The 56216-nt window shown below is 58.0% G+C and carries 60 protein-coding genes and 2 pseudogenes (2 of these 62 only partly in view); 11 read left to right on the top strand and 51 right to left on the bottom strand.

Annotated elements, in window-relative coordinates; all coding sequences use genetic code 11:
* Window positions 1-137 carry the 3' portion of an Abi family protein gene (locus HA50_RS26875; RefSeq protein ID WP_139811047.1) on the top strand. The gene continues 820 nt to the left of window position 1, outside the view, so the window shows 137 of its 957 coding nt (coding positions 821-957); the start codon falls outside the window, past its left edge; the stop codon is at window positions 135-137.
* Window positions 138-202: 65 nt separating this feature from the next.
* Here the strand turns inward: HA50_RS26875 and HA50_RS26870 are convergent, their stop codons facing one another.
* The 3 genes from HA50_RS26870 to HA50_RS26860 all read right to left on the bottom strand — a co-directional run bounded on the left by HA50_RS26870 (window position 203) and on the right by HA50_RS26860 (window position 4520).
* Window positions 203-1240, bottom strand: a complete 1038-nt coding sequence (locus HA50_RS26870) for a DUF3800 domain-containing protein (protein ID WP_084879829.1) — start codon at window positions 1238-1240, stop codon at window positions 203-205.
* Window positions 1241-1338: 98 nt separating this feature from the next.
* The gene (gene ppl / locus HA50_RS26865) at window positions 1339-4020 is read right to left on the bottom strand and encodes an anti-phage protein Ppl (RefSeq protein ID WP_084879828.1); all 2682 of its coding nucleotides are present in this window, start codon (window positions 4018-4020) and stop codon (window positions 1339-1341) included.
* Between the two features lie 254 nt (window positions 4021-4274).
* On the bottom strand, window positions 4275-4520 hold the full coding sequence (locus tag HA50_RS26860) for a DNA polymerase III subunit theta (RefSeq protein WP_084879827.1): 246 nt from the start codon (window positions 4518-4520) through the stop codon (window positions 4275-4277).
* A gap of 54 nt (window positions 4521-4574) precedes the next feature.
* Between HA50_RS26860 and HA50_RS31860 the strand changes: the two are divergent.
* A pseudogene (locus tag HA50_RS31860) lies at window positions 4575-4979 on the top strand (SOS response-associated peptidase family protein); the annotation flags it as partial.
* A 454-nt stretch (window positions 4980-5433) separates the two neighbouring features.
* Here HA50_RS31860 and HA50_RS26850 read toward each other — a convergent pair.
* On the bottom strand, window positions 5434-5958 hold the full coding sequence (locus HA50_RS26850; RefSeq protein WP_084880273.1) for a phospholipase D-like domain-containing protein: 525 nt from the start codon (window positions 5956-5958) through the stop codon (window positions 5434-5436).
* 162 nt (window positions 5959-6120) lie between these two features.
* Here HA50_RS26850 and HA50_RS26845 point away from each other — a divergent pair, with 162 nt between their 5' ends.
* Together HA50_RS26845 and HA50_RS26840 are read left to right on the top strand one after the other, a co-directional pair.
* Window positions 6121-7242 (top strand): hypothetical protein, encoded by a 1122-nt coding sequence (locus HA50_RS26845; protein ID WP_084879825.1) that lies wholly within the window; start codon window positions 6121-6123, stop codon window positions 7240-7242.
* Window positions 7243-7939: 697 nt separating this feature from the next.
* Window positions 7940-8878 (top strand): RepB family plasmid replication initiator protein, encoded by a 939-nt coding sequence (locus HA50_RS26840; protein WP_084879824.1) that lies wholly within the window; start codon window positions 7940-7942, stop codon window positions 8876-8878.
* A 212-nt stretch (window positions 8879-9090) separates the two neighbouring features.
* Here the strand turns inward: HA50_RS26840 and HA50_RS26835 are convergent, their stop codons facing one another.
* From HA50_RS26835 to HA50_RS26630, 41 genes and pseudogenes are all read right to left on the bottom strand, one after another.
* Window positions 9091-9318 (bottom strand): hypothetical protein, encoded by a 228-nt coding sequence (locus tag HA50_RS26835; protein ID WP_084880270.1) that lies wholly within the window; start codon window positions 9316-9318, stop codon window positions 9091-9093.
* 863 nt (window positions 9319-10181) lie between these two features.
* A complete protein-coding gene (gene repA / locus HA50_RS26830; RefSeq protein WP_084879823.1) occupies window positions 10182-11123 on the bottom strand; it encodes a plasmid replication initiator RepA in 942 nt (313 codons plus the stop codon).
* 754 nt (window positions 11124-11877) lie between these two features.
* Complete coding sequence (locus HA50_RS26825) at window positions 11878-12675, bottom strand: DsbA family protein (RefSeq protein ID WP_084879822.1); 798 nt, start codon at window positions 12673-12675, stop codon at window positions 11878-11880.
* A 130-nt stretch (window positions 12676-12805) separates the two neighbouring features.
* Window positions 12806-18445, bottom strand: a complete 5640-nt coding sequence (gene traI / locus HA50_RS26820) for a conjugative transfer relaxase/helicase TraI (RefSeq protein ID WP_084879821.1) — start codon at window positions 18443-18445, stop codon at window positions 12806-12808.
* A complete protein-coding gene (traD, locus tag HA50_RS26815) occupies window positions 18442-20949 on the bottom strand; it encodes a type IV conjugative transfer system coupling protein TraD (protein WP_084879820.1) in 2508 nt (835 codons plus the stop codon). The genes traI and traD overlap by 4 nt, the downstream gene beginning before the upstream one ends.
* A 121-nt stretch (window positions 20950-21070) precedes the next feature.
* Window positions 21071-21379, bottom strand: coding sequence for a hypothetical protein (locus HA50_RS26810; RefSeq protein WP_084879819.1), 309 nt, complete (start codon window positions 21377-21379; stop codon window positions 21071-21073).
* Window positions 21380-21740: 361 nt separating this feature from the next.
* Window positions 21741-22040: a hypothetical protein gene (locus tag HA50_RS26805; RefSeq protein ID WP_084879818.1), complete on the bottom strand. Its 300-nt coding sequence runs from the start codon at window positions 22038-22040 to the stop codon at window positions 21741-21743.
* Between the two features lie 81 nt (window positions 22041-22121).
* The gene (gene traT / locus HA50_RS26800) at window positions 22122-22853 is read right to left on the bottom strand and encodes a conjugal transfer complement resistance protein TraT (protein WP_084879817.1); all 732 of its coding nucleotides are present in this window, start codon (window positions 22851-22853) and stop codon (window positions 22122-22124) included.
* A gap of 129 nt (window positions 22854-22982) precedes the next feature.
* Complete coding sequence (locus HA50_RS26795; RefSeq protein ID WP_244193685.1) at window positions 22983-23537, bottom strand: hypothetical protein; 555 nt, start codon at window positions 23535-23537, stop codon at window positions 22983-22985.
* A gap of 39 nt (window positions 23538-23576) precedes the next feature.
* Entirely contained in the window at window positions 23577-26606 is a 3030-nt protein-coding gene (gene traG, locus HA50_RS26790) for a conjugal transfer mating-pair stabilization protein TraG (RefSeq protein ID WP_084879815.1), read from the bottom strand.
* Window positions 26599-27966, bottom strand: a complete 1368-nt coding sequence (traH, locus tag HA50_RS26785; RefSeq protein WP_084879814.1) for a conjugal transfer pilus assembly protein TraH — start codon at window positions 27964-27966, stop codon at window positions 26599-26601. Before traH ends, traG begins: the two co-directional genes overlap by 8 nt.
* A 68-nt stretch (window positions 27967-28034) precedes the next feature.
* Window positions 28035-28502, bottom strand: a complete 468-nt coding sequence (locus tag HA50_RS26780; protein WP_244193684.1) for an ATP-binding protein — start codon at window positions 28500-28502, stop codon at window positions 28035-28037.
* A gap of 59 nt (window positions 28503-28561) precedes the next feature.
* Complete coding sequence (locus tag HA50_RS26775; protein ID WP_084879812.1) at window positions 28562-28867, bottom strand: hypothetical protein; 306 nt, start codon at window positions 28865-28867, stop codon at window positions 28562-28564.
* A 15-nt stretch (window positions 28868-28882) separates the two neighbouring features.
* The gene (gene trbB / locus HA50_RS26770; protein WP_084879811.1) at window positions 28883-29509 is read right to left on the bottom strand and encodes an F-type conjugal transfer protein TrbB; all 627 of its coding nucleotides are present in this window, start codon (window positions 29507-29509) and stop codon (window positions 28883-28885) included.
* Window positions 29499-29711, bottom strand: a complete 213-nt coding sequence (locus HA50_RS26765) for a hypothetical protein (RefSeq protein WP_084879810.1) — start codon at window positions 29709-29711, stop codon at window positions 29499-29501. The genes trbB and HA50_RS26765 overlap by 11 nt, the downstream gene beginning before the upstream one ends.
* Window positions 29708-30178: a hypothetical protein gene (locus HA50_RS26760; protein WP_084879809.1), complete on the bottom strand. Its 471-nt coding sequence runs from the start codon at window positions 30176-30178 to the stop codon at window positions 29708-29710. Before HA50_RS26760 ends, HA50_RS26765 begins: the two co-directional genes overlap by 4 nt.
* Window positions 30179-30188: 10 nt before the next feature.
* Window positions 30189-30987, bottom strand: a pseudogene (gene traF / locus HA50_RS26755) (type-F conjugative transfer system pilin assembly protein TraF).
* On the bottom strand, window positions 30987-32831 hold the full coding sequence (gene traN, locus HA50_RS26750; RefSeq protein ID WP_084879808.1) for a type-F conjugative transfer system mating-pair stabilization protein TraN: 1845 nt from the start codon (window positions 32829-32831) through the stop codon (window positions 30987-30989). The pseudogene traF and the gene traN overlap by 1 nt, the downstream one beginning before the upstream one ends.
* Window positions 32828-33451 (bottom strand): type-F conjugative transfer system pilin assembly protein TrbC, encoded by a 624-nt coding sequence (trbC, locus tag HA50_RS26745; RefSeq protein ID WP_084879807.1) that lies wholly within the window; start codon window positions 33449-33451, stop codon window positions 32828-32830. The genes traN and trbC overlap by 4 nt, the downstream gene beginning before the upstream one ends.
* Before the next feature lie 9 nt (window positions 33452-33460).
* Entirely contained in the window at window positions 33461-34453 is a 993-nt protein-coding gene (gene traU / locus HA50_RS26740) for a conjugal transfer pilus assembly protein TraU (RefSeq protein ID WP_084879806.1), read from the bottom strand.
* Window positions 34450-34791, bottom strand: a complete 342-nt coding sequence (locus HA50_RS26735; protein ID WP_084879805.1) for a hypothetical protein — start codon at window positions 34789-34791, stop codon at window positions 34450-34452. The genes traU and HA50_RS26735 overlap by 4 nt, the downstream gene beginning before the upstream one ends.
* Before the next feature lie 150 nt (window positions 34792-34941).
* The gene (locus HA50_RS26730) at window positions 34942-35229 is read right to left on the bottom strand and encodes a hypothetical protein (protein ID WP_084879804.1); all 288 of its coding nucleotides are present in this window, start codon (window positions 35227-35229) and stop codon (window positions 34942-34944) included.
* 41 nt (window positions 35230-35270) lie between these two features.
* Complete coding sequence (locus tag HA50_RS26725) at window positions 35271-36029, bottom strand: hypothetical protein (protein ID WP_084879803.1); 759 nt, start codon at window positions 36027-36029, stop codon at window positions 35271-35273.
* 18 nt (window positions 36030-36047) lie between these two features.
* On the bottom strand, window positions 36048-36245 hold the full coding sequence (locus HA50_RS26720) for a hypothetical protein (RefSeq protein ID WP_084879802.1): 198 nt from the start codon (window positions 36243-36245) through the stop codon (window positions 36048-36050).
* Between the two features lie 176 nt (window positions 36246-36421).
* Entirely contained in the window at window positions 36422-36742 is a 321-nt protein-coding gene (locus tag HA50_RS26715) for a hypothetical protein (RefSeq protein ID WP_084879801.1), read from the bottom strand.
* Window positions 36743-36752: 10 nt separating this feature from the next.
* Window positions 36753-37451, bottom strand: coding sequence for a hypothetical protein (locus HA50_RS26710; protein WP_084879800.1), 699 nt, complete (start codon window positions 37449-37451; stop codon window positions 36753-36755).
* Window positions 37441-37731, bottom strand: a complete 291-nt coding sequence (locus HA50_RS26705; RefSeq protein WP_084879799.1) for a hypothetical protein — start codon at window positions 37729-37731, stop codon at window positions 37441-37443. The genes HA50_RS26710 and HA50_RS26705 overlap by 11 nt, the downstream gene beginning before the upstream one ends.
* Window positions 37728-38369, bottom strand: coding sequence for a type-F conjugative transfer system protein TraW (gene traW / locus HA50_RS26700; protein WP_084879798.1), 642 nt, complete (start codon window positions 38367-38369; stop codon window positions 37728-37730). The genes HA50_RS26705 and traW overlap by 4 nt, the downstream gene beginning before the upstream one ends.
* Complete coding sequence (trbI, locus tag HA50_RS26695) at window positions 38366-38812, bottom strand: type-F conjugative transfer system protein TrbI (RefSeq protein ID WP_084879797.1); 447 nt, start codon at window positions 38810-38812, stop codon at window positions 38366-38368. Before trbI ends, traW begins: the two co-directional genes overlap by 4 nt.
* A gap of 15 nt (window positions 38813-38827) precedes the next feature.
* Window positions 38828-41473 carry a type IV secretion system protein TraC gene (gene traC, locus HA50_RS26690; protein ID WP_084879796.1) on the bottom strand — a complete coding sequence of 882 codons (2646 nt, stop codon included), beginning with the start codon at window positions 41471-41473 and terminating at the stop codon, window positions 38828-38830.
* Window positions 41463-41750 carry a hypothetical protein gene (locus HA50_RS26685; protein WP_084879795.1) on the bottom strand — a complete coding sequence of 96 codons (288 nt, stop codon included), beginning with the start codon at window positions 41748-41750 and terminating at the stop codon, window positions 41463-41465. Before HA50_RS26685 ends, traC begins: the two co-directional genes overlap by 11 nt.
* Window positions 41750-42298, bottom strand: a complete 549-nt coding sequence (gene traV, locus HA50_RS26680) for a type IV conjugative transfer system lipoprotein TraV (protein WP_084879794.1) — start codon at window positions 42296-42298, stop codon at window positions 41750-41752. Before traV ends, HA50_RS26685 begins: the two co-directional genes overlap by 1 nt.
* A gap of 498 nt (window positions 42299-42796) precedes the next feature.
* A complete protein-coding gene (locus tag HA50_RS26670) occupies window positions 42797-42979 on the bottom strand; it encodes a hypothetical protein (protein ID WP_084879792.1) in 183 nt (60 codons plus the stop codon).
* Complete coding sequence (locus HA50_RS26665) at window positions 42972-43451, bottom strand: hypothetical protein (protein WP_084879791.1); 480 nt, start codon at window positions 43449-43451, stop codon at window positions 42972-42974. Before HA50_RS26665 ends, HA50_RS26670 begins: the two co-directional genes overlap by 8 nt.
* A 14-nt stretch (window positions 43452-43465) precedes the next feature.
* Entirely contained in the window at window positions 43466-43861 is a 396-nt protein-coding gene (locus HA50_RS26660) for a hypothetical protein (protein ID WP_084879790.1), read from the bottom strand.
* Window positions 43858-44370: a transcription/translation regulatory transformer protein RfaH gene (rfaH, locus tag HA50_RS26655; protein ID WP_084879789.1), complete on the bottom strand. Its 513-nt coding sequence runs from the start codon at window positions 44368-44370 to the stop codon at window positions 43858-43860. The genes HA50_RS26660 and rfaH overlap by 4 nt, the downstream gene beginning before the upstream one ends.
* An 18-nt stretch (window positions 44371-44388) precedes the next feature.
* A complete protein-coding gene (traB, locus tag HA50_RS26650; RefSeq protein ID WP_084879787.1) occupies window positions 44389-45771 on the bottom strand; it encodes an F-type conjugal transfer pilus assembly protein TraB in 1383 nt (460 codons plus the stop codon).
* A complete protein-coding gene (gene traK, locus HA50_RS26645) occupies window positions 45768-46505 on the bottom strand; it encodes an F-type conjugal transfer protein TraK (RefSeq protein ID WP_084879786.1) in 738 nt (245 codons plus the stop codon). Before traK ends, traB begins: the two co-directional genes overlap by 4 nt.
* Before the next feature lie 3 nt (window positions 46506-46508).
* On the bottom strand, window positions 46509-47108 hold the full coding sequence (locus tag HA50_RS26640; protein ID WP_084879784.1) for a TraE/TraK family type IV conjugative transfer system protein: 600 nt from the start codon (window positions 47106-47108) through the stop codon (window positions 46509-46511).
* A gap of 51 nt (window positions 47109-47159) precedes the next feature.
* Window positions 47160-47462 (bottom strand): type IV conjugative transfer system protein TraL, encoded by a 303-nt coding sequence (traL, locus tag HA50_RS26635; RefSeq protein WP_013512869.1) that lies wholly within the window; start codon window positions 47460-47462, stop codon window positions 47160-47162.
* Between the two features lie 8 nt (window positions 47463-47470).
* Window positions 47471-47863, bottom strand: coding sequence for a type IV conjugative transfer system pilin TraA (locus HA50_RS26630; protein WP_084879782.1), 393 nt, complete (start codon window positions 47861-47863; stop codon window positions 47471-47473).
* A 210-nt stretch (window positions 47864-48073) separates the two neighbouring features.
* Between HA50_RS26630 and HA50_RS26625 the strand changes: the two genes are divergently transcribed.
* Window positions 48074-48694 (top strand): hypothetical protein, encoded by a 621-nt coding sequence (locus HA50_RS26625; protein ID WP_084879781.1) that lies wholly within the window; start codon window positions 48074-48076, stop codon window positions 48692-48694.
* Window positions 48695-49285: 591 nt separating this feature from the next.
* On the opposite strand, the gene HA50_RS26620 is transcribed toward HA50_RS26625, so the two are convergent.
* Entirely contained in the window at window positions 49286-49690 is a 405-nt protein-coding gene (locus HA50_RS26620) for a relaxosome protein TraM (RefSeq protein ID WP_084879780.1), read from the bottom strand.
* A 615-nt stretch (window positions 49691-50305) separates the two neighbouring features.
* Between HA50_RS26620 and HA50_RS26615 the strand changes: the two genes are divergently transcribed.
* A complete protein-coding gene (locus HA50_RS26615; RefSeq protein ID WP_084879779.1) occupies window positions 50306-50839 on the top strand; it encodes a lytic transglycosylase domain-containing protein in 534 nt (177 codons plus the stop codon).
* A 22-nt stretch (window positions 50840-50861) separates the two neighbouring features.
* Here the strand turns inward: HA50_RS26615 and HA50_RS26610 are convergent, their stop codons facing one another.
* A complete protein-coding gene (locus tag HA50_RS26610) occupies window positions 50862-51683 on the bottom strand; it encodes a DUF932 domain-containing protein (RefSeq protein ID WP_084879778.1) in 822 nt (273 codons plus the stop codon).
* A gap of 56 nt (window positions 51684-51739) precedes the next feature.
* The gene (locus HA50_RS26605; RefSeq protein ID WP_084879777.1) at window positions 51740-52051 is read right to left on the bottom strand and encodes a hypothetical protein; all 312 of its coding nucleotides are present in this window, start codon (window positions 52049-52051) and stop codon (window positions 51740-51742) included.
* Between the two features lie 274 nt (window positions 52052-52325).
* On the opposite strand from HA50_RS26605, the gene HA50_RS31260 reads away from it, so the two are divergent.
* Complete coding sequence (locus HA50_RS31260) at window positions 52326-52472, top strand: hypothetical protein (RefSeq protein ID WP_158087448.1); 147 nt, start codon at window positions 52326-52328, stop codon at window positions 52470-52472.
* Window positions 52473-52684: 212 nt separating this feature from the next.
* Here the strand turns inward: HA50_RS31260 and HA50_RS31630 are convergent, their stop codons facing one another.
* The 3 genes from HA50_RS31630 to HA50_RS26590 form a co-directional block, all read right to left on the bottom strand.
* Entirely contained in the window at window positions 52685-52975 is a 291-nt protein-coding gene (locus HA50_RS31630) for a hypothetical protein (protein WP_208617345.1), read from the bottom strand.
* Between the two features lie 90 nt (window positions 52976-53065).
* Window positions 53066-53632, bottom strand: a complete 567-nt coding sequence (locus HA50_RS26595) for a hypothetical protein (RefSeq protein WP_084879776.1) — start codon at window positions 53630-53632, stop codon at window positions 53066-53068.
* A 68-nt stretch (window positions 53633-53700) separates the two neighbouring features.
* Window positions 53701-54258, bottom strand: a complete 558-nt coding sequence (locus HA50_RS26590) for a DUF1281 domain-containing protein (protein ID WP_084879775.1) — start codon at window positions 54256-54258, stop codon at window positions 53701-53703.
* 354 nt (window positions 54259-54612) lie between these two features.
* On the opposite strand from HA50_RS26590, the gene HA50_RS26585 reads away from it, so the two are divergent.
* The 4 genes from HA50_RS26585 to HA50_RS32215 all read left to right on the top strand — a co-directional run.
* Complete coding sequence (locus HA50_RS26585) at window positions 54613-54870, top strand: hypothetical protein (protein ID WP_084879774.1); 258 nt, start codon at window positions 54613-54615, stop codon at window positions 54868-54870.
* A gap of 376 nt (window positions 54871-55246) precedes the next feature.
* Window positions 55247-55672, top strand: coding sequence for a translesion error-prone DNA polymerase V autoproteolytic subunit (umuD, locus tag HA50_RS26580; protein WP_084879773.1), 426 nt, complete (start codon window positions 55247-55249; stop codon window positions 55670-55672).
* Window positions 55673-55674: 2 nt separating this feature from the next.
* Window positions 55675-55866 (top strand): Y-family DNA polymerase, encoded by a 192-nt coding sequence (locus tag HA50_RS32220; protein WP_420872889.1) that lies wholly within the window; start codon window positions 55675-55677, stop codon window positions 55864-55866.
* Window positions 55853-56216: the 5' portion of a Y-family DNA polymerase gene (locus HA50_RS32215; RefSeq protein ID WP_420872888.1), read on the top strand. The gene runs 365 nt beyond the window's last position; the window shows 364 of its 729 coding nt (coding positions 1-364); it begins with the start codon at window positions 55853-55855; the stop codon falls past the right edge of the window. Before HA50_RS32220 ends, HA50_RS32215 begins: the two co-directional genes overlap by 14 nt.

Below are 56216 nucleotides of genomic sequence, written 5' to 3'. Positions count from 1 at the left end.
TAATCCCGGACGACAACCCGGCAGACGTAATCTGTCAGGCTCTTCTGAGTTCCGGGTATACCCGGCTCATACATGAGGATGGCTCCGAGCTTATCGTGGCGGGAGCCGACATTCCCGCCGCGTGGCATCCTGTTTAACGGCTTCCTGAGAGAGCCTGGCTGGGTCCTGAGCAACCGCAGCGCTGGAAGAAACGTGCAGTTACTCAGACGCCGAGCATTCTGCCGACAAAATCAACGTAGGCTGCGTTCTGCCCGCCCTGCCGAAATGCCCTTTCCTGCTCAAGGTTTTCCGACGGCAGGAAGTGAATTAAGTGGCGGTCCTCATACAGCTTTACCGGTGAATAAAAGCCAGGCCTGCCGTCACGGATCAGGTCGCGAAGTGCGCGCAGGCATCCGCCGGCCAGTACGTCACAGAGCTGTACACCCGGGCTGTCAAGAGAATCTACCTGGCTTACATCACTGAGCTTCAGTGGATAGCTGATTGAGGCCAGCTCAGACAACCTGAACTCTGCCGGCTGCTCGTATCGGATGAACCTTAAGAGATAGTCATGGTATTGCAGCAAATTTTTAGAACGGTCGTGTTCAATACAGTAGGCACCGGCGGCCATTAGTTCGGTTCGGGAAATCAGCGCGTTCAGTATGATGAAAGCCGCATCTGTGGAGGTATGAGCATCCATTATCTCGCCAACGCATGCAGAATCTTCTGCCGCGAGCGGTCCCAGAAAATCCTCCATAACAAACCAGTTTACCGAGCGTACAGCGGTAATAAGCTCCTGAACAGCAGCCAGGGTTTTCATCTTCATTGCGTGCTGGAAGTGGCGCAGGATACGCTCAAAATCATTCCCGAGCAGGGCAGGACCGGCAAAGTAAGCCCACGAAGCAAGCAGAAAGTGCCTGCCGCTGCTGAGCAAATCATAGCCACGGGCGTGATGCCAGGGCTCAACGGCATGCGTCACGAATAGCAGGATCAGAATAAACTTTTTGTCCGCTACGCAGCTGACGCAGGGAAAGTTTGTCAGGATATCCCGCTGCAGTTCATAAAGGGGCTTCAGATTCGTATCGCGCTTGATCAGTGAGCTGAACTTAAGCTCAGGTGCCTTAAGCTTAGGGAAATGCTGACGAATAAGGTGACGCGCATCATCCGGGCTTATGCTCAGCGCAGAAGCACACTGAAAAGGCTGAGTCTTATTCAGCAGGTCACCGCCGGTGAATCCACTCTCGTCCATATAAAAAACGCTCAAGCTGCCCCCCTGTGCTTTTGTATTTTTATTCGTATGATACCTGAGAGATATCTGTATCCTGCACTCAGTGAAGGCGATGCCATAGCCAGCACTGACTGTCAGTTAAGAATTCGCTCGAACCGCGAGCGGAATGCCTTTTCTCCACCTTCCATCTGACGGCAGATCATCGCCTTTACTTCCTTCTCCTGGAGGGCACCACAGAGGTCGGGACGCAGTCCGGCCCGATCATGTTTCATGCTGATAACATATTCCGCGTCGCCATTTACCACAATCGGCGCAGAGTGGGACACGATAATCAGCTGTCGACGTTTCTTGTTAGCGGCGATCGCGGGAATAACACTCTGACTCAGCATCAGGCAATCCAGGTCATCCTCAGGTTGGTCGAGTAGCAGAGGATCGGTGCCGTAGGACAGCAGGAACTGCAGCATGCTTGCGCCTTTCTGCCCGGGAGAAGCTGAAGTGATATCCTCCATGCTCCCGCCGGGCGCACGATAGCGTATGTGTATCCCGTCATCGGGATACCAGCACATCAGAGTATCCAAGGTCTCATCCTGCAGACCCTTAAGTCTGTTTCTGAAAGCCCCGTGTAATTCCCGCCCGGCTTCAGGATCGTCACGCTTTAAGGCCTCATGAAGTTCCCTGATTTGATCGAGCTGGGTATATTTGGCTTCCGTTACAGCGAGAGCCGGGTTAAACGGACGGTTGCTGATAAAAGAGTGAAGCAGTCCGCTCCTGGATTCATCGTCATAAATACGATCCGCGAAGTTGGTGATGCCGGTTACGTTCTGGTAATCAGTCAGCACATCTTCAGGCGGTGCGCAGAGCGGCAGGATTTTGATCTCCAAGTCCTGAAGATGAAGCGAAGCCAGAAACTCCCGACGCTTTTCCGTGAGCACCATGCGGTGCGCGCGCATCTCGCTACGCAGAAGCCGGACCCGTTCTTGTGATGCAGCCACCGCATTTTCCAGTCCCTCATATTCCTTCATATCGCTGCGATATCGCTCGCACTTCTCCATCAGATCGTTCAGGGTATCCGGGTTAAGCCCCTGCGCCCGCAAAGCGGTGGCCTCACGTTCGACGTTATCCCGCTCAGTGTCCGCGGCAACTCTGAGCGCAGAGAAAAGCGGCCCCGCTCTTAGCTCATCCAGCGCACAGGTGCTGGCTGCCAGCAGGTTACCCGCATCGCGATCGAAGCTCTGCTGAAGGGTTGAAAGACGCAGTAAAAATTCAGACAGGCAGGCGGAGGATTCCGAAAGTTCCTCCGCCGCCGGAGCTCCTTTTATCAGCGCCTCCAGCGCGGCGACCCTTTCAGACTGAAGCGCCAGCGCCTCGTCTGCAGCAGCCAGCTCTCTTTCCGCCACCGCCAGACGCTGGCGGACGGGATAATAGGCGCTTTCACTTAGCTGACTGACCGCTCGTTCGGCATCCGCGAGCATACCGGAAAGGGAGGAAGCGCTCTGCCGGCGAGCCAGATGTCCTCGCAGTGTGAGCTGCTCATTTTTAAAGGCCCTTTCAAGCCGGTCCCACTGCTCAGCCCAGGCACGCTTGTTCACAATGGTGCTTTCATCACAAACGCGCAGGAAAGCGCCATTATCAGATGCTAGCTCATAAAGCATCTTCTGGCTGAAGACAGACAGAGGGAAGCGGTCAGTAGCCCAATCAGCGTCCTCGACCCATTCGCCGTCCCTGCGTGTATGCAGTGAATGCACATCGCCTGGCCGCCAGCTCAGCCGAAAATCGGCCCCGTCTTTTCGGAATACGCACTCAACAACCGAGTCTGCTTGCATGCCCTGTCCGACCTGTCGGAACAGGGTCAGTTTTTTATCCCTTTCGGCTGACAGCCCCGTGGTTTTGCGCATTGCAAGACGAATGCTTTCAATAAGAGTGGACTTGCCGCTGCCGCGGGATCCGATGACGGCATTATAAAAGGGGCTGAATGATACGCTGGCCGTTTCGTTATCGACGGGAGCGCATAGGCGGGTTCTGAATCTGACGCTGCGCAGCTGAAGCGCAGGTTCTTCAGGCGGGGGAACATCAAACAGAACGCAGTTTTCATGATCTAACAGGGCGTGGCGCAGCCCGTCAAAATCAGGAACAGACATCTTCAGCCAGCAGGTTCGTGCACCGGCGTGATCAGGGTGATGGGCATCAGAACCGCGCAGGCAGGGCAGGTTCCTGATAAGGCGCTGGTGTGTCCCGTTCGTAATGGAATCAGGCTGGTGTCTGATTTCAACCGCGTGGGGGCCGGCACTGAATGCATCTTCCAGCTCGCCCTGATTGGTGAGACCTAGTATGCCTTTGGCTGCATCAATGTGCGCAAGAATGCACAGAGCATCAGGGTGTCGCCGGATGGTGCTGACTATTCCCGCGGGTCCGACCTGCAGGACAAGCTGGTGATTAGGTTCGCCGCGGGGAAAAGGGGAATGATTGTTGCACTGCCCTATAAGCCTTTCCACATCGGCACCGGTGCAGTCAGTATGAAGCACTGCGAGTATGTGTACGTTTCCAGTGGCAGTGAGTTCCACGCCCGGGAACAGGGTCAGCGGGCGATAACCTGGCAAATCACCGGTCTGAGCGTCCAGGGCCATCTGCTGCAGTTCGTTTTTAAGGCAGTCAATCCATGCACCGCTGTTGTGGTCGCTGATTATGACGCCGTCAACCTGCTGGCGCATATACGCCAGCAGCCACTCTCTTTCACTGATCTCAGGCTCTCTGTAATCATCAGATGCGGGAGTGTGATTATGAAAATCAAATTTATACCAGCGTGCTCCAACCGACATAGTCTGTTCTTCCGATTTTTTTGGGATTATTCTTAATATAAAACGAAGCCTGCAAAAAAATGGAATAAATACATCATTGATTGAAAAAAAACAGATGATAGATATGTCTGGCCGCCATTTTTACGGCGGCACTGTTCGTCGACGTCCTGTGGACGATCAGCAGTATGCTGGGTTCGACTACTTCATCACATAAGAAGTAAAAATCCTCTGAAGGTTGTGTCAGTCCAAACCTGCCCCAAAAGGCCCACACCCGTTTATTCGCCCTTCGATTCTTTCTGATAAAGGGGATCGGTTCCGCGCGGGAACTGCAGGGCCAGATTCCGGTAATGCTGCAGGCGTTCCCTGAAGTAATCGCGTAGCCCCTCAGGCTGTTGCCTTTCAACATCAGAGGGGATAATGGGCTGATTAAGGCGCTCTTTGTACGCCACACCTGAAGCGGCCAGATCCACGTTGACCTTCGCGCGTTCCTCCGGGCTTCGTGCAGCTAAATTCTGTGTCATGTTGAATCCTCCTGACATCAGTATACCCCGCTATCCTTACAGCAGGAGGTGCCTGTGTGCGGACGATTTGCGCAGTACAGTAGCTGGTATGAGTATTTTGACTCACTTGGCCTGAATCCGGATGAAATCACGTATGACCCTGAACCCATAGGGCGGTATAACGTCGCGCCCGGCACGAAGGTGCTGCTGCTGAACGATCGCGAGGGGGAGCTGCATCTCGACCCGGTTTTCTGGGGATACGGCCCGGAATGGTGGGATAAACAGCCGCTGATTAACGCGCGCAGCGAGACGGCCGCGCGTGGTCGCATGTTTAAACCTCTGTGGCACCGAGGTCGCGCCGTAGTGCCCGCAAATGGCTGGTTTGAATGGCAAAAACAAGGAAACAGCAAACAGCCGTTTTTCATCCATCACAGAGACAAACAGCCACTCTTTTTTGCCGCGATCGGTAACCGCTGCTTTTTCCTCCCCGGCTTCTTTCTTCTGCAGCCCGGTGGGCAGGCGGATCACGAACGCGCCGTCAGCATCCTTCTTCACGACGTCAGTGGTGTATATTGCCGCCTGCCGTTCGTCGGGCCAGACGGAATAAAAGCGGCAGTCCGGCGTGTGGTCATGCCCCGTAAAAGCGTAAGAGGAAAGCCAGCACAGGTCCGGGCTCTGCGACAGATGAACTTTCAGACGCCGTTTCACCTCTTCACCTTCCGGCGGCAGGCACTGGCAGGTCACAATGGTGGTAAGTTTATTATCCCGCGCGTGCCTCAGCCAGCGCTGCCAGTCGGCCACGCGATCCCGCTGAAAATCCGCGCCGGCTTCCGACACGCCCCGGAGGCCTGAAAATCTTACGGTGTACGCTGTCTTTTTACCCATAACATTTCTCCTGTCACGGAATGCGGTTATCCCTGCCTGACGCAGTCCGTTATTTTCTGTCGCAGGGAAGCGGCACTGACTCATCCCACAGCCGGTTAAATTCAGTCTGATATTCGTCAGTAACCTCGCGGTCACCGTTTATCACCACCACATTTTCCGCATTCCTGTTCGCGGCCGCCGCGGTGAAATTAAAAGAGCCGGTTTCAACCAGGTTATTTCCGGTGACGATAAATTTGTTGTGCATAATGCGGTAGCGGCTGCTGAGCCGCACCGGAATGCCGGCACAGGCGAGCTGATGCGCGGGCAGCCAGGCCTGGCGGTTTGCCCCGGCGTCGGCGACCAGCCGCACGGCCACGCCCCGGTACGCCGCAGCCGCGAGCGCATCGGCCACGGGCCAGCTGGTGAATTCATACGCCGCAATATCAGCGCTCAGTTGTGCGCTGTTGATGGTCTGCAGTACCCGCGCCTGTGCCGTCCCGCCGGGAGAAAACCCGGCTGAGATACTGACCTCTGCATAAACGCCGGGCTGATTCAGCAGCAGTAAAATAAATGCGAATATATATTTTTTCATCATGCGCCACGCAGTAAATATCATGATTTTAATATTACACAATAACCCCCTTCAATACACCGACTGTTATTCAGTCAGAGGTGACTATTCCATAAATCACTTAATAATTTTACTAAAGCTTCCTTTCTGATTTCCGATAATAAAAATAACAGCGGAGGAAAAAATATGAATTCATTTCACGAACTGAATACGATGACATCCCGCGGGGATATTAAAGGCGCATTTGCATTAATCCGTGACTGGCCGGAAAATATCGCGCGTAAGATAATGAAAAAGGCCGGTTACAGCGTGCCATCACACACCGGACGCGCGTTCTGGCTGTGGGTGCAGCAGACGCTCACGCAGTCGGCCCGTGAACGACGTGGTGGTTATGAGGAAAACCTCCGGCATGACAGAACCGTTCCGGATTATCGCCGGCAGTCACAGGATGATTACCTCATGTATACGCAGATCATGTCCGGGTCAGTCCGGGATGACAGCACCACTCCTGAACGAAATAACAGCGTGGAGGCCCCCGAACCGGAAAATATTATGCCGCCAGTATCTGCCCCGGCCCGAATGGAAGACAATGATGCTAATGAGGATAATGATATGTGTGAAGCGCTGAACAACCTGCCTGATCCTGAAGTTCCAGATATATCAGACTGTTTGTGTTCAGAAAAAACGGAGAAAATAAGTCAGGCCATCCTGCGCCGTAATGTCTTTATTTTATATAGCACACCGGTATTATTAATAATACTTGTCAGCATTTCACAGTTATTTACGCTGCCTGCCGGTACTGCGGTGAAGAATGCTGTTGCCTCGCTGGCTGTGTATTTTGCTCTGTTACTCGGAGGTGTATTTCTGTTTCACGTACTTGCAGAGAGAACAACACGTTCAGGAAAGCCTTATTCCACAGGCAGGGCAGATCATTTTCTGATAAAAAAATTTTCACCAAGGGCGTACAGACCCGGGCGTTATATTGGCATCAGGCTGACGGCTGATTTAAAACCGGCTCAGTCAGCAAAATGGATACATGCCCTTGCAGAATACGTCGTGAAGGAGAGATGTTCCAGAGCCGATCCCCTTATCATCCGTTCACACCTGCTTTGTTTACCGCGCTGGCGAAATAGACTGGTAAGAGAACTTACAGCAGCAGGGATGTCATGCCACATCCGTACCAATCTTCCACTACTGTTTCCACGAAAGCTGACCTGGCTGACAGCGGCGGTACTGGCTCTCAGAGGTCACATTCCTCCCATATACGGGCGCGAAGCTGAAATCGTCGTCACGCCCGGTCCGGACTGAGCATCTCCGGGTTCGGAGAATAACCGTGCGGAAAACCACGTTCACAAATTAACATGTTGATTTGTATGACGGCCAATTAATCAACGGGGAGCAGGTCATTCAGAACCCTATATCAGCAGAACAGGAAGCAGGATTTTTTCAGCCGTCTCCGCTACTTCCTGTAATTCTCAGTTTATGAATTTATAGCCATGATTTTAATGGAGTAATAACGAAAGCAGGGTAGGTGATGAAATGCATCTTGACCCTGTAGTGCTCGCCACAGTCCTGTGACCGGGCCAATGGCCCGCGAACAGGCGAGGAAGCGCAATTTCGCAGGGCGTGCATATTGCAATTACGCACCTAAATGTTGTTCAAATTGCCTTTTATTGAATTTATTCACAGGATAGATCTAATTATTTAGTACCTATGAGGATCTTTAAAGGGATCTTATTTGGATCTATGAAAGATACTGAAAGGATCTAAGTTCTTTTTTTATTATATATTTCATCTAGTTACATAGATTAAAGTTCCTGCTTACATGCTTAAAGTTCTTTGTTTCATGTTAGAGGTTCTTGCTTTCATGCACAAAGTTCCTGCTTAAATGCTAATGGTTCTTGCTTTCATGCTAAAAGGTTCCTACTATCATGTAAAAAAAGTTCCTACTTGTATGACAAGTTTTGCAATACTCACATGACCTACTTTTGTGGATTTTATAAAAATGTCTAATTATGACAGTGACTTAAATCTCCATATTGAAACAAAGAACCAGTCTACCGGGCAGGTTGAACACATAATTTCCACATCCACTAAAAGCATACAGCCTCTTTCACTACTGAGATTAAGTGTTTTTACACCCATGCAGGCTGTGGAAAAAGGCAAAATCAAGGATGCTGGTTCACGTACTCCGATTGATGCCATCAACGACTTTCGTCAGCTTGAAATCGTTGAGAGAGAAGGGTACTCATCTGCTGTTATAACTGGTCCCAAACTTGATATAGAAACTGATTTCAAAGTCTGGATTGGGGTCATATCAGCCTTTACCCATTTTTCGTCACAAAATGGCGTTATTACAATGAGTTTTGCAGATTTAGCCAGGCTCTGTGATATAGATTCACGGCAAGTAAATAGACGCCTCAAAGAACGTCTTGCTCGTTCGTTATCAAAGCTGAGTTCCACGTCTATACGCTTTTCAAAGCCAACACCTGAAGGTGATGCAATTGCGACAACACACCTTATAGGATCCTCCATAGCCGATCCGGAAGCAGACGTTGTCAAATTAGCTTATGACACTCTCTTAGCTGACTTTTACAAGTTGGATATCAAACGTATTTTGAAGCTGAAAGTATTGAACAACTTAAAAAGGAACGAAGTGGCCAAAGCCATTTATACCTTTCTTGAAGGATTACCCAATAAACCTGGTGAGGTCCAGATTGTGTCGGCCAACCGGCTGATGGCAAGACTTGATCTGAAATCAGAGCCTAAAAAGCAAATGTTTATTATTCGTAAGGGACTAAAAACATTAGAAGAAATCGGTTACCTGTCTTATCAGGAAAGTTTCAAACGTATTAATGGTAAACGAGAGTTTTACTTCACTATAAACAAACGTGATCCTGACCTGGGTGAATCCATAAGTAGGACCAGGAATGTTGGTGCCTGAAGGTTCCTGCTTACATGAAAAGTTCCTCAATGTATGCGAATGAAGAGCCGTCCGCTTTTATGCCCCCTTTTAATCAGTTGAAGCATCTCAATTTGATGGACAGTCAATAGGTTTCTTGTCACTGAGCATGAAAGCAGGAACCTCGTTCTGTCTTGTGATTTCATACATGCGGGAACTTTTTAATGTGTCTACACGCCACTACTGTCTCATAGTTATAGCGGTGGCTCCATCAACTGCTCAATAGCAAAAATAAGCGCAGGTTCAGCCTCATCTGTCTTATTCACCTGTTCTCTGAGCAACAGCAACAAATCGCGTTTAATCTCTTCGCGACTGATTTCCTCTCCATTACCCGCTTTGCTCAGGCAGACCATACCGGTGAGCCGGCACGCTTCCCAGTAAGTGGATTTTATCAGTTCGTCTTCGTTCTGAGAGTCTGTCATCAGGATATCTCCTGTACTGATTTTTTTATGCGCAACGCGCATGGAGGCGTCAGCAGAACGAACATGTATTGCTGACGGTAAGGGACGCCGTGACCCGGCGAAGCCGGTACCGGTCTGATAGTTTCTGCCAATCCATCCCTTCGCCCTGCCAGAGCCATATCCGCTTTCAGCACTGTGAAAGCCACTGTACGCCGTCGGAGTGGTCACGGCAAGGCGGAGCCGCAGCCGGGGCGTATCTCCGCGTTAGCGGGCCGTCAGGGCCGCTTACGGGCGTGTTCACCAGAGCGTGAAGCAAAATCGCTGACAGCGACTCATTTTATGTAGTTACAGCATTCATTTATCAGCCACTGCAGTTCCGGCCCTTTGGGCCGGTGGCGGGGGCTGTTCAGTGGGGGCAACCGGGTTTCAGATGTGGCGCAGGTCTGGTCCGGGAGGGGCGCGGGGCTTCAGAACCAGGTTATTTCTGTGCGTAAATGTTTGTTGTAACTAATATTGCACCCAGGGGCCCGCGTCAGCGGGAGCTACTTTTATATTCTGAGCTGCGCGGACGCTTGCGGCCGCTGCAGGCGAAGGCCTTACTTATCCACGCAGAATGCCTGCATGAAAAACTATTTATCTTTATGAAGATCTCTTCTGACGAAAGTCAGGAATATCTTGCAGGTAGTGCTGACTGTGTTTACGGGTAAAAGCCGGATACTGATTGCGGGTAACTGTGAAGAAAAAAGAAGTGGCATCTGTTATGGCCACTTTTTCTGTTTTCCGGGGGAAAATGCCGGCGCGGCGGAGTCCCTGCACCGGCCATTTTGCGATCGGCACAAATGCCTTTACCGCCAGTTAAGGCGGTTAAAGAAAGGGGGAAAGCGCTAATGCACGATATCGGGTATAGGGTGTGGGCTGGCTTCATAATCCAGCCCCAGGTCCAGCTGCCTGAGACGATTCCAGACCTGACGGTCAAACTCCTCCGGGGGAAGGTGCATCCACTCATGCGCCGGACGGGCGCGCAGCAGCCTTGCCATCGCATTACGCCGGTCATCGATCGGCAGCTTACTCAGACGCTTACGACGCTTCAGTTTTGAGGCTTTTTCCCGGCGACTCAGCAGCGTGGCCATGCGCATGTTTTCGTACCAGCGCCGGCGGGCGGCGCGGACCGAATCATGCGTGCCGGGTTCAGTGATGCCGTCAGCCTCCGCCGCAAGGCGGGCGTTACGTTCTGCCAGGAATTTATCCATGTCGATGCCGCACAGCTGCCAGAACCGGTCAGTCAGCACAATGTGACGCGGCATGCAGTATCCCGTCACCGGGTCCGTTTCCAGGTCCGGCCGTTCAGTCAGGCCGAAGCGTTCCCACTCTTCGAAGAGGCGGGAAAGCCGGGAGGGTTCAACGCGGGTTTCAGGAATGACCTTACCGTTCTCATCCCGGGGACTGAGCTCGTCAGCCAGTTTGCTGCAGTTGAACGTGACGACAGACGTGGCCAGATCGGCGCGCTGGATCAGCAGCGGCCATATCGCATCATACAGCGCCTGCTTTTCCGGCCGGAAATCACGTTTGCGTCCGGCCGCATCGCGCAGCTGCACAAAATACGGGTGGCGGGACATGCGCTGGCGCAGCACCATTTTTCCGGTGCGCCTGTCCTTCATGACAAGCCGGCTCATGGCATGTCCCATCTGTCCGGGCAGACGCCGGAAATTAGCGGGTGCAAACCATTCAGGGTTTGAACACTTACAGACAACGGAGTGATCGCCACGACGGCGTCCGTCTTTTCTGAGGTTCGGGCCGTTTAACCCGATTAAAATCTGGTCATTCACCCTGTCCCGAACTTATGGCGGACAGGGGTTGTCTTATGAATAGCATGCGTTATAATCCTTCACAGGCGCAGCGCCTGCTTTTGAACCCCCTGATTTCTGTCAGCCCGCCAAAGTTGAGCAGAATCGGGGGGTTTTTGCATTCAGAGCCCGGTCAATCCCGCGCTCCGTACCCTGGACGTTTTTACGGATACGTCCCATCCGGTTAAATCTTTCCCGCGCCGCGCATGTCCGGCCACAGGTTTTCGCACATCCTCATCGTCAACCACCACAGTATTCGACAAGGATCTAAAAAAGGATCGCCGCCCGGCGAATTCTGAAAAGAATACTCATCTCAACCGGTTAAATCCAGCACAGATTACACATGGCACGAATCGTATGGATAAAAAAAGTTCACCGTCCGGAAATGCCGTGACCTGCTTCATATCTTTATTCTGACTTAACCGAAATCACGCGCATGGCGGTGCGGTGAACGGAATTCAGTCAGGAAAAAACAGACCATTAAAGACGGTTAAATGTGAACTGCGGGCGGGTGACATGATCGCTGACGATCGCGTTTAACAGGCAACGGGCAGACCCTTCAGGCTGAGGCGTACCACAGCAGCGCGGGGAACGAACAGCCTGAAGGGCCTGTCCGTTTAAAGGGGTAAAGTTCTCAGACGGTTAGCCGATAGTCTCCCCGCGACCGGCCGGTGTACCCCATGACATAAAAGCCGGCGCTGCTGGTTTGCCCGGGTATGTGCCCCCCGGGCTTTTTTCAGCCTTTCGCTGCGCGGTCTAAGGCCTGCAGCATCGCCTGTTCGCCGGCCATTCCCGGAAAGACGGTGGTGTTTTCCGCCGTGGCATTTTCTGCCGGCATCACGATGATACCCGGCGTACCGGTCAGCCCCAGCATCTCTGCCAGCTCATCATTGCCTTTTATCAGCGCATCAGACTGACTGTAGCCGGTCACGTTCTCCGGTCCGGCACCGGCCGCGGTGGCCACCTGCTCAATGTCCTGTACCGTCAGGTGTCCCTCATTGTGACCGGTGCGGTAAATCCCGTTGTGATAGGTCATATACGCCCCCGCCCCCTTCTGCCGCCAGATATCCAGCCCGCGACGGGACGCCGCTGTGGACTCCTGATAACGGCCGGCAAAGATGGTCCAGTCACGGAAGACGAAGCGTACTTCCGGTCGGGCAGCCATGACTTTTTCCATCACCGGCGCCATCGCGCTGCACACGCTGCACTCGTAGTCAAAAAACTCTGTCACAATCACCTTTGAACCGGCAGGTCCCTTTACCGGTACGCCATTGAGCTGCATCAGCAGCCGGTGGCCGCGCAGTGCCGATGCCGTCAGGGCCTGCCGCTGCAGTTCGGCCTGACGGGCCTGCAGCTTTTTGCTCACCTCGATAAGCACCCCGGGATGAGAAACCAGGTAATCCGCGGCAATTTCCCCGATGCGGGCCTGCTGGGCGGGGGTAAAGTCAGCGTTGTCTGCCGCTGAGGCAGAAACGGAGGGCAATGCGGTGCTGATGGCCAGCATAACTGAGGCCATCCTGAGATAATTATTCATCGTATTTTCAGCTCTGTATGAGGGGAAATATCTGAAGCCGCACAGCATGAACAACAGGGTTCTCACCGCGGCATTCACGCAATACAGCAGGCATATTCTGCCGGACGTGCCCGGCAGAAGGTGTCAGGCACTAACGCTCTTTCTGGATGTTGCGGCTGTGTCCGGGTGCCGGTTCCTGCAGGTTTTTCTCCTGTTCAGCTCTCTGCTGCTCAGCCCGTGTGTCTGCTGCCAGCTGCCGGTCCTCCGGCAACCCAGCGCTGAGCCCGGCGGCAAGCTGCTGCTCGGTCCGGTCATCGGCAGAAAGTACTTTTTCCGGCCCCGTCGGCAGAGGGATATCACCGGGTAAGGGGTCACCCGTATCCTGCCGTTGCAGATGTTTATATGCGTCGGCATCCTTCGATACCGTGCGTTCCTTACCCGGGACGGATGGCTCTTCAGTAGCCTGCTCCTTCATTTCATTACCTGTCAGGGTTTCCGCAAGCCCACGTTCATTCACATCAGGGATCTCCATCCCGGTGGTGCGATCTTCCTGCTCCGGCAGAACATCCGGCATCTTCCCGTCACGGGCGGCCAGTTCACGGACCTGTTCATCACGAATAACCGTACTGCCGGAAGACGCCGGTTCCTCCGGTACGATCTCCGCAGTTTCAGCGGCCTGCACCACGTCCCGGACAGTGCTCTCCGGCTCCGGTATCTGACCTCCTGACACTTTCAGCAGCTGACGCGAGGGTTCCTCATCTCCGGTCTTCATCAGTATCCCTGAGTCGGGATAATCGCGGGCTGTACGCAACGCCTCAGCAAGACTCTCCGTCACCCGCGTTTCACCGTTCCGGCTTTTCCGGAACAGCGCAGCCTGTGCCCCGCCGGTGATAAGCTGACGCACCTCACCCGGCTGTGGCTGACCGGCTTCCGCCGTCAGCGGAACCAGCGTCAGCCCCGCCGCCCTGCCGTTGCCGTCATACACCGGCAGCGCCAGATGCGCGTCCGGGTATTTCTTCGTCGGCGGGATAATCCGGGCGGTGAGCGGTGCCCCCTTCAGCCCCTGCCCGCGCAGGAAGGCGCGCCCGAGCGCCGTTTTCGACAGCGGCTGCCCCATCGCCCAGATGGCCCGGGCCTGTGCCCGCTCCGGCTCCGGTGACAGGGCATCGTGCGCGGTTGCCGGACCGTTTTCCCTGCCCTGCAGCGTGCCCAGCCAGTCTTTCAGTCCGTCGGTGTAAATCTGCACATGGTCCTTCGCGCGCGAGGCGCTGATGTAAAAGGCCCGCATTCCGCTCATGTTCGCGCGGGCCCCCTCCGTCCCTTCCAGCGCTATCACGTAGTCGGTACTCGCCCCCTGGGCACCGTAGCCGGTTACCGCCCAGGCATAGTCCACATGCCGGTCCGCCGTGACGGCCTTCGGGTCGATGACCTTTTCACCCTCCCGGTTCTGCAGCACAATCTCACCGTTCTCCCGCAGCGCCGCCACGCGGTACTGCTCGTGCGCGGCATGACCTGCCTGTTTCTGCGTTTTGTTCAGGCGCACGCTGTCGCCTTCCCTCAGCTCAATTTCCCGCCGCTCAAACACCTCGATTTCGGTGGCGTTGAGCTCCGCCGGCGACCAGTACTGCATCCGCCCGCTTTCATCCCGCAGCAGCACATGCTCTGTTCCCCGATCAACGCCGGTCACGGTCAGGTAGCGTTCATTTGCCAGCACCACCTGACCGGCCTTCCAGTCCCTGATGCGGTTAAAGTCGTGGCGGCCGCCGGTGATGCGGTCCAGTACCGGCACCATGACGGCTTTCCCGCCCAGCTCTTTTCGCTGTACCATGCTGGCGTGGATACCCTCATTGATGGCGCGACGGTCCTCATGCAACTGCACCACAATCATCGTCTGCTCCCGGGCGGCTTTCGTGCGGCCGATATAATCCGCCACGATGTTGCTGACCGGTGACGTTGTCTCCGTCACCGAGCGTGACGGGACCACCTCACCGGCTTCCCGCGGTACCGTCCCCGGCGACACCCGGTTGATTTTCTCCAGCGCCGCCGCCGCTTTGTTTTCGATAACGCTGTAGACGGCGGACTTCAGGTTTGCGTCGCGCTGGCGCACAATCTCTTTCATCACGGCGACATCGATGGGGCTGCGCTCCTGCATCAGCCGGAACGGGGCCCCGCTCTCCGGGGACTCCAGCTGCGCCACGTCCCCGACCGGCACGGCGCGCCCGTCACCGGCCGCAATCGCGCGGTACGCTGCCGCGGTGTCCTGGTTGCCCAGCATCGAGGACTCATCGATGAGAAACAGGGTATTGCCGTAGCGGACCTCTTCACCGGCAGCGGTGCGCTGCTGCCAGTCCAGCACGAACGACTTCAGCGTCTGCGCCTCTATGCCGGTATCCCGCATTTCCTTTACCGCGCGATGCGTGGGGGCCAGGCCGATAATCAGCGGACGCCCGCTCTCCGGCAGGGTTTCAATGGCCGCCTTCACCGCCTTAAACTGCGTGGTTTTACCCGTCCCGGCGTACCCCTGTACCGCCGTAAAGCGGTCGGGACTCTGCAGAATGAGCGTGGTGGCCGCCTGTTGCCCGGCGGTAAGCCCGGTCAGAAGCGCCGGACCGACGGTGGCCATCAGCGGCACGACCGCATTCTTGCCGGCCGCAATCTCCCCGATAATCGCCTTTTCCATTTCCCACGTTGCGCGGGAGACAAAGCGCGGCTCGCCGCTGACCTTCACCGGCATCAGCTCACCGGCCTTCACCTGACGGGCAATTTCGGTCCGGAGCACCGGGACGTTGCCAAGAAAGTTCTCAGCCTCCTCCAGAAGCTTGACCTCGGGAAAGGACACATGGCGCATCTGCGCCACGGCGCGGGATACGGCCTTCTCCGCATCCGTCAGCAGGTTCGCGTTCAGCGTCTCCAGCGCGTCGCTGACCTCCTCCCGGCCGCTGGCCTGTCTGACCAGCGCCACCGGGGAACGGCCGGTGCGCAGCCGCATCATCTTCTCCTCCGCCCGGTTCAGCGCCTCTCCGGTAAAAATTTCGGCCTCAGTGCCGGACTGTGCCAGGGCGTTCATCATGTTGACTGACAGCTCCCGGCTGCTCAGGCTCGCCAGCACCGTGCCCCGTTCGTTATCCCGCGCGCCCGGCGCGCTGACGTATCCGTGGGTGACGTACAGGGGACGGTCCGTGGCGATGCGCAGCGGCTTCTGCTGCCCCTCCCGCATCACCGTCATCCCCCCGTTCTCCAGCGCCGTGACGGTCAGACGGTCACGCGCTTTCAGCCCGGCAGACCGGTCTGCGGCGAGGGCGAACAGCTGCTCACCCTGCGCGATACTCAGCTGTTCCCGGGTGAACAGACGCCAGTCGGCGGTGAGCGTGCTGAGTTTTACCCGGCTCAGCACGCCGTCGCCGTCGATAAGCGACAGCATGCGGGTGTCGTCATGTACCCGGTCAATCATGTAGTGACGGATTTCCTGACGGTCGCTGCGGTCTTCCAGCACCATTCCCGGCCGGTACGACGCCGGCAGCTTCCGCTCCTTCGCCGTGATGAAGACCGGCGTGCGCGCCTCCACCTGCACGGTGTCCCGGCCGAGCTTCCCGGCATTCTGCAGCGCATCGCGGATGTACCCCGTCAGCTGCTGCTGTTCACGCGCGCCGGTCACGGCCGCCGTAACCGTATTGTCCGGGCCGCTCAGGTCGGTAAAGCGCTCTGCCAGCGCACGGTAGCGGTCACGTTTGTCCTGAATGCTGAAAACGCGCGCCTCCAGCCCCGGTCCGGGGGCCGTCAGGCTGAGGCGTTCAACACCGGCCGAGGCCAGCACCGACAGGGCATTCGTGTTCGACTGGCGGCCGGCGCTGTCGAGAAACAGCAGCTGGGCGTTCTTCTCCCGCGCCTCGCCGGTCAGGACCAGCATCTCCTTCAGCCCCAGCTTCTCCGCTCCCTCAATAATCAGCGTGCTCCGGGGCGCCAGGCTGAAGGTTTTCTCCGTCACGCGGCTGCGCTGCAGAAGGGTATCTTTCAGCAGCGCCGATTTGCCGAGGGTCAGGGCGCGTTCGGCACCCGAGGCCAGGACGCTGACTTCCCGGCCGTTATCCCGTGACATTGTCACCAGTTCCTCCACCGTATCACGCAGGCGCTGTACCGACGCCGGGGCGCTCAGGATAGCGATGGTTGCCCTTTCCGCCTGCTTCAGGTGGTCTGGCGTGGCGGTATCCGGCTCGCGGAAACGCACCACGCGGTTCTCCTTTATGATATCGGCCGCCAGTGACTGCACGGACAGCTCATCCAGCAGGTGAATGTGGGAGGTGAACACGCCTTTATCCCCGTCCAGCGGGGCCAGCAGGTTGTCACTGATGGCCCGGTCCAGCGCACGGCGCAACTCCGGGATACTGTGCTGCTGCTCACCGGCCTGGTGGGCCGTCAGCAGCAGGTCACCGTAAGTAAAGCGCGTCCGGCTGTCACTCAGTACCGAAATGGCGGTGCGCACGGCGTCCATCACTTCCCCCGGCAGGGGCGGTTCCTCTCCGGGCTCCGTCCGTGCCGCCTCGCGTTCACGGGCATCACGCATCACCCCCTGAATATCAAAATCCACGCTGTCCATCTGACGCTGCCAGCGCGCTTTCAGGCGGGCACGACCGTCCGGGGTTTCCGGTTTTTCGATGGGAGGTTCCTGCTCAGCAGCGGGGGCAGAACGGCCCTGCTCATCCATACCGCCGGGGCCGCCCGGATGCTCCCCGGACGACGGCGTCTCCTGTGCCGGACCCTCCTCCGCTGACAACGTTTTCGCCGGCTGACCGGAGGGGACGGCTTCACGACCGTCAGCCACGTCTGACGCGCTCTTTCCGGGTGAACCGGAACGGCTGACCGCATCCGGCTGCACCACTCCGCCGGTTGTCACCGTATCCGGAGACCGGTCGTATTCTGCCGGGGCAGAAGCCGGTTGTTCCCCCTTCGGGGCAGACGGGCCGTCATCCAGGCGGCTGATATCCTGTTTGGGCCGCCGGGTGTCAAGCGCCGCCACGTCGCGGCTTTTCAGTGAAGCTTCATCACCCACGCGCGCGCTGATTTCGCGGTGCCGGGAGGAAAACTCCTCCAGTACAGCGTCGGTGAAACCTTTCACTTCCCACAGCTCATGCTTTCCGCCGGTGAGTTCCGTCTCATACCCCAGCGCCTCGGTTTTGCCCTTCAGCGCGGTGCGGTACAGCTTCCCGAATGACACCTGATAGCGGTAAAGGGTTTCGATAAACCCGGCCCCGTGAATGGTGTCCGTGGCCAGCGCCTTCCACTTCCCCTCCAGCTCTGTCACGTTGGCCAGCACCGCATGGGTGTGGATCTGCGGGTCAAGATTACGTGAGGTGTCGTGCGTGAACAGGGCGGCCACCATTTTCCCGGTCGCCGCGATGCGGGTCACCCCGTCCCGGGTGTCACGGGCGCTGACCATCTGCTCAACCAGAGCCAGCGTTTCCTTTACCGCCTCATGGTGGGCGGCCAGCAGACGTTTATCCCCTCCGGCCAGAATGAGCATGGAGATGCTTTTCGGGGCCGAAAACGTCAGGTCATGTCCGGGGCGGTGAACGTGACTGCCCTGCACTTCCTTACCCATTTCCACCCCGTTGGGCAGCTTTCCGTGCAGTACGGCGGTAAAGGTGTCCAGGTCCACCGGGCCTTCCAGACCCAGTTCACGGGCACCTTCGCCCAGCCACTGGCTCTGCAGATCGTCCAGGAAATAGTAGTTATCCTTGCTGCTGTAGTAACCGGCCGCGTCCGCGGCGGACGCAACCGGTGCAACGGTCATCATCGCTCATGTCCTCCGGGTTCATGATGCTGGCTCATGGCCTGATACGTTTCGTCATCTTCGCGATGGCGCAGGATGTTCAGCTCCTCATCCGCCATCTGCTGATTTGCCCTGCCGTACTGCGCGGCATACGCTTCTTCACGGCTCTCCGGGTCTGTTTTCCTGTAACCGGCGGTGCGGACTGTCAGCTGACCCGCTTCGTCTTTATCCGCCAGCATGTGCAGTTCGGGGGTTTCACCTGCTGGCGTGCTGCTGTCCTCCTCACTGCCTCCGGTGCTGTTGCGATCCTGAAGACGGCGAATACGGTCCAGTGCAGGCATTCCTGCTGCCGGCACTGGCGTAGCGACAGCAGGAGTTCTGGCAGGAGGCAAACGGGGAGTGAGACGGCGGACATTGGCCGGCAAAACGGTCGCACTGCTTCCGCCGGCGTCGTTATCTGCATGAATGACCGGTCCCCCGGGGCTCTCCGGAGATACCGTAACTGCCCTGTCTTCAGCGGCCGGGCTGGCTGCCATGACGGGTTTCCCTGCAGCAGACAGTGATGCAGGTGTCAAAGGTGCCCCGGCGGGTTTGTCTGTGCGTGAGTGAGAGGAAGGTTTCTCAGAACGGCTGACAGCGGAGGTTTTATTCTCTGCTGCCTGACTGTGGCTGCCCTCCAGAATTTCCTCGCCGGTCGGGAAGCGGATATGCGCCGCGGTGGTCGCACGTTCGTTGCCGGTAATAATCGCTTCAAGTTCCGGGCTGAGGCGGTCGCGGAAGTCGCGCTCAATGAGCGCCCGATGAGACTTTTTCTGCTTCCGGTATTTCAGGCTGAGCTTCACCACCGGATACTCACCCGGCAGGCGCACGTAAAAGCGCAGGTTCGGCATTTTCATGATCAGGTCGTAGTCCACGACGGGGTCATTGACCTTGTCTTTGCTGATGGAGATACCGTCACGCACCTGATCCAGACCGTAACTGTTCTGCTCACGCGCCTCGCGCCGGCGCTGATGACCCAGTTCCTCCTCCACCATCTTCGCCACCTCCGCACTCGGTGAGCGCCCGTAAGCGCGGGTGTTCAGCAGGTCGAAAATGGCTTTGGCCATCTCGCGGCCGTAGATGTGCACCAGCTGCGGGATGTTCTGGACGCCCAGCACGAAACAGCCGCCGAACTTGCGCGCCTCCGCCAGCGTTTCGTTGAGCTCGGGGATTTTCTGCAGGCTGGCGATTTCATCACCGACGAACCACACGCGGCGCTCGCTGTTCTCGCCCATGCTCTGCAGCAGCAGCGTGGCCAGCGACAGCCACATGGAAATCAGCGGACGCACCGCCCTGCGGTGGCGGGCCGTGGTGGAGATAAACAGCCAGCTGCTGTCGTACTGCGGACTGGTCATCCATTCCCGGATGCTGAACTCCGGCTTGCCCTCTTTATCCAGCCCCTGCAGATAACGCAGCGATTTGGCGTAGTTGGTGAGCACCGAACGAATGGAGATGGCCGTCTTCTCGATTTTTTCCTCGACCAGGTTGGCCGACGGCGTGTTCTTCAGAAATTCGCGCAGGCTTTTCAGGTCGATGGAGAGCAGGGTCTTCAGGAACGTCTCAATGCTGCGCGCCGGGTCGGCCGCGAACTGCATCGCACCGTCGCTGAAGATGGTGCGAGAGGAAGACACCCAGAACGGATCAGAGTCCCCCTCCACCGGCATCAGCGCCGCCGTCAGGTTCTCGTAATCAACCACTTCCCGACACTCGCGCCACAGCACCCAGTTTTCACAGCGGCTGTCGTGCGGGTTGAGGATTTTGTCGCGGCGCGGGTTGTAGTGCGTTTCAATGAAGGTGCCGCCGGAGTCGTAGATAATGGCGCGGTCACCGCGGCGACGGATGTAGTCCAGCAGCCAGCGGATGAGCGTGGACTTACCGACACCGATGGTGCCGTGGATGAGGAAGTTCATCACCTCGGCGTTCTTCACCATATGCAGCCCGCCAATCTGCAGGTCGGACTTCTCTCCCGCCTTCTTCAGCAGACGGTTCACTTCTTTTGGCTGGTCGGTCAGCGTCATGCCGGAGATGAACTCGTCCTCGCTCTCCTTTTTCCCGATGCGCCCCACGAACCAGGCGATCAGGCACCACAGGGCAAAGGCCGTGATGCCGCAGACCGTCGCCAGAAATTTCAGGCTGGCCACAAACGCGTCCCCCATTGCCTGCATCCACGGGTCGGCCAGCAGCTGTACCGGGGTCATTTTCGTGGTGCACACCGACGTCCCGTCACCGCAATGCCAGAGGATGTCCCAGGTGGCCGTGGTTGTGCCGGGGGCGAGCCCCAGCAGCGAATGTGACGGCCACGCGGCCCAGTACCAGAAGCCGTTTCGCAGCACGTCGTCGGGCGTGGTCAGCCAGAACAGCAGCGCCACGGCGGCAATGAACAGCAGCAGTATCCAGTGAAATATCCAGTTGCTGACCTGACCAAACATGCGCAGGCGGTAGGCCGTCATCTGACCGCCCTGCGTGAGGTTTTTCGGGGTAAAGCTCATAAAAACTCCGGATAACGCGCAGGTGCAGTCCGCCCGGTTCAGGGCAGACTGTCGTTACGGATAAAACGTGAGAGGCGGGCCGCAGCCGGGCCCGTCAGGGATGAAAAAGGTCGCGGGTACGTTATGCAGCGCGGGAAAAATGAGCAGCCTGACGGCGGGAGGGCCGGAGGAGTGAAACCGCCGCCAGTGACCCCGTGGCCAGCACCGCGCCGGCGGCGAGCACCATAAAGGTCAGCAGCAGCAGCGGGATACCGTCCGGTAACAGGGTACCGGTACTGCGCAGCGCAAGGTCATACGCAAACAGGCTGCTGTTGCTCATCATAAATTTCATCAGCATCACACCGTGAAACCAGAGTACAGAGGCACTCCACGCGAAAAACAGGGTAAACCAGGCAATGAGGGTGCGGACCGCACCGTGATTCTGCAGCATAAAAACTCCTTAATGGATGATGAATACAGGAACAGACTGACGTTAATCACACCCGTAACGCCCGCCACAGTCACAGGCGCCGGCGGCACCTGTGCGAGGAGGCGAAACGTCACGGATAAGACATACGGCACTTACGCACCGCCCGGGCAGGCTGATGCGGTCAGAAAAAGCGTGATGATCCCCGGAAACGGGAGGAGGACGGCACCTGTGGTGTGGGTGCCGTCCTGTTTTGTCCGCAGTACAGGGGGCGGACAGGGGGAGTACAGGTCGTCAGTTATCCGGTGAGAAGCGTGTACCCCTCTTACAGGAAGACACCTGTGGCCGGTGTGGTGGGCCCGGCTGAAAAGTAATAATCCATTTTTCAGTGCTCTGCAAGACGCCAGATAAACCGGAGTACAACGTTAAGTAACATTCCGATGACCAGCCCGGCGATGCACGCCAGCAGCACATACAGCAAAAAGGCCAGCATGAGAACCACCACGAAATGCACGTCTACCGGCATAGCGTCCTGAGCCACTGCCTTCTGCACAATGGACAGGAAGATCCCGGGCGCATGCTCCTGCGTGACAGCCAGAATCAGCACCGTAAAGGGAATACTCAGCAGTACGCAGGTAAACCACGGGGGCAGTAACTCTTTCAGTGTTCCGGCCTTCCTGTGCATTGCTGATCCCTGTGAGTGAATGTCGTGAAACAGTACCATATATAATCATAGAAACGGCACCGGGGTGCCGCTCAGGGTGACTTACATAATCCCGGCAACCGACTTCGCCAGCTGGGCTTCCAGCACCGGCTTCGCTTCCTCAAACTTCAGGTTGACCTTGTTGGCGTTTGACACGACGCGGGTCTGGTATTTCATACGGTTACCCTCCTCGCTGCTGGTCTGCAGCTTGATACCGGACGTTCCCTGCCGCAGCGCCGCCACGTTATCGGTGGTCACGGACGCTTTGCTGCGCTCTGAAATCTGCAGATCGGTCACCATTGTGTAGTTCACGTCCTCGACCATCGCATCAGCTGCCATACCGGCCAGACCGGCTGCCAGTCCGACGCCGAGGATGGCACCGCCGGAGTTACTGTTGTAAGCAGTAATGCCGCTGCCCAGCGCCGCGCCCATTGCGGCCCCTTCATACCCGCTGGAGAGGAAGCCCTGTGACTCACGCAGGTCCATTTTATCCGCCTTCAGCACGTTGGCCTGAATCCAGTAGTACGCGGCATCCGGAGAAGACGTCACGGTATAGCCTTTCGCCTGAAGATCCTGCGCCAGCAGGGTCTGCAGATCGCTCATGTCTTTATCGGAGGTATTACGCACCTGCAGATAAACCGTTTTCTGACTGGACGGCTCCAGCCAGACGGTCTGGCTCATCTGAGTTTTGACTTCGAGATTGCGCTTTTTGATGGCAGTGCTCATGGCACCACAGCCGGACAGTAACAGGGAGGCAGCAGCAATGGCCGCCACAAATACATTGCGTTTTTTCATTTACGTATCCTTGTTGAACGGGAAAAGCGGGACAGGCACGCCCCGGGGCACGCTGATTTAATGGGAGTTTACGGAGAGAACCCTTCCGTCAGAGTGCCGGAAGGGAATATCGGCAGATGCTGTGAGAACTTAAATCTTTTTGATTAGATTGCTGATTTTTTCCAGAGCCAGACCTGCTCCGAGGCGATTGATTTCAGCACCAACAATCATATTCACTGCAAATAATAAGGCGAACTCTAAAGCTGGGATCGCAAGTGCGGCCCAAGCTTTAAATACGGATAAGATTGCTGAAACAAACATAAGAAGCAGAAAAACATTCACTGTTCGTTTGGCAATTTTACGTAGATGGCTAAGAACTAATGAATTACGCCGAGCATTTTCAGGTACGGCCATGTACAGCATGAGATTATTGTAAGTCATAAAAGCAAAAAGTAGTCCAATCAATAGGGTTGGGACAACTACAGCCCAACCATCACTTAGAAAGTAAAAATAGTACCCTTGTAGTGAAAACTGTGAATCAGACAAACTCGCGTAGCCAATAACATCACTCATGAATGCTGCAATTAAAGCAATTGCCGGTACTACAAAGCTCAGTTTTAACAACCGTAATGATGAGGGAATCAAGCGATTGCTTGAACTCAAACTCTCAATGAGCATGGAAACATCATCATCGACCTTAGTCATTGTGAAATTACTCATATTCCCTCACATTAAATAGTTTAATTAAGAAGCTTTTTTCTGCTCAGCTCTTAACTTCTCCAGCTTAAGCTTGAATTGCTCAGTTTCAGCATCATCAATTTTAGGCTTAGTCTGCCTCAAGTCTTCTTCCGTCCGGCCTATCTGCTGACTCTTAACCGCACCCTGATGCTCATTTCTGAGTATATCACTGGACGTCTGAACAGTGGTTTTATTTTCAGCGATTTTGCCGTCATTTTCCCTGACAGTTTCCATCAGGCCAGATCTTTGTGCTGCAACCTTGTTGGCCACGTTACTTTCAATGCCGGCACCCGACGCCTTCTCACCCACGCGTTGTGAGCCACTGCGAAAATCTTCGCTCATGGCCTTCGACGGGGCACCTCCCGGCGCGGTCAGGTTACGTTCTCGTGCCTGCACACTTTCCTCTGTGACGCCGCTGCCGTGTCTCTCCACAGACGAATGCTGGCTGGGATGAGACGCCGTGCGGACAGCACCGCCGCTGACAGCTTCCGGCACGCCGTCCCTCTCGACATCACCACTCCGCGCTCCCCCCGGAACGTCCAGTGACTGAGCCGGCTGCAGCGGCTGGCCACTGACCTGGTCAGTCCGCGCACCGTAGTTTCGCATGATTTCCGGCTCAAGCCGTTCGTGCATAAACTCGGTGGCCGCGCCCTGCGCGCTTCTGACGTTGGTCAGGATGTTCTGTGCGTCGCTGCCGTACTTCGCGGTCGTCCAGTCCACAAACTCCTGGTTGTAGTTGGCGTCCAGGCTGGCGCTCTGCGTCTGCGACAGCGTGGCCATGCGGCTGAACTCCTGGCTGCGCGTACTGCTCTCCGTGTACTGGTGGTACTGACTCTTCGCATCGTTGAGCGTCGCCGCAAACTGCTGCGCCTGCGAGGCTGACTGGTTGTCGGTATGGCTGCCCGACTCGGTCAGGCGCGCAGATGTCACCATGTCCATACCTTCGCGGAAGTCGCGGGCTTCCTGACTGCTCCGGTCGTGGCGGTTGTCGCGGCCCTCGGCATGGCTGTCCTGCGTACCGTGTGAGCTGCCGGAAGTATGACGCCAGTCAACGCTGCCTTCACCACCTGCGCTGAGTCCGGTGGCCCACTTACCGAGCTTACCGGCCAGCTGGTCGCCGGAGTCAAATTTGACATAGCCTCTGGCACCCGCCCCCCCCTGGTTGGTGATATCCATCAGCTGGTTATACGCCTGCTGCTCCGAGACATTATGCGATTTCGCGTAGCTCTCCACTGCCGACTGCATTCTGCTGGCCCCGCGGCTGACACTGGTGGCCACGCTGCTGTCGCTGCCCTGCGTCACGCTGTCGCTGTTCCCGCTCTGGTGCGTCAGCTGGTTCATCTGCTGGAAGCCGCTGGTCACGCTGTGATTATACCCGTCCAGCGAGCTCTGCGCCTGCTGCTGCGCCTGGCGCGCCTGCTCGGAGAAGCCGCTGCTGGCCAGGGCGCTGAGCCGCATATTCACCGGCAGGTTCGATATCGCCCCGCTGGTGTCATAGACGCTGTGTCCGTCAGCCGTCTGCGTGTGCATCGAGCCGTTACCGGTCTGGAACGCCTGCTGCCCGGACCGGCGGGTCATGTTGGTGTCGAACTTGTTGGCGTTGACGTTATCCATCGACATGTTGTTGAACGACCAGTTGCCGTCTGCCGTGGTGGACGCCTGCCCGCCGGTAGCAAACGCCGCCGAACTCATAATGCCACCCACTGCCTGCGACGCCACCGATGCTGCGCCTTTCGTCAGGAAAAACGCCAGCACCGGTATCGACATGCTGAGGTAGCCCGCGATGTTCGCCGCATCCGAATGCTGCAGCGCCACCTGGTCCTGATTCGCCAGCACCAGCGCCGTGCCGCCGGTCTTCGACTGCAGGTAGAAGTTGGCCAGCGAGTTCAGGATGGCAAACATCACCGGCCACATCTGGAAGTACAGGAACCCCCCGGCGTAGAGTTTCAGCGTGTTCAGCCCGAAAATGCTGTGGTTGACCAGCGACAGCGCAATCACCAGCGGAAACAGGCCAATCAGCACCAGCATCATCAGCGACTGGAACATCGGCAGGGTGCGGGCCGCTATCACGCCGCCTGCCCCCCAGCTGATGCGCTGTTTGGTCAGGCTGGACTCCGTGGCCAGGTTGAGCAGGTTGGCCGTGTCAGACGAGCGCGCCGCAAACCCTTTCCAGCCGTCCCGGATGGCTGCATTGGTAACGTTATTACGCATAATCTGCGAGGCACTCAGTCCGCCGGCGTAAAAAAAGTTATAGCTGTCATCCATCGCGCTGCTCAGCAGCGCGTTCGCGTCTACCCGGCTGCCGAACAGACGCGTGGCCAGCGCGTGCCAGGTGGTACCGCCGATGCTGATATCGGACCCGATCAGGTTCTGAATGACTACCGCCGCCTGCTGGCAGGTGATGAACTGGCGCCCGCCGCCCGCATCCTGGTACAGACCGCGCAGCGGACTCGGATTGCTGGTGATGAGCGTCAGCGGGTCGGTGCTGTTCAGCAGCTGCGCCACGGTGTATTTGTTGTTCAGCAGAATATCGCCCACCACGCAGTTTTCCACGTAGTCGGTGAGCATCTGCGCCAGCTGCGGGTTCTGCGTGCGGAAGTCAGACGACTGCGCCACAACCTGCGAGCCAAACAGCATGCCCGACTTCGTGTAGGTCAGGGAGTCCGGGCGGGCCAGCGCATAGTCATACAGCTGCGCCACCCCGAAACCGGCCCCCGTCGCCAGTCCGGCGATAGCCGCCAGCCCTGCCGGCACGTTATCCACTTCGTACACCGCCGCCGGGTCCGTGATATCAATAATCTGCACGCTGCGCTTCGGTACCAGCAGCACGGACGTGATGACAAAAAAGATGGCAAACCAGTGCAGAAACACCATCGGGTTGCGTGATTTGATAAAACTGAACATCACGCCCAGCACGCCGAACAGCCCGACGATGCGCTTCAGCGTGCTGAACGTATCCGAGCCGATGATGGTGACCACGCCGTTAAACACCTGCCGCCACATGTCCCCGCCGTAAATGGTCCAGACTTCAGTCATTGCCGGTCCCCCACTGGTAGTTGCCCTGATAAGACGTTGAGATGATTGTTGAGACCTGCTGTTGCAGGTACTGCATGTTGCGGTCGATACCGTCCAGCGCGTTCTGGTCTGCGGTGGACTGCAGCTTCATCTGCGCCAGCAGCGAGGTCGCGGCCATGACGTTGTTGCGCAGCTCGCCTGCCGCCTGCTCCGGGAAGTTTTTGCCCGCCAGTGACTGGCTGGCCTGCTTCACCAGTTCCTGCAGGTACTGGATCATCATGTCCTGCGCGATGAAGTCCGCCACCTGTATCAGGTAGGTCGGGCTCATGCCCATGCTGCGCGAGTTGGTCAGGTACTTCAGCACCGGCACCGAGGTGGTGTTGATGAAGCCCTTCTCTTTATCCGACAGGCCGGTATCCGCGCTGAGTTTGCTGTCGATGGAAATCATCAGGTTACGTACCTGGGTGACCAGTGCGACGTCACTGCTGACGGTGACGTCTTCGACGGTCGGGCCCAGGCAGAGATCCGGTTCATCGCAGCCATAGATTTTTGCGGTTCCCCCGCGCATCAGCACGGTGATGATGTCGCGGTTATCAACCAGCGGCGAGAGGATGGTGACCTGCCCGTCCTTGTTGAAGATGATGGAGCCCACCACGCTCATGACCAGCTCTTTCAGCTGCCGGTTACCGTCAAACAGGTGGTTACGTCCCAGCGCATCCCAGATAAGATTTTTGTTTTTCAGTACCTGGTCTTTTTCAGCGTCAGAGGCCTGACTGGTGACGCTGTCACCCTGCCCGCCCACCGTACAGCCCTGCCGCGATGCCGCCCAGTCCGAGAAAATATTGCTCTCACCGGCAATGTCCTGACAGATTTTCTGGTTCGATACCTGCGAGACCGGCCACAGGCCGCCGATGATCCCCTGTGCGGCCTGACAGGAACTCATGTTCATGGAGTTCACATCCGAGGCCAGCTTCTGCAGGAAGTCTTTAGCCTGCTTGAGCTCCGGGACCATCGTCTGCAGCGCCAGGTCAAAGGCATAACCGGCGGCATTACTCATGATCTGCTTCACGAATCGCTGCAGTTCAGCACCGTTGATGAAGGAAAAGGCCCCCAGATAGGCATCAATCCCGCCGCAGCCGGCATTGAGCGACGGTACCTGCATCGAGATAAGCTGCACCTGCTTGACCGGATTACGCAGATAGACCGAGCCGCCGGTCACGTAACCGGCCGCCTGCCCCTGCCACGCCTGGGCTTTTGATACGTTGCCGTCAAAGCCGAGGCTGCCAAAATAGCCGTTCAGGTCGCCCTGTACGTCGGCCAGCGCCGGTGCACTGATGACCAGGGCCGTGGCAACGGAAAGAAGGAACTGCCTGAGTTTCATGTGATAAAGCTCCGTAACGGGCCAGGTATGTGAAACCTGTCCCGGGGTTAAATACGTGGCAGGGTGATTTACTTCACCTGATGAAAGGTAATGGGATAGCGGGCCCGGGTACCGTAGCGAAATTCAGCGATCGTCTCAAAGGCACCGGGGTGAAATTCCCCTCCCTCACGCAGGGCGTTATCTTTCGGGAAGGGTGATTCCTGCGAGAAGATAAACAGGCTGACGCCCTTATCCCGGCGTTCACTGAGCAGCGTGCTGAATGCACCGCCCGCATACTGCGGAAAAAAGCCATCAAGGATGAGGACCTTTTTCCCGCTGGCGGCCAGCCGCGCGATGATGTCATCCCGTTCCGCTTTAAACTCTGCCGGCGACAGCCGCTCGTAGCTGAACCAGTCCGCTTTAAGCTGTGTGGCCAGCATACGGGCAACGGTCGATTTGCCGGTTCCGGTCGCGCCCTGCACATAAACGTGTCCACCGCGCGTGCGCCAGAGCTCAGTCAGCGCCCTGGCATGTTTTTCCACGTTCAGCTGCAGCATTTTTTCCGGCGCAAGGGCCTTGAAAGGGGGATGCAGGTTTTTTGTCATTTCATTCAGTCTCAGTGAAGGTGCGTGTTGCCGGGGCGGTAAGGGCCGCGGTCAGTCATGAATCCGTGCCGGCGCAGCGTGAGGCTGACCAGCGCGCCGCAGCCGAAGCCGCCGGCAAGGGCAAAAAGAAACAGCAGCGGGAAGACCTGCAGGCCGCGCATGAGCAGTCCGTCAGGCCCCGCCGCCGCCGCCATGATGATGTGGTTCATCAGCTCACCGGCCAGCCAGGCATACAGTCCGGCCGCCGCCAGCAGCGACGCGCAGACGAGCAGCAGCGCCGTCTCCAGCCGCGAGAAGGTTAAAGGTGTCTCGTACATGGTTTTTCCGTCCGGTTACTGTGGGGTCACTTCCGCGCTGGAGGGCACCGGGCCGAGCGTATCCGGTGCGAGGTGATCAATGTCGGCCTCAATCATCTGACCGACGCGCTGACTCAGGGTGTTCATGTCGGTTTCACCCTGATAGAGCGGATACGCCACGTTGGTATTGACGTTCACCAGAAAAGTGGTGGGCGTCGCAATCGGCAGCCCGTTGCCGAAGAAGGTGAGGATCTCACCGGCTATCGGCTCATTGGCTGCGGCTTTACGCGGGATCAGCGCCACCGGGAAAGAGGCGTCACCGTAGCCGTCCAGCGTGTAGGGATATACCTTTATTCCCTCCTGATCGGTCCAGGCCCGCAGCAGGGGATCGAATTTCGCGCTGTGGGGGCAGCTGCGCTGCATGAACACCACGATGGCGTAATCATTCAGGTTCACCGCGCGCCCGTCCGTGAGCGTCATCATGTGCGCCGGCTTTGCCGGTATCCGCCGCACCGGCTGTGAACCCGGGATACCAAAATCCGGCAGCGGTGCACCGTGCTGCGCTTTGGCCTGGTCAAGGATGGCTATCTCATCGGCCACCGTCGCCCGGGCCGCGAGCGGACTGAGCAGTATCAGGGCAGTAAGGAGTGCACTACGCCTCATGGTGCGTCCCCCGGCTGCGGCGCGCACGCCGGTATGCAATAATCTCGACAGCCAGCACCAACGCGGCCAGCACAAATCCGGCCACAGCCCCGGTGACCAGAACCTGATGCGTCAGCGTCAGCGAATAGTTCATCAGCTGGCGCAGGCAGTTAAAAATGATGCCGGCCATAAACAGCGTGGCGATAAGAGGCAGTCGGCTCATGCGCATGCTCCCTGTGCCAGACGGCGGATGCCCCACATCACCAGACTGGCGAGGATCGAAAACAGCACCCCGGTCTTATAGAACATCAGCAGCGTGCCGTTTGTCTCGTTTATCCAGGCCTCGCGACTTTCCGGTGCCTTCACGCAGGTGAATGGCGGCGGCGCTGTCTTCAAATCAGCAGGAACCGGTGTGCCGTCACGAAGCGTCCGGAGGGAGGCGGGAGGAAAATCCGCCTCGCGCGTGGTCTGCGGTGCACAGCCCCACACCTGTCCGGCCGGCGCGTCCCGCACCAGCTTTTCGGCTTCGTTCAGCAGCATCAGCCCGGCACTGCCGGTGTTATGCGCGGCCAGCACAAACAGCAGAAAAAACAGCAGCGCAGGATGGATAACCAGCGTCTGCAGCAGCAGATTACGCACCCGGTCCGCAGCGCGCAGGCGCCCGTGCCAGGCCGGTGAAAGTGTCAGCATTACAGAATCCTCAGAAGTTGGGTTTAAAACCGGTGGCCACGTTAAGAAAGCGCTTCGCCAGGTCATCCTGGGTCATGAAGCCGTAGGCCAGCGGCCGGTAATCCTTCGTGGCCGGGTCCACCAGGAACAGCGCAGGGAAGTGGCTGATCCCCATGCGCGCGCTCTGCCCGCTGTCCTGACGGCTGTCCGGCACCTGCGGCGACACGGTGCCGTCAACGCTGACCGGGATGAGGGAGATGTGGCGCAGACGCGCAAAATCCGCCACCACGCCCGCCATCTGCGCATCAATCGGGTCGCTGCCCCGGTAGAAATAGAAGAGCCCGTACTGCCCGGCCAGTTCGCTGATGGCCCGTGTCTGCTCCTCCTGGTACACGGGCCTGCTGGAGCGGGGCCGTGCTGTTGTAGTGCGGGTGCTCCAGGTTGTAGTCGAGGTCAGGATGATCCAGCTGCGCCACCGCAAACGACTGGCTGAACATCGAGGCGCGGTCGGTCCAGAACTTCTGCCAGCGCAGGAACGTGGCCGTGTTTTCCGCCGAGGGGTAGAGAATGGCGCGGTCCAGCGCCTGTTTTGTGTAGCCCTTCAGCACCTCCGCCTGCTTCTCCGGTGAAAGCTGACTGAAGTCCGGCACGCGCGGTGCCGGCGGTTCCGGCGCCGGGGTGTCCGGTTTTTTCTTCGGCTCGTTGTACCAGTGCCAGCCGGTAAACGGGTCGGCAGGCGTCACCACCGCATCAGCGGGCGGCGGCGTTTCATCCGCCTGTGCGCCGGTCACACAGACCAGGAGCAGCAGGCCAGGCAACCACTTTTTCATCATTTACCTCCCGTCTGCGCCGCCACCTGCGCGGCAATGCGGTCTTTTGCCTGCTGCACCATCGTCGCCGAATCCGGTATTTTCTGGTTGGCCATCAGGTCGCTGTAGAAGTCCTGGAAGTTAATCAGGTCGAAGTTGATGCTCTGCAGCTCCGGTACCGTGATGCCCCGGCAGTCCGGTGAGTCACCGCTGCCGAAGCTGATGTGCAGCTGGTCACGGCGGCCCTGCTCCTGAATGATGCGCGCGAGCTTGCCCTGAAAAACGCAGTACGCCTGCTTCTTCTGCACGCAGACCCCCATCACAGAAACATTGCAGGCTTCACCGACCAGCACCGTCACCTTTTTCGCTTTGGCTTTACCGATGGCCATCTCGTCGCTGTTACAGTTCGCCAGCCCCGCGCTGTTGCCCCAGCCGGTATCCACGCAGCAGTTGGAAAAGCCCGCCATCGCCTTGCGGCAGTACAGCGCCTGCCCGGTAAAGGCCTTTATGTTGACCTGATCATCCCTGACGTCTTCGCCCGCCGAGGCCAGGCCCGCGAGTTTGGCCACCGCCGTATCAAAGCCGCTGTCACCGGCCCCGTCAGTCTCACTGCAGTCCCCGCTCTGGCAGAAATACTGCCCGGCGCACAGCAGCCCCTGCGAGCTGTACGTGGTCTGGCACTGATACGTATCCGCCTCATGCAGGCAGGTACTGCCTTCCGATGCGGTGCAGCTGCGCCCGGACACCGTGCAGTTACGGTCCGCCATCAGCGTCGCGCAGTTGCCGGTGGAGTTCACCGGCACAATGTAGGCGTCCGAATACTGCCAGCAGTCACTGCTGACCTGATAAGACTGACCGTCTGACCCCGTCACGGACCGGGTGCCGCCAGCCTCTGTGCAGACGCTGCCGTCTGAGGCAATCGCCGTACTCTGATCAAACCCACACGATGTGCTCCAGCTGATGCCGGGCGTTGCCGTCGTCACCGTCTCCCGGATGGGAAACGTCAGCGTGATCACCTCTGTTCCTGCCCGGGTTGCCGTTGCGATCCCTGCGACAAAGTCCCCGACGTGGCCGGTGGCATTTGAGCCAACGGTGAAGGTCAGCGTGTCGCCTTTGTTTATCGTCTGCGGCGACACGTTAAAGGGGGCCGAGTTGTTACGGTAAAGCGTCGCCGTCTGCCCGAAACCCGAAATAATCGCCGCCCAGCCGGAATGGTTGGTGGGGTTAGCCGGCTGGGTATAGCTCACCGTTCCCGCCGAAATCACCCCTGACGAGGTGGCCACCACCTGATAGGTCACCACCGTCCCGTTGCTGCTCCCGTCAGTCAGCGTGAAGGTGAGGGTCGAGTCATGCGTCTCTGTCGAATAACTTAACGTCGGTGTGGCTGTCCGGGCGCAGGTCTGTACCTGGTTCACATCCCGGTCGCAGCTGTAGTTCTCAAACACCGATTTTGACACGGTGTTGGTGGTACACTGCGTATTCGTCCCGTCCGTGATGCTGGCGCTGTTTGCCTCGGCATTTTTCCCGTTCTGAATAAAATCCGCCGTCGGGTCGATGGTTGTCGCCGGGTTGGTGGTGCCGGCGCTGATGATGCTCTGACCGGCATCATTCTGCCCGAGCGCTGACTGGCCCTTTGAGCTGATGTCTCCGTCTCCGCCCTGCACACCGCCGTAATAACTGCTCTGCGACGGGCTGGCCGTGTAGCCGGGAATAACCGAGGACGGGTCGGTCCCGGTCGCCGCCGACGTCCCCTGACTTTTACTGCTGCCGGCAACCGCCGCCCCGGCGTTGTAAGCATCACTGACGTCGTCCGCGACGGCACACTGCACAACAGCCAGCAGCAGAAAAGGAAGCAGTCGTTTCATCGGGCTGCCTCCCCGTTTTTCAGCAGCCGTGCCGCCGTTGCGGCACAGTCACCGCGCTGTTTTACTTCCTCCAGCGCCTGCTTCACCGGCAGGCTGCCGTAGAGCACGTCGAACTTTCCGCCACAGGTGACAACCAGCGCCGGCACCGCTTTAATGCCGAACTGCTGATACAGCGTCGGGTCAATCTGCACCCCGGCCTGCTTATCTTTTTTTGACAGTTCAAACATGGCCGACGCCGTTTTGCGGAAGTCATTATCCAGCAGCCCGCGCAGCGTGGACGGGATACCGAACCGGCGGGCGTCTGCGAGCATCAGCAGCAGCCCTTCCTCCGGGATGCCCAGACTCACAAAGTAAACGGCCGCCGGTGTGGTCCGGCTGGCGCTGTTCTGGTCCGCCTGTGACGCGGCGATGTCATTCTGCAGCTGCGCCACGCGTCCCTCCTGTGCCGCCGGCAGGGTGATACTCATGCCCTGCAGCTGGCTTTTGAACAGTTCAAGGTCGCGCTGCTGCTGTTTCATGTAGGCCATATCGTCGCCGGACACGACAGGTTGCACCGCGGCCCGGGCCGCGCACGGGAACACGGCGCTGAGCATCAGCGCCGTCATCAGAAAGGTTTTCATACAGGGTCCTTACAGGAAAACGCAGTTACGTTTGCGCCACAGGAGATAACCGAAGTTCTTTTTCGACGTCGGGGAGTTGTGTGTACTGCCCCACCGCTGGGTGGTGGTGCCGAACGGGTGACAGTCCGAGGGTTCCGGGTACATGTTCACCATCTGATAGCGCCAGCGTGATTTCGGCATGATCGGGGACGGATACTCATTACAGACGGCGGTGTCCGCCCCCACCGTTTCCATCACCAGTCCCTCACGGTGCAGCTTGAAGGCCATGCGCTCAGTGACCAGCAGCGAAGCCTCCAGCGGGGAAAACTCGTTGCTGGTATAGCCGGTAAAGGGATACATCGACCCCTGCGCACCGGCACACCAGAACAGCGGGTCCAGCGGCATCCCCGTGACGGACGCCAGTGCATCGGCCGCACAGGCCCCCTGCGCCACCAGGTTACTGAACAGCGCCACCTCCGGGTTAATGATCATGGACAGTGTGCTGTCGTTCCAGAGCGGGTCTACCTCGGAGAGGTAAGCAATGTCCATGTCCCCGGTCTGCATGCAGCCAACGCTGGTGATGATGTTCAGCCACCAGATAAGCGGGTACTTGTACCAGTGAACGTGATAGAACGCGCCGGCGACGGGACGGTCACTCTGCCCGCCGGTGCCGGTCCCGGTCCGTCCGAGATCGATTTTAAAGCCGCCCATGTTGACCATCACCCCGGGTTCACGGGTCACGTCAGTCATCGCCATCGGCTCCCAGAATCCGATGGCCAGCCCCAGCCGGTAAAGTATGCCCACCGGGCAGAGCTGAATGGGGGAGCCCGGGTTCGGCGTGTCCGGATGCGAACCGGAAGCCAGCTGAATGCTGCCGAGCGTCATCGGAAACAGACACTTCCAGCAGACGTCGCTGATGGGGTTCACCCAGCGACCGTCGCCGGCATTACTGGCCGCCGCCATGACCGGCTTTGCCAGAATGGCTGAGAGCAGCAGGCAGGCAACAAGAAAGAACCGTTTCATGCTGTCCCGCCCTCCTCCCGCCGGCGCAGCCAGATGCAGACCGCACCGTCTTCCGTGTCGTGAATACTGCCCATAAACCAGCCTTCACCGGCCGGGCGTGAGGGCTGCCAGTCACTGCAGTCGCCCGTTTTACCGAAGCGGACAGACATGTGTTCCGGCACGTCGTTATCCATCCAGGTCGTGGCGGATGTCAGATGATGTGCCGCCAGCCAGGCTTCAAACTCGCCCGGCAGCGGATATTCGCGGTTGTCTGCAGGCGTAAAAAAATCAGGGTGTGTCCAGCCGCCCCAGCGATCGCGCACGACCGGCTGGGCCGATAATTCAGCAGGGTGTGTCATAAAGGGTTTTCCGTAGTGGCGGCAGCGGAACTGCCGGAGGATCAGAGATTAATCAGGCCTGCCTGCGGGGTGCAGGCTGAGGCGTACCGCAGCGCAGGCGAGGAACGAACAGCCTGCGCCCCGCGGGGAGGAAACGGGGGTGAATAACGGTCAGTAATAAGGATACAGAAACGCCAGTACGCAGGCGGATGCCAGGGTAACGATAACGGCCATGGTAAATTCCAGTACCACGTTAACGCGCGCTTTCCGCCACCGTGCGTGCCAGAATGCAGCGTCACCGTTCTGCATGGCGGCGTTGCGCCTCTCTTTGCGGCGCAGACTGCGGCAATCCGCCACCGCTCGCCACCACAGCGTGGCCACCACGAGACCCAGCACGGCGAGCAGCATGCTATCTGTCAGCGTAACGCTCTGCTCCGGGTGCCAGTGTGTTTCCTGCATATTCTTATCCTTAACCGTCACGCCAGCATCTGAGCGATATTCTACGCCACTGCGCCCGATAACGCCGGGTAAATACAGTACGTTAAACCTAGGTCCGGGATCAGCGTGGCACCCCCATACAGATCGCCGTAGCAGGTTTCGTTCGCCACTCTCCTCAGCAGCTTGTGGAGATCCAGGTGTTCAGGCTGGCCCAGCGTCTGCATCATCACCGCGAGATAACTGCGCCCCGGGTCGGGCCGGAAATCATGAAACACGCGGAGCCAGGTGCGGGCGGTCGTTGTCCGCGTGTACTCATCGCGAAATTTCCACACGCAGTCCGGCCACTGATGAGGGTCGAGGGCCTTTTCCCACATCACCCACTGTGCCCGCTCCGCCTCACCCCGGCTTTCCAGCCAGTCAGTGTATCTCACGGGCGAATTCAGCAGGCTGTTCACTTTGTCCTGAAGCGCACGGCGCCGGTCATAATCCGGAACTTCCCACGGCATATAACGCGCTCCGATGTCGCTTATCGCCTCCCGCATCATATTCCGCTCAGGATCGGGCGGTGTGGAGATAATCAGCCGGTACTGGTGCACCGACTGCACCGACAGCGCCAGCAGGCCATTCAGCAGGGCGCAGCCGGTATCCGAAAATCCACCCGAAGCATTCTTTTCAAACACGGTGCCGCCGCATTTCTCCTGCAGCCATTGTGCATACGCTTCCTCGTAACATCCCTCTCTGCCGGTCTGGTCACGCCAGAAAACCAACTGTTCTTCCGTCGGCGGCCAGAGTCGCGGCGTCATGTCAGGGTAATTTTTCATCAGTGTGATCCTGTAGCCTTAGTTATGCCCAGCTGAAGCCACCGCGTTGGTAAAAGTGCGGAAGGCCCAGCCGCTGTCGTCATCGTGCTCTACCCCGTCTGCTTTGCCATTCTCCAGCAGGCCTGCAATCTCACACAGGTAGTATGAAAGCGTCTCTGCCGGGGTATGGCGGGTGCCCTGCAGAAGGATTTCAACGCGTTCCTGACCTGTCGGCATCAGAACGCGCCTGAATTCGCTGTGCCATAATCCGGGGCGTGTTTTTTCGCCGCATCCATCAATAAAAAAGGATGGACACGTTTCTGTGCCCCTGGATGTCATATGCAACATAAGACCCGGCGGCAGAGGGGGCACTGCGTCCCCGATACCGCCACAGCTGAAATTGTCCACGCCGTTCAGTGAGAGATCGGCTGATGCATTGCGCAATGCGGCAGGTATGGCGGTGCAGAGCGAACCAGTCGGGCGGCCCCTATAATGCTCAGCTGCGTCAGCGGCCACGCGTGGCGGAACCACCTGTCACTCACGCCCAGCCTGCGCAACAGCGCGGTGTATTCCTGTTTTGCGTTTTCCAGCACGCGCAGGCGGATTAGCTGATTTCTTTTACGTTCATCTTCCCGCCGGCGCAGCGCCTCCTGATGATTTCGGTTCCGGAGGTAAACAAGCCAGCCCCAGACAAACGCCATTAAGGCAGCAATGAACATGCCAGTGTGTGTCATTTTCTGCTCCTCAGTCTGTTGCCGCGCTGTCAGCGTCACGATCCACGTTCTGTCTGACCACATACCAGCCAGCCGCTTCTGCTCCCCGCTGACACCAGTCTGCCCAGCTGCCGGCGTAGCCATCTTCCGCCGCCTGCTGCAGAAATGCTTCCCGCGAGGCTTCATGCTGCAGCGGTGAAATACAGCGCTGACGTGCCCGGATGACTGCGCATCCCACACGAAGACGCGTACTCTCAGGCAGTTTCACCTCTCCACGCGGATCATTACTCAGCGCATAGCCTTCGTCTTCGAGCGCCGCCCCGAACGCCGCCAGCAGGTGCTGCCAGTACGCGGTATTTTCGTGTGCAGCCGCCCGTTCAGCCATTGCCCGGCTGCCGAAAGGCGCTGGCGCGAAAGCCGGGGTACCATACCTGACGCTCGGTGCCTCCGGGCTGCTGCGGCGCGTAGCTGCAAACACGCGCCCCAGGCGGACGATAACCACTGACAGGGTCAGCAACATCACAAAAAGCCCCGCCGCCGGCAGATGGTCTGCCAGGTCACCGGCCGCACGGATGCTGTCCGGTGACAGCGGGATTTCCGCCCGGCACGACGGCGATGGTAAGGGACCTGACCACACTGCCTCCGGGACGCCTTCAGGGTGCAGCTGAGCCGGGGATGAATCAGCAGACTGCCCGTCATTCAGCAGTCGTGTCACCCGGTCACTCTGCATGCGTCACCTTTCCTTCAGGTGCCGGCTGCATGCCGTGGCGACGCATGACTTCACCAATGTCTTTGTCCGTCAGCGAGGCCAGCACGATGGCCGACCGGACCTCACCATTGCAGGCCAGCAGGGTCTGCAGCGCCGCGCGCAGAATAACCGACTCCGAGTACAGCGGAAATTCGGCGGTCATCCGGCGAAGCCCGGATTTATCATCGTCGTCCAGGCGCACCTGCGCGTTATGCCGTTTTACTTTCTGCGGGGCCGTCTGCCCCTGTGCGTTGTGACTCATTTCAGCGCTACCTCCTCCACCCTGAGCCAGCGGTCATCGCGCGTGACGCGCACCGGCGTGTGCTCAAAGCCGAATTTTGTTGTTAACGTGCCGTACTGGTCGAAGTACACCGGCTCATCCAGCGCCAGGCTGCTGTCGCGGATGTTGCCCTTCACCAGAATGACCTTAAAGTTCTGCTGACCGGTCAGCTGCTTCCTGACCCACGCCATCTGTACCGGATTATCGCCGTCGATGAAGTACAGCGTCTCGCTGTACGGCACCTTATCCAGCGGGTTCACCCGGTCACCTGCGCGGGCAATCACGTTACCCTGCATGTCCCGGACCGTTTCCTGCACGGTAAAGGTCGGGTCATAGCGGAACGTCCGGTCTTTCACCGCCGGCGTCAGCCCCGCGACCGGCTCCGGCCGCACTGCGTGGGCTTTCACCCGCGCTTCGGCCTCACGCTGCAGCCTGTCCAGCTCCCCGCTCTCCCTCATCCCCTGCAGCCGCTGACCGATAAAGGTCAGCAGGTCAGGTTCTGCAATCGGGAACAGATGCCCGATAGTGCCGAGGTCTTTAGCCTGTGCGGGCTGAACAACCGCGGTAGCGAGTAACGAAACCACTGCCGCGAGCAGCGTTACCGCCGCCCGCGGCCTCATGGTGCCCCCTGCATCTGCCGCGCAATGTCCGCCTGTATCTCCGGCGTGATATCGGGCGCACCGCTGACAACGGCCCCCTTCACCAGGATGACGCCACCGTGCTCCGCCTGCCAGCCGGTCAGGCTGGCATTCAGCGCCGTCCCGAAGCGCGTGGTCAGGGCGGCCTGCGCATCCTGCGTCAGCGGCGTCTGCGCCGTCTGCTGCCGGAAGGTGTCGAGGGTGCCTTTCATATCAAACACCACGTATGCCGGCTGCATCGCCCGGGCAACCAGGGCACTGATACCGGCGCTGAGTACGATGACCACGGTGGTGAGGGCGGCAATACGGGCCACCCGACCGCGCCCTGTCGATACTTCTGACTTTTTACCGATGGCATCACGCAGCGTGCTGTCATCGGCCGTTTCACTGTCCGGCCCTGCGGGCGGATGTTTCTCTTCCTGCATCGTTATGTCCTCTGTTTACGCGGCCGGCAGCCCGGCCCAGCGCTCAAGCTCCTGCATTTCGGCCTGATACATGTGCGGCTCACAGGCCAGCAGGTACGCGGCCTCCTCGCTGGTTGCCCCCGCCTCCTGCGCATCGCTCATATACTGATAGTCTTCCCCGCGGGTACTGAACATCGCGCGCGTCACCGGGTCCACAAACACCCGGTGGAAGGAACTGTATTCCCCGCTGGAAATCATCACCGAACTGAACCCCGTATCGCGGGCGGGCTGGAAACCGCGGATAACCTGTGTCTCCATTTCGCTGAACTGATCCGGATTGGCATTGAGGTAGGTTTTGAACGCTTTGGCATCCTGCAGCAGTGTGACTTTGGTACCGGAACAGTCCCACGCTGCCGCCGCTGCCGGCGGTGCCGCCTGGTCTTTGGTACCGGTGAAGTCTTTGATACCCTGCGTGATGGTGATGAACGCCCCGCGATGGCGGCGCACCGTGCGGTAGCCGGTTTCGATAAAGCGCGCCGCGTGCGGGTTGGAGCCGCTGAACAGACGCCACGCTTCGTCGATGATGGCCACCTTCTTCAGGCTGCGTGGCGAGTGGTACATCTTTTCCTGAATCGCCAGAATGAGTGAGTACAGGATGGCGGACAGCAGGTGCGGCTGGTTTTCCAGACTCAGCAGCTCCAGCACCGCAAAGCGGGTGTCACCGTCAAGCGTCGGTTTGTCCGAGTTGAAGTAATCACCGTTGGCTCCCCAGGTGCACCAGCGATCCAGCAGCAGCACCAGCTCGTTGATGCGGTTCATGATGGTCGGCTGGTCGCCGTACTCTGACCGGACATCCGGCGATTTCATGTACAGCACCACGTCATCGATACGCGCCCGGTTCTGCTTCGCCTCCCAGGCAGCCACGACGCCCTTGAGCAGGATGGTCTCACTGACCTTGTCCAGCGCATCGTTCGGACTGGCCAGCACGGTCAGCAGCCCCTGTATTCCCTCGGCCGATTCCTTAATATCGCGCACGTTGGCAAACGGGTTAAAGCGCAGCGTGGCCCCATCGAGATAGGCGCCCCCCGCCTGTCGGCAGAAGTTGCGGTAGCTGCCCCCCATATCGATAACCCAGCCAAACCCGCCGGAATTCAGTACCTGACGCAGGATCTCCTGGATAAAGAAGCTTTTGCCGGCACCGGTGGTGCCGGTGACCGCGATGTTGAAGTTCGTTGCCCCGTTGCTCTCGCTGAACATGTCAAAAAACGCCAGCGCGTTGCGGTAGGTCGGCAGCGGGCTGCCCGAAGGGGCCATCTGCCGCTCGGCGACCACCGGCATCAGGTTCACCGCATTGAAGCTCTTGCAGCGCAGGGTGGCATTCATGTGCTTCATGTCGTCCCACAGCCCCTCCTGCATCAGGAAGGGGAAGGTGGTGAGCCAGTTGCGCAGCTGCTGGTAGCGCGGCGCAGACATCTCCAGATCATTCTTGCGGAACACGTTGATGGCGGCGAGCTCACAGGCCTGCTGTTCACTGTCGTCATCCGGGCAGAACAGCGTCAGGTTCATGCTGAAACTGCACATGGCGATTTCGTTGCTGGCCAGCCCCATGCGCAGGTCACGCCACTCCTCATAGGTGCGCTGCGTGTTGGGGAAGAGTTTTCCGTAGGAGGAGTTGGCCTTTTTACCCATGTCCTGTTCCTTACGGAACGCTTCGTTCTGGCTGCTGACCTGCTCCTCGACGCAGATGGTCCAGCTCAGCAGAAACGGACAGGGGATGCCAAGGTCCGGAAAGCGCATGTTCTGCAGGTTGTCCGCCGCCTGCCAGAGGGCAAACTTCTTCGGTACCTTTGTCAGCTGCATATTGACGATGCGCGTGCTGGCAACGGCGGTATCCGCCTCATCCTCTATGCGCCTGTCACCGGGCTGGCGCGCCGTGGTGAGGCGCAGGTAACCCGGGTGTACCTCCAGCTCGGTACTGTGGTCCACGCACTGGCGGTGCAGCTCCTGCTCCGGATTCCAGTTTTCCGTACCGGCATTCACCTGCCCAGGACGGTAGTTGAGCTGCTCACGAATGACCGTCAGGAATTCGGCCGCCGCCACCCGCCGGGTGTCCATGTGCGCGGCCATCATCGACACGCGCAGGGTTTCGCGGATCTGCGCCACCTCATCCATGACCCGGATGCCGCCGGTACCCGGGTGGGCATACACCAGAAACACGCGGTAGTTACGCAGATAGAGCGGATACTCGCGGTTATTCACCAGCCCTTTCAGCGCTGAGCGTTCCCAGTAGGCTCTGGTGATGGCGTTGAGGCGCGGTGCCATGCTGCCTTTCCACATGTCGCGGCTCAGCCCGTTCTCCAGCATGTCCCCCACGCACTTGCTGGCGACCATCAGCACGGTGACCGGTGTTTTACGGGGGAGTTTTTTGCGCAGCAGGTCGTCCAGTGCCTGCACCACCTGCTGGTTAGCGCCGGCGAGCGGTGCCACCTCCATGATGAAACCGACGGACCGGCCGTTGATAAACAGGTCGGATTTCTCATCGTACTCACGGTAAGGCAGCAGGCTGGTCAGCGAGGGGTAGCTGAAGTTTTCTCGCAGCATTTTTGAGGCGGCTTTTGCCCCGCCCTCGTCCCGGCTGCTGCTCAGAATACCGGCGAGGTGATCGATAACGTTACTGAGCATCACGACCTCCCGTCTGTGTTGTCATCAGCGCCTGCATGACGTTCTCTGGCAGGGCGCTACTCTTACCCCGGCCGGTAGTACCGTGGTAAAGGACATGCCGGCAAAGCGTTCCCGCCCCCCTGACACCGGCACCGGACTGAATGGCGTGATGCAGCGCGAAAGCCGATGCCAGCGTGCCGGGCATATGTGCAGTCAGGTAAGCCGCCCTGCCCGTCCCGCTACCGGGTCGTGACGGCCATAACGCCGTCTCCTCACTACAGTGAACATGCGTCTTCATTACTCTCCCTCGCTTATCACGCGAAAGTCTTCGTCCCAGCGGGACTTCTGCTTCACGAACTCCACGACAGCAGGCTGATGGAAGCTGTCCTGCTCATCCACCCAGGGCGCAATCCACAGGCGCTGTGTGGCGTCCGGGATACGTGTGGCATCAACCTTCCCCGGTCCACTGTAATCTGCCGGCGTGATGCTGCCGGCGGAGACGGCAGCGGTGTGCACCGGCACCGTGGAGGTCCGGAGCACAGCGGGGCTGAGCGGTTGTCCCGCCACGGGGCGGGGTGCGGGCGCAGCCACACTGACGGTGCGGTCTGGATTCACGGCGGGCTTCTGGTTGCCGGGCGTCGCCAGCGCCTCAGCCGCAGGCTTTGGGCCGCTGTCCTTCGCCGCACTCAGGTCGTCGAGGCTCTGGTGTTTTGACGCCAGGTGGCTGGCGTCCGACATCGAGAGGCACTGGTCGGTGGCGGTTTTGTTGCAGTCAAAGTCGGAGTTCATGCCGGCGCAGCCGGTGAGCGCAGCGCACAGCAGTGCGCACGCAAAGAGTTTTTGCATGATGGAGTCCTCAGTGGCGGCTATACCGCGCAGGATGTGTTGATGGTTGAATTAAATCGGAAGGTGAGATCGGGCGACATCGGAATCAGTGATCCGTTTGGGCCGGAATATACTGGTTACGGAAAATCTTTTCTCGGACACGGCTACCCCGCTAATGCAGCCCACCAGAGTACCCCGACGCAGAGGCATGGCGTGACAATTCCTGCCACTGCCCGTCCGGCGAATCTGAACCGGGGTTGCCCGGTTTTGATGTTATAGCTCAGTCCCGGGCCAATCATCGCAAAATACATGCTGAACGCGCCGATGGAGAGAGGCCTGAAAGTGGGTTCAGATTCAGCGGGTGAAACATAAAAACACAACGTATTGATAAGCGTAATGATCAGCACATTGGCCGTCAGCATTTTCCGGCTGAAAAATATCCCCCCTGCAGTCAGTGTTATCACTGCCGGTGCCAGATACGAGACTGAAAACCAGATAACGACCCGGGCATCAGACGGATTAACACTCACCGGTTTTCTCCTGTGCTCTGCCTGCTTCCGCGAATATCTTCTGCTGATGTTCCGTCTCCGTCAGCAGTGCCGCCAGCTGACAGGCAGATGCCTTTGACTGCCAGGCCTGCCGGTAACGGACGCGAAGGGCACATAACCGGATAAGCTGCTCACGACGGGTGTGGTTATTCATACGGAATATCCTCCGTCTCATCATTGCTGACCTGACGGGATGTAAACGCGTATTCCCGCCGGGTCAGCGCACTCCGTTCTTTTCCCAGCCAGTATGACAGCATGCAGGCCGTGAGATGTCCCGTTTCCGCCGTATCGCGTTGCAGCTCTCCGTATGCTGCCCGGTCTGCGGGGCGGTAAGTCCTGAGTTCTTCATCTATGATATCTGACCAGTTGTGAGGACGGCCCTGCCAGCGGTAAAACAGGATCGCTGACAGTAACCACCCGGTCAGTGAAGCCAGATTCAGTACCGTGGCATCCTGTCCGATCATGTGTCCTCCCACCCTTGCCATTGTCAGGGCTGTCGTCACTCCCCAGACAATCCAGGTCGGCGTAAAGGGTTCATGACCGGCAGACCACAGCGCCACCATCCGGCGGATTCGGCAGTATTGTGCCCACTGTTTACGGGCAGCCGGACTCTGATTTCTGTTCATAATTTTTTAAGCCCTCATATGCCGTACATGCCGTGCATAAAAAGTGCACCACCCGCCAGGAACATCCCGAATAAAGGTGGAACGCACAAATCCCGCATGTCAACGACGGGGATCTGCCAGTACCAGAACGCAATGCCGGCATACCATCCCGCAAGTAACAGCCAGGCAAAGAGCAGTAATAACGGCACGGTCCAGCCCAGGGAGTTACCCATCCTTTGACTCAGCACCACGATCCCGGCAGCAACCAGCAGGGACAGCCGCCAGAGCGGCCATGAATCCAGTCCGTCCGGCATATTTCCGGTACGGATCAGAAGCGCCAGCGTAGTTTCGTTCACCACCATCAGCAGCGCTGTAACCAGTACCTCAAAGCCGGCACTGCTGAAAAACACTTTTACGCTTTCCCTGTTCATGCGGCGGCCTCCCGCGCGGTGATATGAAAGCGCATATGGCTTTTCACCGGCACGGGCACCTGGCGGTTCATCAGGGTCAGGAGCAGCATCGCCCGCTTTATCCCGTCCGGCTCGTACCACACCGCCTCCAGCCCTTCGAAAACGCCGTCGCGGATAACCACCCGGTCGCCGTGCGCCGGTGCGTCCGTGGTAAGCGGCGCGCGCTCCCACCCCTGAATGAGGCGGGTTATCACGCTGTCCGGTACCACGGACGGCAGGCCGCCGAAGCTGATAAGCGTTGAGACACCCCGCGTGGCCTTGATGGCCGTGGTATGCACCACCTCCGGGTCAAAACGCACAAAAATATAGTTCGGGAACAGCGGCTGCTCGGCGATGCGCCGGATGCCCCCGTTCTGCAGCCGGACCTCGGAGAAGACCGGGAGCAGGCAGGTCACTCCCTGACTCTGCAGCTGCTGCTGCGCCCGCTTCTCCTGCGCGTACTTCGTCTGCGCCACGTACCAGTTTTCCATAGCCGTCTCCTGTTCCTGTCAGTTGATGGTGTCACCCAGGCGCAGCTGGCTGGCCTGACGCAGCACTTCGTCGGGGTTCAGTACCGGGGCATTGCCGCCACCACTGTTTGCCGGCGTGACCGCGGCAGTCTGCTGCGCGCTGGCCTGTGGCGCGGCTTTCTTCTCTTTCTCCGCGTCCGCATCCTCAATGGTCTCCAGCCGGAAGCCCTGCTGGAACACCACGGTGACGGCGTTACCGGCGCCGATATCAATCACCGGGTGGTACTGCTCGGCACGCTTGATCCAGTACTGACTCAGCGTGTCAGCGGCCTTGCTGGCCCCGCCGCCGAGTCCCTGCTTGAGGATATCGCCCGCGCCCACAGACGCCGAGGCCCCCAGACCCACGGTCGGCGTGGCGGCCGATTTGATACCCTCACCGAAACCGGACAGCAGGCCGGCCGCACCGGCATTGGCGATGATGGCCCCGTTGCGCATAACCGGCTTGCCGCGGATACCCTGCTTGCCCTGGTAGGCCACATGCCCGTCAAACGGCATATCGATGTGTTTACCGTTTTTCAGGATGCAGCTGATGTTTTTCGTGCGGACTTCGCCGCGCTCGCTGGAAATATCACCGTAGATTTCCCCGGTGACGCGGCACTGGTCGAGGCTGTACGTTTTGCCGTTGGGCAGGGAGACATCGCCGATAAGGGTGATGACCACGGGCGAGGTATTCTGCTGACCGGTCACGCTGGCGTTGGCGTCTGCCCCCTCAATCATGACCGCCTCGGAGAACGAACCCGACGGTATCCACGGCAGGTTCGTTTTTTTCGCCGCGAGCGAGGCGTAGGTGAAGGTGTCCCGCTGCAGACCGCCGCGTACCGTGCCGGTGCCGGGGTAAAAGCCCTGCGCCGGATAAAAACGGTTACCCTGCCCCGCAGCCGGACCGCCGGTCGCATCACCCACACGCCACTGTGCCGGTCCCGCCGGCCCGGTGGCCACCGGGGCATTCGCAGCGGGACCGGACGGCGGTGTGCTGCCCTGTCCCGGCCCGGCAGGCGGTTTGCTGTCTTCCTGCATCTGCTGCTTCTGCAGCTGAGTGATGGCATCTGCCATCGTACTGAGCTGCTTCTTCAGGTCCTCATTCTGCGTTTTCAGCGTCCCGGTAAGGGTTGAGAGGTCTTTCTCCAGCCCGGCGGTTTTGTTCTGCTGCTGCTGCAGCGCCGAGGTGGCCACGCTGCTGGTGAAGGACGTGCTGACCAGGCTGCCGGTCATATCCGGCGCGGATTTCTGTGCCGGATGGTTCAGCTCAGCCTGGTGGCGTGAATACGCCCAGATGCCGCCACCGGTGGCGAGCATCACCGCAGCCGCGGTACCTGCAATCATCCACTGCCGGCGGCGGGTCAGGGTATTGATGCTGCTCATGCCCCGCCCTCCTTATCCGTGGAGAAAATCACCCACACGTACCCTTCGCCGTTCGCATACAGGGTGCGGGTGGAGAGCATCACCGCGCGCACGCCTTTCTGCCAGAACTGCTTTTCACTGAGGGCGCGGGTGACGTAACCGGTGTTTTTCATCCGGTAACGCACCACCCGCAGGTGCGAGCCTGCCAGCTGTCGCTCCGGCGTGAGCAGGACGCCGGCAGGCGGGTTGTACGCCGGAGCCCGGCTGGCCTTCATGTCGGTATAGCCGTCAGGCACGCCGCCGTTTGCCACGGTGCGCGCCACGCTGACCAGCGTCTTCGGGAACGGCTGGCTCTCCTCCCACGCCTTCGCATCCGGGTTCGGCTTCAGCGGCACGTCCGCCGGAATAAGCTCCAGCGTGCGGCCGCTGCCGGGTTTCGGGGACACGTCGAGCGAGACGCTCACCCCGCCGGCCGTTTCGATAAAGAGGGTGAAATCCTGTCCGGTCAGCGGGGTGATGAGCAGTGCGCCGTCGGCGGTGCTGTCTTTCGTATAGGCCCCCTCCGGACCGGTGACGGCGGTGATAAGCTCCCCGTCAATGACGATTTTATTCGGGCTGGTGTTGCTCATCTGCGCCTTCAGGTGCGCGTTATTCTCAAATACGGTGCCGGCCGGGCCGGGCACCACGGCAGAGGCCACGGCGGGCATCAGCGTGAGCGCTGCCAGGGCGGTGAGCACGGAAACGGTTTTCTTCATGGTTCATTCCTGTTGCGGGCGGCGGTCAGGTTGCGTCCAGGGTACTTCCGTGAAGGCCGTCAGGCGGATAAGGCCGTCCACGTAGTGCACGCTGAGTCGCCAGGCTTTTTTCGTGTCCGGCAGCGAAAGTTTCAGGTTGCCGTTGGTGGTGCCGGCGCTCAGGGTGCCCCGGACGATGATGTCACCGGTGGTGGTGTCGGTGGTTTCATCGTCAAGGCGGAACACGGAGGAGACGCCGTTCTTTCTGATGTACTCAGCTTCGGCGGCAAGCTGTTTTTTCATGGCGTCACGGTCTTCCGGCGGAACAAAGCGCAGCAGGGCGGCGTGCTGGCTGTCCACGGTCTCGGGCGTGACGGACAGGCGGAGATTGATAAACGAGCGGACCAGCAGTCCGTTCAGGGCGTCGTCTCCGGAGGCGGCGGTGGAGACAAACGGCCGGTCAAACAGCATCGGAACGGTGATGGTTTTCTGGGTGCGGGCGAAGTGCCACGCGAGGGCGCCGGTGATGCCGTTCGCGGCAAGGCTCAGGGCCAGAAGCGAACCCAGCCCCGCCAGCGCCAGTACCGTCACACGGTTGCGCCCCTCCCGGACCTTGTACTTCATATCGGTTTTCCTTCTGTCGGTAATATGCGCCACCCGGAGGTGGCGCACGGGTTACTGCATCCAGTGCCGGTTGCCCGAATCGGGCACCCGCCTGAACTGCAGCCGGAGCAGCGCGGTCGGCAGATACCAGTAAAGGAGGTTCAGGAGCCACCAGGTGCCCTGCCCTTTCTTCAGATGGCGGATTAACAGCCACAGCGCGCCAGCCACAACCAGCATCACGATGAACATGTCGCAGAGCAGGCCAATGCCGGCGCACGCAACGATGACGCCGGCCTCCTCTGGCGGGAGTCCGAGCAGGCGTTTCTGCTGATTGAGGGTTTCCGGGAACTGGTACTGAAGCGATTCCCTGTCCATGACGGGGATTAACCGGCGAGGCTGAAGAGAACGCGGGTGACGACGATGAGGAAGCCGAGGCCGCCGACGAACAGCATCGGGTTGCGGGTTTTGATGTAGGCGCCGATGGAGATGAGTACCTCGGCAATGTACAGCCCCCACTCGATGGTGCTGCCGTGGCCGAACGTATCCTTCGCGTCCTGTTTCTGGCTGGAGAGCAGGTCTTCGGCGCGCACCAGATGCGGGAGTGCGAAGAACAGCACCGCCAGGGCGATCAGCAGCACGTTAGCGCGGTGACGCCAGAGAAGACTAAAGCTGCGGTAAAGCGTGCCGATAAAACCGGATGGTAGTGCGGTCCGGAACGCCGGGCAGGCTTCCGCAGCCCCCTCCGCCAGCGCGGGTTTGCCTGTGACAACTTTCATGTAAAAAACCCTCAGTTTGAGTTAAGGAAATGTCGTTGCGCGTAAACAGACGTAACGCGACGTAAGTGTACATTTTCTCAAAAAAAAAAAATCTGTGACTCATGTCACACTTTTAACCCTTCACTTTAAGATTTTTAAGATTATTCCCGGACGACAGACGCGTAGGCTTTCCGCTTACTCAGGGCACGCCTCTTAAGGAGGTTTAAAAACATGAAAGTAAAAGAAAAGCTGGGCGACGGTCGCGGACGCCCCCGGAAGTACGCACAGGGAGAAATGCAGTACCGCAAGCTGTGGCTGCCGGAGAACCTGCTGATGGAGCTGCGGGTCGCCGCCCGCGTCAGGGGGTACACGACGAATGATGAGGTCATCAGTCGCCTGGTCAGTTCCCTGCGGTTCACGCCGCGCAGGCCGGTGATTAAAACCGATGAGGGTCAGCGGATGGTTGCGCTGGCAAGATTATTTGATGAGTTCCTCCAGTCACGGCTGGATATTATCCGCCGGGAGTATGCGGTACAGGAAAATAACGGGGCGGACAGGAAAACGTTCGTGCCGGGAAAGAACCGGGCGTTCAGCAGCAGTTTTCCCCTTAATTTACGCCGCGATATGGAAATCAGTGCGCGATTTAATCAGCGCAGCGTGAATCAGGAAATTATGGAGCGCCTGCTGGATTCCCTGAATTATTTCACGGAGCAGCAGCTGCCGGAGAACGAAGAAGTCAGGCGCCTGCGTGAACTGGCCATTCTCTTTGATGAATTTATTGCGGAAAAAGTGGCAATGGCGGAAAACCCGCTGACGAATAACACCGGGGAAGAAAAAAAAGAAAAGCAGTAAGGCAGTCTTCAGGCCGGGCAGGATGCCCGGCTTTTTTATATTTCCGGGTAATTAACATACGGCGTCGTAATTCTCCTTCCCGTCACCAAACCTCCACCTGCCAGATGCCTGTCAAATCCGTCTGCAATAAATAATGTCTGATTTCATAATAACCGACATTAACATGCGCGGTGGAAATCTGCGGCCGACGGGTTTATGTTGTTTGTTTTCCGGCAGGAAAAATACCGTCCGTAACGGAGTGGTATCTCCCCCAGGCTAACCGGGGCGCAGTTCCCATACCGAATTATTATCCCGACGCAGTATGATTATTTATAACACAGACTGAGTAAGAATTCTGGGTGAGGCAACAGTGCGCGTTTTGTAACAAAAATGCTGAGTCAATGCGGAGGACGGTAATTATCTCCTGATACAACGGCATGCAGGGCAGGAATGCGATAAGTGAAAAAAACAGTACCCCGGCATGTTAACGGGAAGGTATTTAACGCCCGTCCTTTCGCGCCCCGGGAAAAAAACGGATGATTTTGGGATATTTTTATCACGAATGATGAATACCTTCCCGCATCCCGGACACGGACCTGCACACATAAAAATTTACTCTTTCCCTGATGCATCAGGTTTTACAAAGTGCCGGTTCTCAGCATCATCTTCTGCTTTTCCGATTTCAGCAAGATAGCCTCCTAACAGTTCCTCAATCCGGTCATTCCCCTTCTCTCCCGTTGTATGCAGGTAAATTTCAGTGACCATCGAAAGCAGAAGCATAATCCCCTCCCGTGTTCCACTGACTTTCCTGATAACTTCTCGGTTCCATTCCCGCTGGGAGAAACTGTCTTCTGCGTTCTTGGCCTTATGCATAATCAGTCCGAGTCTCAGAAGCTCATTACACGTCGAAGATATGCTGACTTCTCCCGGATGTGCTCCATTCTGGATTTCAAGCTGATAAATATCCCTGATTTCTTTTTCAATTTTATCCTTAACGTAAATCCCCATTCTTCCCATGATTTTCTCCGTATGGCGGGGTAATAAACCCTCAGCAATATTCTTTTGATGATGTGTGCGCGGGGGTCCGTCAGCGTTTTCACCGGGCGTACAGACACAGAACCACGTATGCCGGCGATATTACACCGCTTATACAGGTAGTACAATCCGACACTGTCATATCGTAGGGTGTGACACTGTACGACATATAAAACAATGAAAAATAGTAATATCTACAATCCTTCGACACCATATCACAGGAAGCTACGACAACAGGTAGCAGAAAGCTACGACATGATGTCGTAGCTGACGACACCATAATATCGTAGCTTTCTACGACATTTTAATGAGATACAGACTCAATGCTATCTCAAAAACAACATAACAACATGATATTAAAACAAAAAACCGCAAGATAGAATCTTGCGTGGGGTGTGATGAAAGATAACCCCGGAGAGCGGCTTGTTAAATAACGCCATCCTCATGAATTCTTTATATCCGGGAGGGTCTTCATCAGACTGCCTCAAGCGCCGCGTGCGCGTCTGTAACGAATTATCTTGCCAGCGATGATCTGAACGCGTATTTTTCACACGAACCCGCCTGGCGCATTATGCGCATGCACGTGAGATTATCAGAATGAAATGGTTTGCTGTTCTCGGGCTCGCCGCTGTATTCAGCGTGCAGGCCGAACCGGAAATGTGCTTCACGAAAGCCGGAAAGGATTTCGGTATTGATCCGCGCCTGCTGATGGCGCATTCCATTCAGGAATCGCACATGCGTAATAATGCGCTGAATACCAGAAGCAGCGGGGGAACACATGACGTCTGCAACATGCAGATCAACAGCTCTCATTTCAGTCAGCTGAAAAAGTTTAATATTACGCGGGAAAGGCTGCTGAAAGATCCGTGCATCTGCATTTATACCGGCGCATGGATCGAGGCGCGTAACTTCAGGCAGTACGGCAGAAACTGGGACAGCGTCGGGATGTATAACACCGGCCCCAGTCCGAAGCTGATAAAGCAGCGACGGGAGTATGCGGCAATAATTAAAAGTATCTATCGCGTGCTTATCGCCCGCGATGAGGTTTACGCCACCATGACACAGAAGAATAAAAAAACGCCCGCGCCGGAAACCTTTATCAGCGCAGACGTTTACACCCCCATAAAATAACCCCGCACACCGGGTTTAATCGCTATGCTTTGAGTTTTGCGAACTCCTCCGCCATTTTCCACAGCGCCTGATTAAGTTTTATATCGCCATCAATGCCCGTTACCGGCCGGGTCGTAGTTCTTTTTCCTTTCGCCGTTCTGCCGGGGACACCGCCCTTGATCAGATTCTCCTGGACAATATTAAACGCGGTCCACAAATCGGTACCTTTGTCATACCAGGCGCGCGGCTGAATAATTCGTTCTGCCGATACGGGCGGCTCCTTTCCCTCATATTTATACTCCAGCGCCAGTTGTCCCAGCAGGCGGCGTTCTTCGCTGTTTACCTGAATGGCTTTCATCGTGTCGATGTTATTTTCAACCTTATCGAACACCCCGAGCACCTCATAAGCCCCCTCAATCACCTGCGACACAATATCCCCTTTATGCGGCACGCTGATTTCACCAAATGATTTCCAGCACACCAGTCCGTTGGTACACACCTGGCGGAAAATACCGGGGATCATTTTATAACTGCTCGACCCGTCATGGCTGTTCAGCAAAACTATTTCCGGCACTTCACCGGCACCATTATTATTTCCCCGGCGCAGGCGGATCATGTGTCTGGTAAAGTCGCGACGCTCCGGATCGCGCACGCGTGACTGACTGGCGTAATAAGGCTGGAAACCTTCCTCACGTAATTTATCCAGCAGCGTGATGGTCGGGATATAGGTATAACGCTCTGATCGAGACTCATGTTTTTCAGCGGAAAAGGCGCTCGGCACGACGCGCATCAGCTCGTCATTGGTCAGCGGGTTATTTTTACGGACAGACGTAGGAGCGGCGTAGCGGGTGGCAAAACGGACCATAATAAAATTCCTTATATTGAGAAAGACGGTCAAATCAACGTGTTTTCCGGCCGGGATCATTCCCCGGCAGCGGCGGCGTAATACGCCCGGACGACCACAAATCCGGTGTCGTATTCCTGGACGGCCACGGGATACCCTTTGTGGACATAAATCTTCAGGGCTTCCGGCTCCGGGGTGGGCTCATCAATGAGCGTCAGTCCGGCCAGTACGGCCCGGTGCACGCCCGCCACACCGGTAAACTCACCGTTTGCACGGATCCAGAGGTACAGGTCCGCAAACTGAGCCGGACTCAGGTCGCGGTTTTCCTGTCCCTTCCCCCGTGTTTCGGTAGATTCTGAAGCGGCGGTGTTGACGTTCTGTGTGTTCATGCTGGTTTCCTCTTATCGGTTGCTTTAACCCTGTTTCGGTGAGTTCCTCGCGGCGAAGGGCAGAGTAGCGACGGGCGAGGGATGCACGAAGGGCGTCACCGGAGGCCGCAGCGCAAGCGAGCAGAGCGAGTGCGAACGGGCGAGGAACGGCGAAGCGTACCCTTCAGGGCAGACGGAGAACGGTGCTACGAACAGCCCTCCGCGGGGAGCACACCGGAACAGGCTGCACGATCGGGGGAGATGAGCAGGAACACATCCGACACGACGGAACGGCGTGGCGGCATTAAAGGGCGCAGCGCGCCCGGTGAACGCACCGGCGACAGCCGGTTGCAGCCCCTTGACCTTAGCCATCAGACCCTGGCCGGGAGGCCCGGAACACGCCCCGCGTGGTCCGGTGGAGCTTACCGGCTGTGCCGGTTAGCGGAGCGGGGCTGACGACCCGGCATCGCCGGGGAGCCGCCAGGGGGCCATGTCCTTTCCCTCTGTGGTTCTGGCGCGGAAAAATGCCGGAAAACAACCGGCGAAAAAGCACAGCGTGGGGAAAATCAGCAGGAGGAAAGCGTGAACGCTGCACCGGGACGGACGCAGGCGGAGGAGACCGGCCGGTGCGTCAGCACCGGGCCGCTCCTGCTTTTACCGCCCTTCTTCTCCGTTTTCCGTCTCTGCTTCGTGATACATCCGGGCAGTCGCCAGCAGACCATCAAATGCCATCCCGGCGGTGTCGGCCGGTTCACCGTCATGGTCCGGACCGGTCCGTTCTGCAAAGGCAACCCGCGCCGCAGCGGCGGCGCTGACGCGGTCTGCGTTATCAGCATCGAAGGGCAGCATCCCGCCCTCCTCCCCGGCCAGGGTGACCAGGTCCGCAAAACAGAGTTCGTGATAAGCAGGATAACAGGCAGCTGCTACAGTTACTGATGAAGACATGGACGGCTTCTCCGAGGTTCAGGTAATGTTGCCGGTTTTACCGGACTGGTAACGGAATCAGGCAGGGGCACACCCCCTGCCTTTTTTCTGTCAGGCGATAATTTTCCGGTTACAGATAACTTTCCAGTCGGTATATGACGGGCTGTCCTGCAATGGCGTCAGGCTGACCACGTTCTCCGCCACGCCGTTCATCACCAGAATCTGCTCAATCCCCGTAAACCAGTCCTCATCCGGGCGCACCGGAAACCACAGGTTGCTGTTGATGCCGCTCAGCAGCGGGTCACTACAGAAGTGCACGCCCCGGCCCTGCCGTGTTTCACAGCCGGTGACGACAGGCTCCATGCGCACGCTCAGCGTGACGGCGCTGCGCGCCAGCTGCTCCGCGACGTCGCTCCAGCACCACTCCCCCTCCGGCACCGGCAGCTCCATGCAGTGCAGGAATTTTCCCCCTGCCCGCGCCGCACGCTGTGCCAGGCCAAGAACAGAAGGTTCGCCGCTGGCGGCGTCAGCGCCGTCCAGCCAGTGGCCGTTATGAAAAAACGCCTCATCGCCGTTATCGAGGCGGATAAAGCAGTATTCACGCATCACGCGGGTGATATCGGCCTGGGTGACCGGCGTCAGCGCTGATGCTGCATTCTGAAGGATTCCCGTACTCATGCTTTTGCCTCCATCAGGGTATGTACGCACTGCATAAACTGCGGCCACAGACGGAATGGCATGGGCCGCTAGCTAGCTAGGCCATTGATTTCTACGTCCAGCCGGGTTGGAAGGATCAGCAGCATATCCAGTTCCTCAGTCCTTTCCTCATCCCCACCATCACACAGGCCGTCCCACCACTCAGCCATACTCTTCCGTCGCAAGAGCGATCCCCAGTCATGGATCTTCTGCCGGTACAGCGCTTCAATCACTGTTTTTTGCGCCTCTGTCAGGGTCTGCCATCGACGTTCCTGAATACCGCAGGCCAGCCAAAGTTCATGCAACAGCTGGCTGTTATCCATATCCAGCATTACACCGTCCTGTAACATTCTGAGCCAGCGGGCATAAGCCATTCCTTCCGGGGACATAATGCCGCTGCCGCTGGCCGTAAGAGACGGGTACAGTGAAAACGCTACGGTCTCCGGGGGTTGTAAAATACCGGCGCATCCCGCCAGAAATAACTGGATCCCTTCCCTCTGTGCGCGGCGATACCAGGGGACTATCTGTCCTTCCAGCAGACGGCGAATATCATCAATACGGTCAGACTGACCGCGGAAATATAACCGGTTTGCACACCAGTTCGGCATGAGCGTCTCCTCATTCACAGATGCGGCACGGTGTTGTGCCGTGAGCAAAACGCAGACGGGCGAAAAGCGGAGGGGACAAGGGCGTGACAGGAAGCCGCAGCGCAAGCACGTTGTGGGCTGAATGCGCCACAACGTGTGCGAACGGGTGACTGAACGGCATCGCTTCCCTTGAACACGATGCGGCCCGGCTAAAGTTAGCTCACGGCACAGTGAATAAGGAGACCGACAGAATTCTGGTTATTGCATCCGGGGAAAGTCTCAGATAACAAATCAGCGGAGCGAAGCGACATCCTTTTCAGCCAGACCAAGTCGCTGGTATGATCAGATATCCAGTAAAGGAGAGGCTGTAATGGTATGAAACTTAATGAAAATGAGATACAGCAATTGGTCAGTGACAGTTTGAGTGTATTTACAAACGGTGTGATTTTTCGTGATAGTAAAGTTTATATCACGCTGAATTTCCCGGATGGTGAAAAAGAGTCTATCGAGGGCGAGTGGCGGCATATGTCTGATTCACGCACTCTGTTCGAACGGGTGAAGATGCTACAGAACATTATTTATGAAGAGTTTTCCGATTTTCACTTCTGTATTCCGCGCGAATGGGCCAGGTAGTGGCACCTCATAAAGTAAATCCGGCGAGCAGGACGTTCGCCCGTACAAACCTGCTTCTATCCTGCATATTACCCTTCCCGTTAGATACTCAGATAATTCTGCCCCTTACCCACATTGTTATCCCCCGTTTCTGTGGATAATCAACATCTGGTATCGACCGCAGCTGACCGGCACATCATATCTTGTGCCCGCACCACAGCCGTCACCGACTCCCCTTCCCGCTCCCCGGAAAAAAAGTCCACTACCTGCGGTTACTAACTCCGAATTATTTATGGCGGTTTTTCAACTCATTAGAGAGCGAAGCAAAGATTGGGCTTGAAACATGTGAAAACCAAGAAATAATACTGTTTGCATATACAGCATTATTGAGGTCTACATGTTAAAAATTCTTACCCCGGCATCCAGCCCTAAGTTATCTGCCATTCCACTGTTCAGCGATCTTTGTCCTGCCGGTTTTCCCAGCCCGGCCCAGGACTATATTGAGAGCGAACTGGATCTCAATGAGCTTTGTATTCGTCACCCGGCCGCCACTTTTTTCGTGCGGGCCAGCGGCAGCAGCATGCAGGATCTGGGCCTGTTTGATGGGGATATCATGATTGTAGACCGGGCCGAAGAGGCCTCGCACGGCGACATCGTCATCGCCGAGGTGAACGGTGAATTCACGGTCAAACGCCTGCAACTGCAGCCTCGCCTCGCCTTGCTGCCGATGAATCCGGACTATGCGACCATTTATCCGGAGTCGCTGCAGTTGTTCGGCGTCGTCACCTGGTTTTTCAACAGCACGCGTGCACGCAGGAGGTAACCATGCCCATGTTTGGTTTGGCAGACGTTAACTCCTTCTATGCCAGCTGCGAGGCTCTTTTTCGTCCCGACCTCCGGGGTAAACCTGTAGTAGTGCTCAGTAACAACGATTCCTGCGTTATTGCCCGCAGCGCAGCCGCAAAAAAAATCGGCCATACGAATGGGAGTCCCGTGGTTCCAGATGAAACACACTGATTTTCCTGAGAAAGTGTACGCCTTCAGTTCAAATTACGGGCTGTATCATTCGATCTCCGTGAGAGTGATGACCGCCCTGGAAGAAATGACGCCGAAAGTGGAGCAGTACAGCATTGACGAGATGTTCCTGGACCTGACCGGCATTGACGGCTGTGAGGATTTTGAGCACTTCGGCCAGCGCCTGCGTGAACATGTACTGAACACGACTGGTCTGACGATCGGAGTGGGCATGGGGCCAACCAAAACGCTTGCTAAAAGTGCCCAATGGGCATCGAAAGAGTGGCCACAGTTCCGGGGCGTACTGGCGCTGACACCGGGCAATCCGAAAAGAACGGAAGCCCTGCTTGCCC

Source organism: Pantoea cypripedii, from assembly GCF_002095535.1.
Taxonomy (GTDB): Bacteria; Pseudomonadota; Gammaproteobacteria; order Enterobacterales; family Enterobacteriaceae; genus Pantoea; species Pantoea cypripedii.
Note: the sequence above shows the minus strand (reverse complement) of the source record. Positions and strands in the feature narration are given on the sequence as shown.

Coding starts and splice junctions, on each gene's coding strand:
- HA50_RS26760 (WP_084879809.1), bottom strand. CDS start 30,178: ATGCTGACACTTTCACCGGCCTGGCACGGGCGCCTGCGCGCTGCGGAC.
- HA50_RS26605 (WP_084879777.1), bottom strand. CDS start 52,051: ATGAACACACAGAACGTCAACACCGCCGCTTCAGAATCTACCGAAACA.
- HA50_RS31630 (WP_208617345.1), bottom strand. CDS start 52,975: ATGTCTTCATCAGTAACTGTAGCAGCTGCCTGTTATCCTGCTTATCAC.
- HA50_RS26625 (WP_084879781.1), top strand. CDS start 48,074: ATGAAAGTAAAAGAAAAGCTGGGCGACGGTCGCGGACGCCCCCGGAAG.
- HA50_RS26595 (WP_084879776.1), bottom strand. CDS start 53,632: ATGAGTACGGGAATCCTTCAGAATGCAGCATCAGCGCTGACGCCGGTC.
- traI (WP_084879821.1), bottom strand. CDS start 18,445: ATGATGACCGTTGCACCGGTTGCGTCCGCCGCGGACGCGGCCGGTTAC.
- trbI (WP_084879797.1), bottom strand. CDS start 38,812: ATGCAGGAAGAGAAACATCCGCCCGCAGGGCCGGACAGTGAAACGGCC.
- HA50_RS26615 (WP_084879779.1), top strand. CDS start 50,306: ATGAAATGGTTTGCTGTTCTCGGGCTCGCCGCTGTATTCAGCGTGCAG.
- HA50_RS26610 (WP_084879778.1), bottom strand. CDS start 51,683: ATGGTCCGTTTTGCCACCCGCTACGCCGCTCCTACGTCTGTCCGTAAA.
- traC (WP_084879796.1), bottom strand. CDS start 41,473: ATGCTCAGTAACGTTATCGATCACCTCGCCGGTATTCTGAGCAGCAGC.
- HA50_RS26840 (WP_084879824.1), top strand. CDS start 7,940: ATGTCTAATTATGACAGTGACTTAAATCTCCATATTGAAACAAAGAAC.
- HA50_RS26805 (WP_084879818.1), bottom strand. CDS start 22,040: ATGCACAGGAAGGCCGGAACACTGAAAGAGTTACTGCCCCCGTGGTTT.
- HA50_RS26665 (WP_084879791.1), bottom strand. CDS start 43,451: ATGAACAGAAATCAGAGTCCGGCTGCCCGTAAACAGTGGGCACAATAC.
- HA50_RS26835 (WP_084880270.1), bottom strand. CDS start 9,318: ATGACAGACTCTCAGAACGAAGACGAACTGATAAAATCCACTTACTGG.
- ppl (WP_084879828.1), bottom strand. CDS start 4,020: ATGTCGGTTGGAGCACGCTGGTATAAATTTGATTTTCATAATCACACT.
- HA50_RS26860 (WP_084879827.1), bottom strand. CDS start 4,520: ATGACACAGAATTTAGCTGCACGAAGCCCGGAGGAACGCGCGAAGGTC.
- HA50_RS26795 (WP_244193685.1), bottom strand. CDS start 23,537: ATGACTAAGGTCGATGATGATGTTTCCATGCTCATTGAGAGTTTGAGT.
- traN (WP_084879808.1), bottom strand. CDS start 32,831: ATGAAACGACTGCTTCCTTTTCTGCTGCTGGCTGTTGTGCAGTGTGCC.
- HA50_RS26710 (WP_084879800.1), bottom strand. CDS start 37,451: ATGCAGAGTGACCGGGTGACACGACTGCTGAATGACGGGCAGTCTGCT.
- HA50_RS32220 (WP_420872889.1), top strand. CDS start 55,675: ATGCCCATGTTTGGTTTGGCAGACGTTAACTCCTTCTATGCCAGCTGC.
- traL (WP_013512869.1), bottom strand. CDS start 47,462: ATGGACAGGGAATCGCTTCAGTACCAGTTCCCGGAAACCCTCAATCAG.
- HA50_RS26825 (WP_084879822.1), bottom strand. CDS start 12,675: ATGAATAATTATCTCAGGATGGCCTCAGTTATGCTGGCCATCAGCACC.
- HA50_RS26640 (WP_084879784.1), bottom strand. CDS start 47,108: ATGAAGTACAAGGTCCGGGAGGGGCGCAACCGTGTGACGGTACTGGCG.
- HA50_RS26620 (WP_084879780.1), bottom strand. CDS start 49,690: ATGGGAAGAATGGGGATTTACGTTAAGGATAAAATTGAAAAAGAAATC.
- traV (WP_084879794.1), bottom strand. CDS start 42,298: ATGCAAAAACTCTTTGCGTGCGCACTGCTGTGCGCTGCGCTCACCGGC.
- HA50_RS26780 (WP_244193684.1), bottom strand. CDS start 28,502: ATGCTGCAGCTGAACGTGGAAAAACATGCCAGGGCGCTGACTGAGCTC.
- traG (WP_084879815.1), bottom strand. CDS start 26,606: ATGACTGAAGTCTGGACCATTTACGGCGGGGACATGTGGCGGCAGGTG.
- traD (WP_084879820.1), bottom strand. CDS start 20,949: ATGAGCTTTACCCCGAAAAACCTCACGCAGGGCGGTCAGATGACGGCC.
- trbC (WP_084879807.1), bottom strand. CDS start 33,451: ATGAAAACCTTTCTGATGACGGCGCTGATGCTCAGCGCCGTGTTCCCG.
- traW (WP_084879798.1), bottom strand. CDS start 38,369: ATGAGGCCGCGGGCGGCGGTAACGCTGCTCGCGGCAGTGGTTTCGTTA.
- HA50_RS26810 (WP_084879819.1), bottom strand. CDS start 21,379: ATGCTGCAGAATCACGGTGCGGTCCGCACCCTCATTGCCTGGTTTACC.
- traB (WP_084879787.1), bottom strand. CDS start 45,771: ATGAGCAGCATCAATACCCTGACCCGCCGCCGGCAGTGGATGATTGCA.
- traK (WP_084879786.1), bottom strand. CDS start 46,505: ATGAAGAAAACCGTTTCCGTGCTCACCGCCCTGGCAGCGCTCACGCTG.
- trbB (WP_084879811.1), bottom strand. CDS start 29,509: ATGAGGCGTAGTGCACTCCTTACTGCCCTGATACTGCTCAGTCCGCTC.
- HA50_RS26725 (WP_084879803.1), bottom strand. CDS start 36,029: ATGAAAAATTACCCTGACATGACGCCGCGACTCTGGCCGCCGACGGAA.
- rfaH (WP_084879789.1), bottom strand. CDS start 44,370: ATGGAAAACTGGTACGTGGCGCAGACGAAGTACGCGCAGGAGAAGCGG.
- HA50_RS26765 (WP_084879810.1), bottom strand. CDS start 29,711: ATGAGCCGACTGCCTCTTATCGCCACGCTGTTTATGGCCGGCATCATT.
- umuD (WP_084879773.1), top strand. CDS start 55,247: ATGTTAAAAATTCTTACCCCGGCATCCAGCCCTAAGTTATCTGCCATT.
- HA50_RS26630 (WP_084879782.1), bottom strand. CDS start 47,863: ATGAAAGTTGTCACAGGCAAACCCGCGCTGGCGGAGGGGGCTGCGGAA.
- HA50_RS26715 (WP_084879801.1), bottom strand. CDS start 36,742: ATGACACACACTGGCATGTTCATTGCTGCCTTAATGGCGTTTGTCTGG.
- HA50_RS26660 (WP_084879790.1), bottom strand. CDS start 43,861: ATGAACAGGGAAAGCGTAAAAGTGTTTTTCAGCAGTGCCGGCTTTGAG.
- HA50_RS26720 (WP_084879802.1), bottom strand. CDS start 36,245: ATGCCGACAGGTCAGGAACGCGTTGAAATCCTTCTGCAGGGCACCCGC.
- HA50_RS26775 (WP_084879812.1), bottom strand. CDS start 28,867: ATGTACGAGACACCTTTAACCTTCTCGCGGCTGGAGACGGCGCTGCTG.
- HA50_RS26705 (WP_084879799.1), bottom strand. CDS start 37,731: ATGAGTCACAACGCACAGGGGCAGACGGCCCCGCAGAAAGTAAAACGG.
- HA50_RS26670 (WP_084879792.1), bottom strand. CDS start 42,979: ATGAATAACCACACCCGTCGTGAGCAGCTTATCCGGTTATGTGCCCTT.
- HA50_RS26735 (WP_084879805.1), bottom strand. CDS start 34,791: ATGACACACCCTGCTGAATTATCGGCCCAGCCGGTCGTGCGCGATCGC.
- traT (WP_084879817.1), bottom strand. CDS start 22,853: ATGAAAAAACGCAATGTATTTGTGGCGGCCATTGCTGCTGCCTCCCTG.
- HA50_RS26730 (WP_084879804.1), bottom strand. CDS start 35,229: ATGCAGGAAACACACTGGCACCCGGAGCAGAGCGTTACGCTGACAGAT.
- traH (WP_084879814.1), bottom strand. CDS start 27,966: ATGAAACTCAGGCAGTTCCTTCTTTCCGTTGCCACGGCCCTGGTCATC.
- HA50_RS26685 (WP_084879795.1), bottom strand. CDS start 41,750: ATGAAGACGCATGTTCACTGTAGTGAGGAGACGGCGTTATGGCCGTCA.
- HA50_RS26850 (WP_084880273.1), bottom strand. CDS start 5,958: ATGATGAAAAAATATATATTCGCATTTATTTTACTGCTGCTGAATCAG.
- HA50_RS26590 (WP_084879775.1), bottom strand. CDS start 54,258: ATGCCGAACTGGTGTGCAAACCGGTTATATTTCCGCGGTCAGTCTGAC.
- HA50_RS26585 (WP_084879774.1), top strand. CDS start 54,613: ATGAAACTTAATGAAAATGAGATACAGCAATTGGTCAGTGACAGTTTG.
- traU (WP_084879806.1), bottom strand. CDS start 34,453: ATGAAACGGTTCTTTCTTGTTGCCTGCCTGCTGCTCTCAGCCATTCTG.
- HA50_RS26845 (WP_084879825.1), top strand. CDS start 6,121: ATGAATTCATTTCACGAACTGAATACGATGACATCCCGCGGGGATATT.